Annotated in this window: 52 protein-coding genes, 3 pseudogenes, 2 riboswitches and 2 other annotated features (1 of these 59 running past the window's edge); of the genes and pseudogenes, 11 read left to right on the forward strand and 44 right to left on the reverse strand. The window is 35.2% G+C overall.

What is annotated here, in order from left to right; all coding sequences use genetic code 11:
- Positions 1 to 49: 49 nt before the first annotated feature.
- The 7 genes from ACTYBU_RS02505 to ACTYBU_RS02535 all read left to right on the forward strand — a co-directional run bounded on the left by ACTYBU_RS02505 (position 50) and on the right by ACTYBU_RS02535 (position 5,097).
- A complete protein-coding gene (locus ACTYBU_RS02505; protein ID WP_445486888.1) occupies positions 50 to 481 on the forward strand; it encodes a ribonuclease domain-containing protein in 432 nt (143 codons plus the stop codon).
- 15 nt (positions 482 to 496) lie between these two features.
- Positions 497 to 1,003, forward strand: a complete 507-nt coding sequence (locus ACTYBU_RS02510; protein ID WP_445486889.1) for a DUF2716 domain-containing protein — start codon at positions 497 to 499, stop codon at positions 1,001 to 1,003.
- A gap of 671 nt (positions 1,004 to 1,674) precedes the next feature.
- Positions 1,675 to 2,478, forward strand: a complete 804-nt coding sequence (locus ACTYBU_RS02515) for a class I SAM-dependent methyltransferase (RefSeq protein WP_445487539.1) — start codon at positions 1,675 to 1,677, stop codon at positions 2,476 to 2,478.
- 36 nt (positions 2,479 to 2,514) lie between these two features.
- Positions 2,515 to 2,652, forward strand: a complete 138-nt coding sequence (locus ACTYBU_RS02520; protein ID WP_445486890.1) for an NUDIX domain-containing protein — start codon at positions 2,515 to 2,517, stop codon at positions 2,650 to 2,652.
- Between the two features lie 337 nt (positions 2,653 to 2,989).
- Entirely contained in the window at positions 2,990 to 3,580 is a 591-nt protein-coding gene (locus tag ACTYBU_RS02525) for a winged helix DNA-binding protein (RefSeq protein ID WP_445486891.1), read from the forward strand.
- A gap of 125 nt (positions 3,581 to 3,705) precedes the next feature.
- Positions 3,706 to 4,152, forward strand: coding sequence for a DinB family protein (locus tag ACTYBU_RS02530; protein ID WP_445486892.1), 447 nt, complete (start codon positions 3,706 to 3,708; stop codon positions 4,150 to 4,152).
- A 30-nt stretch (positions 4,153 to 4,182) separates the two neighbouring features.
- Entirely contained in the window at positions 4,183 to 5,097 is a 915-nt protein-coding gene (locus ACTYBU_RS02535; protein ID WP_445486893.1) for a phosphotransferase, read from the forward strand.
- Between the two features lie 168 nt (positions 5,098 to 5,265).
- Here the strand turns inward: ACTYBU_RS02535 and ACTYBU_RS02540 are convergent, their stop codons facing one another.
- The 8 genes from ACTYBU_RS02540 to ACTYBU_RS02575 all read right to left on the reverse strand — a co-directional run bounded on the left by ACTYBU_RS02540 (position 5,266) and on the right by ACTYBU_RS02575 (position 12,625).
- Entirely contained in the window at positions 5,266 to 5,637 is a 372-nt protein-coding gene (locus ACTYBU_RS02540) for an rRNA methyltransferase (RefSeq protein WP_445486894.1), read from the reverse strand.
- A gap of 218 nt (positions 5,638 to 5,855) precedes the next feature.
- Positions 5,856 to 6,416 (reverse strand): hypothetical protein, encoded by a 561-nt coding sequence (locus tag ACTYBU_RS02545; protein WP_445486895.1) that lies wholly within the window; start codon positions 6,414 to 6,416, stop codon positions 5,856 to 5,858.
- A 161-nt stretch (positions 6,417 to 6,577) separates the two neighbouring features.
- A complete protein-coding gene (locus tag ACTYBU_RS02550) occupies positions 6,578 to 6,955 on the reverse strand; it encodes an NUDIX hydrolase (protein WP_445486896.1) in 378 nt (125 codons plus the stop codon).
- Positions 6,956 to 7,014: 59 nt separating this feature from the next.
- Positions 7,015 to 7,671: an ABC-2 transporter permease gene (locus tag ACTYBU_RS02555; protein ID WP_445486897.1), complete on the reverse strand. Its 657-nt coding sequence runs from the start codon at positions 7,669 to 7,671 to the stop codon at positions 7,015 to 7,017.
- Entirely contained in the window at positions 7,655 to 8,515 is an 861-nt protein-coding gene (locus ACTYBU_RS02560) for an ABC transporter ATP-binding protein (protein WP_445487541.1), read from the reverse strand. The genes ACTYBU_RS02555 and ACTYBU_RS02560 overlap by 17 nt, the downstream gene beginning before the upstream one ends.
- Positions 8,516 to 8,538: 23 nt before the next feature.
- The gene (locus tag ACTYBU_RS02565) at positions 8,539 to 8,910 is read right to left on the reverse strand and encodes a GntR family transcriptional regulator (RefSeq protein WP_445486898.1); all 372 of its coding nucleotides are present in this window, start codon (positions 8,908 to 8,910) and stop codon (positions 8,539 to 8,541) included.
- 189 nt (positions 8,911 to 9,099) lie between these two features.
- Positions 9,100 to 10,719, reverse strand: coding sequence for an FAD-dependent oxidoreductase (locus tag ACTYBU_RS02570; protein ID WP_445486899.1), 1,620 nt, complete (start codon positions 10,717 to 10,719; stop codon positions 9,100 to 9,102).
- A gap of 460 nt (positions 10,720 to 11,179) precedes the next feature.
- On the reverse strand, positions 11,180 to 12,625 hold the full coding sequence (locus ACTYBU_RS02575; RefSeq protein WP_445486900.1) for a DEAD/DEAH box helicase: 1,446 nt from the start codon (positions 12,623 to 12,625) through the stop codon (positions 11,180 to 11,182).
- A gap of 348 nt (positions 12,626 to 12,973) precedes the next feature.
- Between ACTYBU_RS02575 and ACTYBU_RS02580 the strand changes: the two genes are divergently transcribed.
- Entirely contained in the window at positions 12,974 to 13,192 is a 219-nt protein-coding gene (locus ACTYBU_RS02580) for a hypothetical protein (RefSeq protein ID WP_445486901.1), read from the forward strand.
- A gap of 88 nt (positions 13,193 to 13,280) precedes the next feature.
- Here ACTYBU_RS02580 and ACTYBU_RS02585 read toward each other — a convergent pair whose 3' ends face one another.
- The gene (locus tag ACTYBU_RS02585) at positions 13,281 to 14,957 is read right to left on the reverse strand and encodes an ABC1 kinase family protein (RefSeq protein WP_445486902.1); all 1,677 of its coding nucleotides are present in this window, start codon (positions 14,955 to 14,957) and stop codon (positions 13,281 to 13,283) included.
- Positions 14,958 to 14,993: 36 nt separating this feature from the next.
- Positions 14,994 to 15,287: a phasin family protein gene (locus ACTYBU_RS02590; protein WP_445486903.1), complete on the reverse strand. Its 294-nt coding sequence runs from the start codon at positions 15,285 to 15,287 to the stop codon at positions 14,994 to 14,996.
- 488 nt (positions 15,288 to 15,775) lie between these two features.
- Here ACTYBU_RS02590 and ACTYBU_RS02595 point away from each other — a divergent pair, with 488 nt between their 5' ends.
- Positions 15,776 to 16,273, forward strand: coding sequence for a YhcN/YlaJ family sporulation lipoprotein (locus ACTYBU_RS02595; RefSeq protein WP_445486905.1), 498 nt, complete (start codon positions 15,776 to 15,778; stop codon positions 16,271 to 16,273).
- 61 nt (positions 16,274 to 16,334) lie between these two features.
- Here the strand turns inward: ACTYBU_RS02595 and ACTYBU_RS02600 are convergent, their stop codons facing one another.
- From ACTYBU_RS02600 to ACTYBU_RS02645, 10 genes and pseudogenes are all read right to left on the reverse strand, one after another.
- Positions 16,335 to 16,628 (reverse strand): Parvovirus coat protein VP1-like protein, encoded by a 294-nt coding sequence (locus tag ACTYBU_RS02600; RefSeq protein ID WP_445486907.1) that lies wholly within the window; start codon positions 16,626 to 16,628, stop codon positions 16,335 to 16,337.
- A 135-nt stretch (positions 16,629 to 16,763) separates the two neighbouring features.
- Complete coding sequence (locus ACTYBU_RS02605; protein ID WP_445486909.1) at positions 16,764 to 17,294, reverse strand: aminodeoxychorismate lyase; 531 nt, start codon at positions 17,292 to 17,294, stop codon at positions 16,764 to 16,766.
- Positions 17,284 to 17,664, reverse strand: a complete 381-nt coding sequence (locus tag ACTYBU_RS02610; protein WP_445486911.1) for a hypothetical protein — start codon at positions 17,662 to 17,664, stop codon at positions 17,284 to 17,286. The genes ACTYBU_RS02605 and ACTYBU_RS02610 overlap by 11 nt, the downstream gene beginning before the upstream one ends.
- Positions 17,665 to 17,888: 224 nt before the next feature.
- Positions 17,889 to 18,611 carry a 7-carboxy-7-deazaguanine synthase QueE gene (gene queE / locus ACTYBU_RS02615; protein WP_445486913.1) on the reverse strand — a complete coding sequence of 241 codons (723 nt, stop codon included), beginning with the start codon at positions 18,609 to 18,611 and terminating at the stop codon, positions 17,889 to 17,891.
- Complete coding sequence (gene queD, locus ACTYBU_RS02620) at positions 18,604 to 19,092, reverse strand: 6-carboxytetrahydropterin synthase QueD (RefSeq protein WP_445486915.1); 489 nt, start codon at positions 19,090 to 19,092, stop codon at positions 18,604 to 18,606. The genes queE and queD overlap by 8 nt, the downstream gene beginning before the upstream one ends.
- Positions 19,092 to 19,763, reverse strand: coding sequence for a 7-cyano-7-deazaguanine synthase QueC (gene queC / locus ACTYBU_RS02625; protein ID WP_445486917.1), 672 nt, complete (start codon positions 19,761 to 19,763; stop codon positions 19,092 to 19,094). The genes queD and queC overlap by 1 nt, the downstream gene beginning before the upstream one ends.
- Before the next feature lie 229 nt (positions 19,764 to 19,992).
- Positions 19,993 to 20,160 (reverse strand): Fur-regulated basic protein FbpA, encoded by a 168-nt coding sequence (locus tag ACTYBU_RS02630; RefSeq protein ID WP_445486919.1) that lies wholly within the window; start codon positions 20,158 to 20,160, stop codon positions 19,993 to 19,995.
- A 534-nt stretch (positions 20,161 to 20,694) separates the two neighbouring features.
- Positions 20,695 to 20,801, reverse strand: a riboswitch (SAM riboswitch).
- 146 nt (positions 20,802 to 20,947) lie between these two features.
- Complete coding sequence (locus ACTYBU_RS02635; protein ID WP_445486921.1) at positions 20,948 to 22,138, reverse strand: aminotransferase class I/II-fold pyridoxal phosphate-dependent enzyme; 1,191 nt, start codon at positions 22,136 to 22,138, stop codon at positions 20,948 to 20,950.
- A 115-nt stretch (positions 22,139 to 22,253) separates the two neighbouring features.
- Positions 22,254 to 23,111 (reverse strand): DMT family transporter, encoded by an 858-nt coding sequence (locus ACTYBU_RS02640; RefSeq protein WP_445486923.1) that lies wholly within the window; start codon positions 23,109 to 23,111, stop codon positions 22,254 to 22,256.
- 20 nt (positions 23,112 to 23,131) lie between these two features.
- A pseudogene (locus ACTYBU_RS02645) lies at positions 23,132 to 23,224 on the reverse strand (PhzF family phenazine biosynthesis protein); the annotation flags it as partial.
- Positions 23,225 to 23,346: 122 nt separating this feature from the next.
- On the opposite strand from ACTYBU_RS02645, the gene ACTYBU_RS02650 reads away from it, so the two are divergent.
- The gene (locus tag ACTYBU_RS02650; protein ID WP_445486924.1) at positions 23,347 to 24,738 is read left to right on the forward strand and encodes an aminotransferase-like domain-containing protein; all 1,392 of its coding nucleotides are present in this window, start codon (positions 23,347 to 23,349) and stop codon (positions 24,736 to 24,738) included.
- A gap of 65 nt (positions 24,739 to 24,803) precedes the next feature.
- Here the strand turns inward: ACTYBU_RS02650 and htpG are convergent, their stop codons facing one another.
- The 13 genes from htpG to ACTYBU_RS02715 form a co-directional block, all read right to left on the reverse strand.
- Positions 24,804 to 26,684, reverse strand: coding sequence for a molecular chaperone HtpG (gene htpG / locus ACTYBU_RS02655; protein ID WP_445486926.1), 1,881 nt, complete (start codon positions 26,682 to 26,684; stop codon positions 24,804 to 24,806).
- 223 nt (positions 26,685 to 26,907) lie between these two features.
- A complete protein-coding gene (locus tag ACTYBU_RS02660) occupies positions 26,908 to 27,321 on the reverse strand; it encodes a GNAT family N-acetyltransferase (RefSeq protein ID WP_445486927.1) in 414 nt (137 codons plus the stop codon).
- A gap of 274 nt (positions 27,322 to 27,595) precedes the next feature.
- Positions 27,596 to 28,708 (reverse strand): diguanylate cyclase domain-containing protein, encoded by a 1,113-nt coding sequence (locus ACTYBU_RS02665; RefSeq protein WP_445486929.1) that lies wholly within the window; start codon positions 28,706 to 28,708, stop codon positions 27,596 to 27,598.
- 669 nt (positions 28,709 to 29,377) lie between these two features.
- Positions 29,378 to 30,799: an amino acid permease gene (locus tag ACTYBU_RS02670; RefSeq protein ID WP_445486930.1), complete on the reverse strand. Its 1,422-nt coding sequence runs from the start codon at positions 30,797 to 30,799 to the stop codon at positions 29,378 to 29,380.
- 699 nt (positions 30,800 to 31,498) lie between these two features.
- Positions 31,499 to 31,677, reverse strand: a riboswitch (Lysine riboswitch).
- A 392-nt stretch (positions 31,678 to 32,069) separates the two neighbouring features.
- Positions 32,070 to 32,813: a type I methionyl aminopeptidase gene (gene map, locus ACTYBU_RS02675; RefSeq protein WP_445486932.1), complete on the reverse strand. Its 744-nt coding sequence runs from the start codon at positions 32,811 to 32,813 to the stop codon at positions 32,070 to 32,072.
- Between the two features lie 263 nt (positions 32,814 to 33,076).
- The gene (locus ACTYBU_RS02680) at positions 33,077 to 33,253 is read right to left on the reverse strand and encodes a hypothetical protein (RefSeq protein ID WP_445486934.1); all 177 of its coding nucleotides are present in this window, start codon (positions 33,251 to 33,253) and stop codon (positions 33,077 to 33,079) included.
- Between the two features lie 173 nt (positions 33,254 to 33,426).
- A complete protein-coding gene (locus tag ACTYBU_RS02685) occupies positions 33,427 to 33,852 on the reverse strand; it encodes a DUF1801 domain-containing protein (protein WP_445486936.1) in 426 nt (141 codons plus the stop codon).
- Between the two features lie 139 nt (positions 33,853 to 33,991).
- On the reverse strand, positions 33,992 to 35,452 hold the full coding sequence (locus tag ACTYBU_RS02690; protein ID WP_445486938.1) for an alpha-amylase: 1,461 nt from the start codon (positions 35,450 to 35,452) through the stop codon (positions 33,992 to 33,994).
- 485 nt (positions 35,453 to 35,937) lie between these two features.
- On the reverse strand, positions 35,938 to 37,869 hold the full coding sequence (gene thrS, locus ACTYBU_RS02695) for a threonine--tRNA ligase (RefSeq protein ID WP_445486939.1): 1,932 nt from the start codon (positions 37,867 to 37,869) through the stop codon (positions 35,938 to 35,940).
- Between the two features lie 45 nt (positions 37,870 to 37,914).
- Positions 37,915 to 38,164 (reverse strand) — a binding site (T-box leader).
- 497 nt (positions 38,165 to 38,661) lie between these two features.
- Positions 38,662 to 38,918, reverse strand: a binding site (T-box leader).
- A gap of 145 nt (positions 38,919 to 39,063) precedes the next feature.
- Positions 39,064 to 40,230, reverse strand: coding sequence for a M20 family metallopeptidase (locus ACTYBU_RS02700; protein WP_445486941.1), 1,167 nt, complete (start codon positions 40,228 to 40,230; stop codon positions 39,064 to 39,066).
- A gap of 720 nt (positions 40,231 to 40,950) precedes the next feature.
- Positions 40,951 to 41,760 carry an adenosylmethionine decarboxylase gene (gene speD, locus ACTYBU_RS02705; RefSeq protein WP_445486942.1) on the reverse strand — a complete coding sequence of 270 codons (810 nt, stop codon included), beginning with the start codon at positions 41,758 to 41,760 and terminating at the stop codon, positions 40,951 to 40,953.
- 215 nt (positions 41,761 to 41,975) lie between these two features.
- Entirely contained in the window at positions 41,976 to 42,905 is a 930-nt protein-coding gene (glsA, locus tag ACTYBU_RS02710; protein ID WP_445486944.1) for a glutaminase A, read from the reverse strand.
- A 178-nt stretch (positions 42,906 to 43,083) separates the two neighbouring features.
- Complete coding sequence (locus tag ACTYBU_RS02715; RefSeq protein WP_445486946.1) at positions 43,084 to 45,312, reverse strand: sensor domain-containing protein; 2,229 nt, start codon at positions 45,310 to 45,312, stop codon at positions 43,084 to 43,086.
- A gap of 376 nt (positions 45,313 to 45,688) precedes the next feature.
- Here ACTYBU_RS02715 and ACTYBU_RS02720 point away from each other — a divergent pair, with 376 nt between their 5' ends.
- Positions 45,689 to 46,315: a ribonuclease H1 domain-containing protein gene (locus ACTYBU_RS02720; RefSeq protein WP_445486948.1), complete on the forward strand. Its 627-nt coding sequence runs from the start codon at positions 45,689 to 45,691 to the stop codon at positions 46,313 to 46,315.
- A 151-nt stretch (positions 46,316 to 46,466) separates the two neighbouring features.
- Here ACTYBU_RS02720 and dacB read toward each other — a convergent pair whose 3' ends face one another.
- From dacB to ACTYBU_RS02775, 11 genes and pseudogenes are all read right to left on the reverse strand, one after another.
- Positions 46,467 to 47,948, reverse strand: coding sequence for a D-alanyl-D-alanine carboxypeptidase/D-alanyl-D-alanine endopeptidase (gene dacB / locus ACTYBU_RS02725; RefSeq protein ID WP_445486950.1), 1,482 nt, complete (start codon positions 47,946 to 47,948; stop codon positions 46,467 to 46,469).
- Positions 47,949 to 48,018: 70 nt separating this feature from the next.
- Positions 48,019 to 48,195, reverse strand: coding sequence for a zinc finger domain-containing protein (locus ACTYBU_RS02730; protein WP_445487542.1), 177 nt, complete (start codon positions 48,193 to 48,195; stop codon positions 48,019 to 48,021).
- A gap of 82 nt (positions 48,196 to 48,277) precedes the next feature.
- Positions 48,278 to 49,306, reverse strand: coding sequence for an STAS domain-containing protein (locus tag ACTYBU_RS02735; RefSeq protein ID WP_445486952.1), 1,029 nt, complete (start codon positions 49,304 to 49,306; stop codon positions 48,278 to 48,280).
- A 26-nt stretch (positions 49,307 to 49,332) separates the two neighbouring features.
- Positions 49,333 to 49,938, reverse strand: coding sequence for a hypothetical protein (locus tag ACTYBU_RS02740; RefSeq protein WP_445486954.1), 606 nt, complete (start codon positions 49,936 to 49,938; stop codon positions 49,333 to 49,335).
- A gap of 35 nt (positions 49,939 to 49,973) precedes the next feature.
- The gene (locus tag ACTYBU_RS02745; RefSeq protein ID WP_445486956.1) at positions 49,974 to 51,359 is read right to left on the reverse strand and encodes a DEAD/DEAH box helicase; all 1,386 of its coding nucleotides are present in this window, start codon (positions 51,357 to 51,359) and stop codon (positions 49,974 to 49,976) included.
- Between the two features lie 347 nt (positions 51,360 to 51,706).
- A complete protein-coding gene (locus ACTYBU_RS02750; RefSeq protein ID WP_445486958.1) occupies positions 51,707 to 52,765 on the reverse strand; it encodes an undecaprenyldiphospho-muramoylpentapeptide beta-N-acetylglucosaminyltransferase in 1,059 nt (352 codons plus the stop codon).
- Positions 52,766 to 53,024: 259 nt separating this feature from the next.
- The gene (locus tag ACTYBU_RS02755) at positions 53,025 to 53,825 is read right to left on the reverse strand and encodes an HAD family hydrolase (protein WP_445486959.1); all 801 of its coding nucleotides are present in this window, start codon (positions 53,823 to 53,825) and stop codon (positions 53,025 to 53,027) included.
- 116 nt (positions 53,826 to 53,941) lie between these two features.
- Positions 53,942 to 54,091, reverse strand: a pseudogene (locus tag ACTYBU_RS02760) (ring-cleaving dioxygenase); the annotation flags it as partial.
- Between the two features lie 196 nt (positions 54,092 to 54,287).
- Positions 54,288 to 55,052, reverse strand: a complete 765-nt coding sequence (locus ACTYBU_RS02765) for an exodeoxyribonuclease III (protein WP_445487544.1) — start codon at positions 55,050 to 55,052, stop codon at positions 54,288 to 54,290.
- 325 nt (positions 55,053 to 55,377) lie between these two features.
- Positions 55,378 to 57,009 (reverse strand): ribosomal protection-like ABC-F family protein, encoded by a 1,632-nt coding sequence (gene abc-f, locus ACTYBU_RS02770; protein WP_445486961.1) that lies wholly within the window; start codon positions 57,007 to 57,009, stop codon positions 55,378 to 55,380.
- A 609-nt stretch (positions 57,010 to 57,618) separates the two neighbouring features.
- Positions 57,619 to 57,671: pseudogene (locus ACTYBU_RS02775) on the reverse strand (GNAT family N-acetyltransferase); its annotated part runs 109 nt beyond the window's last position; the annotation flags it as partial.

Consider the following 57,671-nt stretch of genomic DNA (forward strand, 5'->3'; position numbering starts at 1 on the left):
ATATATGTAAACGGTCTTTCAGGTAGATCCTGATGGCGATTTCTTTTGGATGGCAGTAAATGTTGGAGTTGCAGCATATTATGGCTATAAAGCATATAAAAAAGGAGGATGGAAAAAAGCTGCTGTTGCTGTAGGGATAGGCTTAGTTGGTGGGGCTGCATTTAAGGCGGGAAAAGTGGCTTATAAAGCATATAGACTTAAAAAAGTCTTTAAAGCTCCAGCTCATGTTAATAGAACTTTAGCGCATATTACATCGAAAAACGGTTCACCGCCTAGAGGTTATGCCGGTGGAAGAACATACGGAAATAAACCAAAGTCAAAAAAAGCTTGGAAACTTCCAAAAAGAGATACCTATAGAGAATATGATGTTCATCCAAAAGTAAAGGGAAGAAATCGTGGCGGTGAAAGACTTGTTATCGGATCACAAGGTAGAGCATATTATTCGAAAAATCATTATAAAACATTTCGAAGAATTAGATAAGTAGGAGAATAAAATATGAATAATTGGAGTATGTTATCTAACGGTCAAAATGATTTGTTATGGGAAATTGTTGTTACTAAATTTAACTTCCGTCCTAGCATAAAAAAAAGAAGATTTTTTATGCCTTATCAAGTTCCAAAACCATTTATAACTTATGATATTTCCAGTTACTTTGAAAATACAGCGGCAGATACCATTATGGACGATTTAGAAAACAAAACATTAGAAGTATTTATGGAATGTACTATGCTAAATGAAAAAATCTATGCTTTGGATTATCAACATCCAGGTTATGAATTTGATCCAAGAAAAACAATGGATAGGGATGAATTTAACGAATGGATAGTACCTATTTTTCCGAATGGAGATTATTATTTCTTTTTTCAAAAAAACTTTGAATGGGGAATCTTAGGGCATCCTTGGAGAGAGGAAATGATGATATTTGGTGAAAAGTTGATTGATTCATATAAAAAGCATATGCCGATTTTATTTAAGGATAACGTAGTCGAACAGGAATCCTAAAATGTTCCATTTTTAGTTTTTTAAAAGTCAGCCCTCTCGACTGAGTGGGCTCTTTTTGAACATTATTATTTAGAAGAAAGACTTGAAGTATACGGCAGAAGGGAATTAACATATTAATTAGTGAAGAATGTTACTAATTTTTTATTCCATAATAAAGTATGCGTTAAATTCTGATTTAACGAAGATAATAATAAACGCCAATAAGGAACAAATTAGATGTTGTACAATTGTTTTCTGAACTTTAGAGGTTATTATATATTATTCGTATAATACCTATTTTACGAATAATATATGTAGACTAGTTTAAGCTTTTGCAGCTAATTTCGCTGCTTTCTGACTAATTTTCTTTTAGAAGAGTTTAGAGAGAAAACTCCCTAAACCCTTTATTTCTATATGCTTCTGCTTGCTTTGTTAAAGTATTCCTTTTATTATTTGTGTGTATGGAACTAAATCCTACGGAGTTAAGAAGATTGTTAAGTTAACATTTTCACCTTCTTTATTAGTAAAGGAATTTATCACTATTTGATGTTACCCATTATTTACGGCATCCTTTAATTAATATTACCCCTATCAACTATTTGATTATAAATATATCTTCTGTTAATTTTTTAGTATTTTTCTATTTTCTTAAAATACAAATTTTAATGAATGCAGGTGAGAGAGTGAATAACATGTTCCAATACTACAATCAATTTGATGAATGGGGACGGTTGGATAGAGAACCTATTGAATTTCAAGTGAATATGCATTATATAAAAAAATACTTACCTATTTCTGGGGAAATCTTAGATAACGGTGCGGGACCTGGAAAATATGCAATGGAATTGGCTAAAGAAGGTTACAGGATGACATTAACTGATTTAATTCCTAAATTTGTTGAAATGGCTGAAAGTAATGCTGGGAAACTTGGGATAAAAGAGAAATTTAATGGCTTTTATGTTCAAGATGCGAGAAAACTATATGATATTCGCGATGAACAGTTCGATGCATCGTTAATGCTAGGTCCTATGTATCATTTACAGGAAGAATCGGACCGTATTATGGCAGTAAAAGAATTAAATAGAGTTGTAAAAAAAGATGGAATCGTTTTTGTTGCATTTATGTCTAGAATTAGACATATCCTTTCGTCCCTAATCAATCCTGAAAATTGGAAGCCGCTTGATAATATGGATGCGATTAATCAATTTGCTCAAACAGGCTGTTTTAATCATAAAGAAGAGGGACGGTTTACAGGAGCTCATTATATAGATATAGAAGAAATAAAACCATTTATGTCAGCGCATGGGTTTGAATGCATTGATCTTATTGGCTCCAATATTGGTGCAATTTTATCAGAGGAAAACTGGAATTATTGGAAATCAAAAGGGGCGACGGAAGTTAATAAAGTGATAAATTTGCTTATGGAACGAGCGTCCGATCCTAATACCCTTGGGATATCCTCCCATTTGCTTTATATAGGTAGGAAACTTAAATGAAAATAATAAATTGTTATTGCAACATAGATTGGATGGGTGCTGAGGACTGCCTGGTGGTTTAATGGAATAGGGGAGAGTTTTGAAGAAAATGCAAGAAGAGAGGTAAAAGAAGAAACAGGTCTAACAATCCATTTAAACCGAAAGACAGAAAATAGTCTATCTTTCGGTTTTTAATAAAAATAAAGCTTTTGATCGTTAAACTATTTAAGCATATTTATTTCAACCGAGCAAATTGTTGTTCGGTCTTTTTAAGAAATTTTACTCGCTGTTCGTAGCTGCGCCTTTCCATGCCGGTATATTTGTACCAGCGTAGTTTATGAAATCCCATCTTGCGGAAAGTAACGCGGAATAAAATTTTTGTTATAGGATTGCCGAAGAAGATTCGATAGAAAAAACTTGGTGTACTCATTACTGTCAACAAGGAAACTCTTTTTAAGTTGGAGAGAAGAGAAACAAAATGGCAACTGGTTTTGGCTCCTCATAAAAAATTCCTTTAACAAATGTTTTGTCAATGAAGTCCTTAAGAAAATTTCAAAGCGAAGATGATGAAGAAAAACAATGGATGTTACAACATTGTGATGACGATGCAGCAGAAGTATTGAAAGAGATGACCGTTGTGATGCTTTATGTTTTGGATGCTATTGGTAATCTTGAACCAGTTAATGGTATTTCGATAGCAAATCAATATGATATACCAAAAGGAACGGTTTCAAAAATTACGAAGAAATTGCATGAGAAACAATTGATTGTGACAAAATTGCTTCCAGATAATAAAAAGGAAATATTTTTTTCAATGACGAGTTTAGGTCAAAAAATATATGCAGTTCATAAAGCTTTGCATTGCCAAATAGACAGCGGATCGTACCAGTTTTTGCAAAGTTATAATGACAATGAATTGCATTTTTTAAATGAATGTCTTATCGATACGTTAAATGCTTCTTGGGTTTCTATGGATGAAGAAAGTAAGGCAAGGCCTAGCATATCGTTAGAAGAGCAAGAAAGGGAAGAAATAATGGCAATGTTAAAAAAACTGAATACTGTAAATTTAAAAAAAGCAAAAACGATCCTAAAAGATGTTTTTTTTACAGATTTTGATAAATAAGAGGAATGTTTATTTTATCCCACACTTAACGGGCAGTAAAACCCCCACTGATGGAAGGTTCACTTTATCTTAAGTAATTAAATGTTTAATCACTTAATAGGAAAGCGGAGAGAGAGGGAAAATTTATGAATAATTTAATTGATGAGTTAGAGAATATCTTATCTTCCATGCCAGAAAAAATTAACTCACTTATGGATTTAGAGAATCGTCCGTTACGACCAAAGTGGTCCAAAAAAGAGATATTAGGTCATCTTTGCGATTCTGGAAATGTAAATCACCAACGTTTTGTCGACATAATCACATCAGCAGATGGACTAGTAACACTAGAGGGCTATAATCAAGATTTATTGGTGGAAATTCATCAATATCATCATTTATTTACCGTAGAAGAACTTCTTCATTTATGGACTTCCATAAATAAACAAATTGTTGTCCTTTTAGCAAATCTTTCGGAGGACCAGTGGAGGTTGGAATGTAAATTGGAGAATGAAACGATTCAAACGTTAAAATGGCTAGTTGCAGATTATATTCAGCATATGATTCATCATTTTAAACATATATTGGCTAATTAAAAGCAACTAGCAGCTACGCCAAAAAGGAGGGTGAAAATAATCAATACACATCCTAGTCATCCGTTTGAACAAATCGTTAAAAGGATGAATGAAAAAAGCAAATTAATGCATGCACGGGAATTAAAAGGCGGGATCTCTGCACAAGTTACCTTACTTGAAATTTTACAGGAAGATGGAAAAATCAAAAAAATGATTGTGCGCAAGCATGGAGAGGGGGATCTAACTAGAAATCCGCAGATTGCTGCATATGAATTTCACCTTTTACAGCTTCTTGCTACTGCAAATATTCGTTCACCACGACCTTATTATCTTGATCAATCCTGTGAAATTTTGTCTTCACCTTATATAGTCATTGAATTTATTGAGGGCAGGACGGAATTTACTCCAAATAATATACGAGAATATATACACCAGATGGCAAGCTGCTTGGCAGCAGTTCATCATGTAGACTGCTCGAAACTAGACTTATCTTTTTTGCCCAAACAAGAAGAACTTTTTATCAAAATGCTGGATATAAGCTTTTCCAGCAATAAAGAGTTGCTGAATGAAAGGGCTGTAAAAGATAAAATAAAGTCAGTTTTGCTATTCAACCATGCAAACAAGGAAGTTATTCTTCATGGAGATTTTTGGCCAGGAAACATTTTATGGAATGAAGGAAAGCTTGCATCTATTATTGATTGGGAAGATGCTGCTATTGGAGATCCTTTGGCAGACCTTGCTAACGGTCGACTTGAAGTGTTATTTCATTTTGGAATAGAAGCAATGAATCACTTTACGAATATATATCAATCGGTAATGAATAAATTGGATTACACTAATCTTCCGAATTGGGATTTATTTGCTGCATTACGGCTGTCTAAATTTCCTGAATGGGGATTAGAACAAAACCAAGCAAAGTTAATGCGAAAAAGACATAAATGGTTCGTTGAATATGCACTGAGATAAATAAGCATAAGAATTTAAGAAAGATTTTTGCACTAGTTAACATATACAATTTTTTTATTCTGTCTCACTATTTAAAGTATACCTAATAATGAGACAGAATTTTTATTGGAATTAATTGCTTCCTATAATATATATTATGTATGGGGCGTTATAAAATAATAGAATATATTACTCTATTCTATGTTTATAGCTTCTATTTTTCACTTCTTCTCTATTAATGAATTGACAACTATATTCGATGACATCATTAATGTATAGTTTATGCTTCTTTGCAAATTCCTTTAAGTTCATAAGTAAATCCTTATCATAAGTAGTTTTGTATTGAACACGATCTTTAGGCCTTAATTCCTTATTGTATTCAATGCTTTCTTTAGCTAAGACAGATTTTAAACCATTTTCGATTAAATAATTGACATGTGTATCATAATCTTCAGCAAGATCACTCAATTCCTGAATTAATGATTTACTAATATTAGTTCTAAATTTAACTCTTGTAGTATCAGTAGTCTGTACTAATTTATCATTTATTATTTTCCACATAATTATTTCCTCCAATATTTGATTATGAATGTTTCATCATTCGTTCTTTTTTATAGTAGACATAATTGTCTCCGGTTGTATTATATATTATTTTAGCAAGTAAAGGAAGATCTTGTTTACCTTTTACCCAATCACGGTAAATCGTGTTTTTGGAGTAACTATTGTTAGAAGTTATTTCTGTGCGTAAGTTCCATGATTGGAATACAGATAACAAGCCTTCAGCCAAACTTTATGCTTGCTGTTGTTATATTCATAACATAGCCCCTATCTTGGACCCAGCCATCACCATCAATTACACCTCTAATAAAAGAAGGTAAATAGACTTCAGGTATGTTTGGAAATGGTAGAGTTAAGGATTTATTTGAATCTTTTTTTATTTCTTTAGAGTTAATGATAAGTGTTGGAATTTTTCTTGTTGGTGATATTGCTGCTATGTTATAGCTTGCTTCTAAATAATTAGCAACCAATTGAAGTATTCTTTCAACTTTTTGTGTAACGGTAACTGTATGAGTCTTATTAGCTATTGTTCCATCAGTTAATATGATGCCTAAAACCCAAGCCATTTCATGAGTCCAAACCTTAAAAAAATCCTCATTTACTTTATGTTTTCGTGGTTGACCTGATGATTGTTCTCGATTCATTTCTATTCCATGCTTGTACATCACATTACGAATTGCTCGATCGGATAAACCTATGATTGGCGCCATTTCTTTAAAAGACATTCCGCTTTTATATAAATTAATAATCATTGAATCTGTTACATCCGGATTTCTGGCCACTATTCAATTCCTCCTCTCAATGAATTTAATTTATAACTTACTTTCATTATAAGAACAAACATTCGCTTAAGCAAGTATAGTTTCATTATTTATTTGAACATTCTTTGTATTGTTATCGTGTGCTATCAATTGATGGAAAACTTACATTATAAAAAGCTCTTTCATTTACTAAAAGTAAGAAAGAAAGGTTCTATTTTATTATGTAAACATTGTAGAAGCTCTTCTTTAAACTGCTCATATTTAATCATTTCTAGTGCCTCTTCCACCTGGTAATATCCTACATCCAAGCTTTCACAACTCGTAGAAAGGATATTGCTTATAGGAGTGCCTAACCACCAAAAATTACAGATTCCACTGACAGTTTCTTGGGACACTCCACAAAACTTAAGCAATTCAATATCAATGCCCGTCTCCTCTTTCACTTCTCTTAAAACAGCTTCTTTTATGGTTTCTCCTTGTTCTACTTGGCCACCAGGCAATTCCCAACCTCTTTTTGCGTTATTTATTACAACAGCACCAGAAGTCATAAAAAATTTCATTTTTGTCCCCTTGCCTTTTTAAAATGTATTTTTCTGATTTTCAACTAGTCTCTAGATCCTTAAAATTCTCTATTTTTATAGAAACCTAGAGAAATATAATAGGATAAAATAATAAGTAATAGTATCGGTAGTATAAGGAACATTAAAACTTTTGTATCGGATACATTATTTAAGAATGTAATAAAATGTTGATTTAATCCTAAAGAACCATGTTCACTTAAATAATTTATGGTTATTGTTCCTCCAAACGCAAAGATAAAGAGTATCGTTAAGTTGGCCATTTTTGATTTAATGTAGCCATATTTAAACACTAGGGGGAAATTTATCGTACAAACCAATGTAATGACGATGATTGCACCTGCTATTCCCTTTAGCGTAAGAGGTAGATGAAGCGGAATATGGAATAGATTTACTAGCAAATAGATGCAATAAAAGACAAGGATCACATACGCCGTAAAAACATATAGCGAAATATATTTGGATAAAACAATAGTAGTTTTCTTGATTGGAAGACTAATAAGGATAACATTGCTGTTGCTTTTATCTTCCATGGCGCTTGCCCCTAATACCAGTTGATAGGTTATCGATACTATGGCAAGAATCATACCTCCAGGTCCTAAATTGGAAAGTGTAAACGAAAAAAACATCATTATTAAAATGGATGATTTCAACATTTTTTTCTGCATTAATATTTCTTTTTTAATAAGGTGATACACGATAATCGCTCCTTCTTGTAGAAAATACCATAATATCTTCAATTGTGGGTTTTTCAATTACAACGGCATCTCCCCACTTTTTGATCACTTCTTTTTTTCTATTGGATAAAGCTTCAAATCCATAAGCATTTTTCTTCAATCCAGTTAAACTTGTTGAATTATTTCCAGCTAATATATCATTACTGCCTTTTACAATACAGTACTCCTCTAAAAGCTCATCCTTTGTTTTGGATAAAATTATTTCTCCGTTATTTATTATCGTAATAAAATCTGCTATTTTGTCTAAGTCAGATGTAATATGGGTGGAAAAGAATATAGATTTGTTTTCATCCTGCAAGAGTGTTTGCAGAATCTCTAATAGTTCAGAACGAATTAAAGGATCTAATCCTGAAGTCGGCTCATCCATAATTAATAATTCAGCATGATGCGAAAGCGCGACTGCTAAAGCAAACTTCATTTTCATGCCTTTGGATAAATGTTTCATTTGTTTCTTCATAGGAAGATCAAAATCTTTTGCATATTTACGGAACATGTTTTCGTCCCACTTGCTATAAAATGGACGAATAATACTTGTCATTTCCTGGACAGTCAAGTCTTCATAAAAATAATTTTCATCATAGACGAAACCGATTCGCTCTTTAATCGCAATATTATGACGTTCATGATCTAGCCCGAAAATTTCAACTTCACCACTATCTTTTTTTATTAAATTCATCATCAGTTTAATTGTTGTACTTTTCCCGGAGCCATTAGGACCGATGAAACCCATAATATAGCCTTTTTCAAGGGTAAGATTAATATTTTTTAAAGTAAAATCTTTATAGCTTTTTGATAAATTGGTCATTTCAAAAATCTTATTCAACTTAATCACCCTTCATATAAAAGTTTGAGCATTTCTTGAAGTTCTTCTAAGGTTAAGCCAGCAAGTTTTGCTGTAGTAATAGCCTCTGTCATTTTTTCTTCAATTCTTTTCACTTTCGTTTCACGCATAACTTCTTTATTTATTGCTGCTACATAGGATCCTTTTCCGGCAACCGTTACGATAAACCCTTCTTTTTCAAGCTCGTCATAGGCTCTTTTTGTCGTAATAACACTAATTTTCAGTTCTTTAGCTAGATTTCTGATGGATGGCAGTGCATGTGATTCTACTAGATCTCCCTTCACAATATGTTCCTTTATTTGGTTGACAATTTGTAAATAAATTGGCTCCTCTGAAGAATTTGAAATAATAATATTCAACTTATAACATCCTTTAACCTCTGTTCTATCTGTATATATACAATATACACAGATAGAACGGAAATATCCATATATTTTACAATTAAATACTTTTATAAAAATAAATTGTTGATTTTTTGTCATAATTTAAGAATGCAAGAAAAAAACAGCCATTTTTTCAATCTGGCTGTTTAAAACTCCTTCTTTCATTTAATAACCGGAATCCTCCGATGTCAGATTATCAAGCATGGAATAATCGTAATTTTGCAGTGGTTTTTCAGCTGGTCCCTCCAATACCTCGCCGGTGTAGGAAAATCTAGAGCCGTGGCATGGGCAGTCCCAAGACCGATCGCCGCAGTTCCATTCCACTTCACAGCCAATGTGTGTACAAGTGGTATCTACGATATGCAGCTTCCCTTCCTTGTCCTTATAAGCCCCTTTCCTTTGGCCATTTATAGTGATAACAGCCCCTTCGTCATTGCCTAAAGCAGTGGCTGCATGATTGGAAACTTCCCACTTTCCTTTTATTAAATGACTGACAACATTCGCGTTTTCCACTAAGAAGTTTTTTAAACTAGGATTCATATGAAAACGCAAAGGAGTATATAAATCTTCATATTTGTTCTTTTTCCCTGTTACTATATCTCGGAATAATAGTGCAGCTGCCGTTCCGTTTGTCATTCCCCATTTCCTATATCCACTAGCAATCAATACATTTTTTTGCCCGGCCGTTATTTTTCCTATGTAAGGGATCTTGTCTACTGTCGTTAAGTCTTGTGCAGACCATCGATAAGTAATCTGATCTACTCCAAAAACTTCTTGGCCAAACGTTTCTAACGCTTTGTAATGTGCAAGGGTATCGCCTCCTTGCCCCGTTTTATGGCTTTCACCGCCAACAAGAACCATTTCCTCTCCATTGATTATGGCGGAACGGAGAGATCGTGTAGGCTGATCAGCGCTAATATACATACCGCCCGGATATTTAATAGGTGATTTAGCAGCGATAATATAGGAACGGTCTGCATGCATTCGAGTCGAATAAAGACCTGCTCCTTCGTAAAATGGAAAATGAGAACAACAAAGTACGTATTTTCCAGTAGCGCTTGCTCCGTTTCGAGTAAGAACGGCAGGCTCATTCCCATTTTTTATATTTACTGCAGTGGTATTTTCAAAAATCCGCCCCCCTTTTTCCGTTATGATCTGGATAAGAAGAGACAAATAATGGACCGGATGAAACTGAGCCTGGTTTTTCATTACAAGGGCATTTTTTATGTCGAAATCAAAAGGAATGCTATCCACCAACCCCCCTTCGATGCCAAGTTCCTTATAGGCTTGTGCCTCTTTTTCCAGTTTGCTTGCATATTCTTCGGTTGTGGAGTATAAATAGGCATCTTGATGTACAAAATCACATGGAATTTGATGATTATCTATCAATTTTTGAATAAACTGCAACGCTTCAGTATTGGCTTCATAATACAAACTGGCCGTTGATACACCGATGTTCTGAATAAGCTCATCATAGATTAATCCATGTTGCGCTGTAATTTTAGCAGTTGTATGTCCTGTAGTACCGTTTAGTAATTTCCCAGCTTCTAAAATGGCTACATTAAAGCCTTCATTCACTAAAAGGTATGCGGAGGTAATTCCGGTAATTCCCCCACCTACAATAACTACATCCACATTTAAGTCTTCATCTAAACTTGGGAAATCTGGCAATTGAATATCCTTTGTCCAATAAGAAATAGAGTCTTGAGGCAATTTACCATTAGCATAATTATAGTTAGACACTGATAATCCTCCATTTGCTGTTTTAAATCTTATTTTTCCCATTTAAAGGAAGAATAAACTTAGAGGATTAAAACAGTTTAATTTCCCAGTATTTATTATTGTAAGATTATTTTAATCAAGTGTAACCTCGGTAATTTTAGCATATTTACGAAAATGGGCTATATTAACATAATAAAGTAAACTTCCAACAGTGGGGGTTTTTCCTCTTCCACCACTGTTGGTTAGTTGCACTTATCGGACCTTTACGGGCTGTTATCCCCAATCTATCTTCCCCGATTTCTTGGCATCCCCGAGGTGGGGGTCTTACAGCCCATTAAGCGTGGGATAAAACCGTTTAGTGGATTTAATAATAATATTCGAACGAATACCCCATTCTTTATAGGGTCTATTAAATGAATATAAAAAGCACAATTCATTTAATAGAACTGTGCTTGATTAGTGTTTCTATCATTTCAAAAAGAGAGGGATATAGCAAATACCATACAATTTTAGTTTGGATGCACTATTTAATTGCTTTGCTTACTTTTACTTTCTTTCCTTTGATTGTTGTCGTTTCCATTGCCTGTAAGACTAAAGAACCTTTGCCATTCAGTATATCAACATATGTCAACTGTTCCTGTATTGTTATAATTCCAATATCATCTGCTGTTACTCCAGGAATATTGGCAATAGTACCAACAAAATCCACCGCTCGAAGTTTTTTCTTTTTTCCGCCGTTGAAATGCAGCTTCATAATATCCTTGTTTATGCGCGCTGTTTTGTTATTTTTTACGATTCGGCGTTCATTCATTTTTTCTTCGAATGCTGCCGTTCCTTTGGCAACTTCACCGGATAACGGAGCTTCCATTGTAGGTATTTCAAAGCCAATGTAGTTTTCAATTGCTTTCATGAACTTTCCTTCAAATGGTGTAGCAAACGTAATCGCTTTTCCTTTTTTGCCAGCACGGCCAGTTCTGCCCGTTCGATGAACATAGCTCTCTTTTTCCATTGGAACATCATAGTTAATGACAAGTGTTACGTTATCAATATCAATCCCTCTTGCAGCTACATCTGTTGCGACAAGATAACGGAAATTTCCCATTTTGAACCCATCCATTACGGCAAAACGATCTTCCTGTTCTAATCCGCCATGAAGTTTTTCACATGCGTAATTGGATTCCTCCAGATCATTAAACACGGAATCAACGTGTTCTTTTGTTCTGCAGAAAATAATACAGCTATTAGGGTTCTCTACAACGGTTATATTTTTCAGCAAGGAGATTTTTTCTTCTTCTTTCACTCTAATTAATTTATGTTCAATTGTATCAGTTGTTATTTGGTTCGAGTTAATTTCGATAGGAATAGGGTTTTTCATATATTGATGGCAGAGATTTTCCACATCTTTTGGCAAGGTTGCAGAAAAGACCATAGTAATTCTATTCGAAGGCAGTTCTTTCATAATCGCTTCTACCTCATCAATAAAGCCCATATTTAGCATTTCATCGGCTTCATCTAATATAAAATACTTAATGTTCTCTAAAGATAGAGTCCCTCTATCAATATGGTCCATGACACGACCTGGTGTACCAACAACAACATGCGTTTTTTGTTTTAATTCTTCCTTTTGTTTCGAAAAAGGCTCTTTTCCGTATACGGCCATCGCTTTTATCCGTTTAAACCTGCCGATATTTGTGATATCTTCTCGTACTTGAACAGCAAGCTCTCGAGTTGGTGTAAGAATTAATGCTTGAGGCTTTTTTTCCTCCCAGTCAATCATTTCACAAATAGCTATGCCAAATGCTGCTGTTTTTCCGCTTCCTGTTTGAGATTTCACGACAAGATCCTGCTTCGCTAGCGCTCTTGGCAAAACTTCACGTTGAACCTCTGTTAGCGTGTCGTATTTTAATAAAGTAAGTGCTCTCTTTATTTCGTTGCTTAATTGAAATTCTTCAAAATTACTTTCCGTCATGTATTAACCTCATTTTATTTATTATTCGATTTATAGAATACTCCGAATGGAAATACCTTATGCAAAATCTGAATACATTTATTATACATGAAATCGCAGACTAAAAGAGTTTTATATATAGATGGATAAGCAGCAAGCTGCAAATCAACTATTTTGATACGCTGGCAGGACAGATACAGGTGCAAGGGCTAATGATTCTATACATTTCCTACCTTACACAACTTATATTTTTATAGATATCTATATTTTCTCCTATGCGATGTATCCGTTCTAAACCTGTGTTTTATTCCATATTTTATAAATAGAGGGCGGCTTAAACAGATAATCCCAATAGAAGGAGAGAAAAAAATGGTTGTCGTTCAGTTTTTTGAAAACAAATCCTTAGTATTAAGTCAACTGCTTAAACAGATTCCCACTGTGGATGAAGAGATAAAGATTAAAGGGCGCAAAGGAAAAATATTAAGCGTAAAAGAAATAAAGGAAAACTTATTTCATGTACACCTTGTGTTTGAGAAAGTCGTTAAAACGCAGCCTATCGGAAAAGACAGCAAAAAGAAGAAACGATAATAATTTATTAGTGGGTATTTATACTAGGTATCTTTCGAGTCTTGATATTTTGCAGGGAAAAAGGAGCAGTAGCTTTTCGTTGCTGCTCCTAAAATTTACCAGATCGAAATATAGAAATAATTAACCATAAAAACATGAATCCTGCCACGATAAACCCAATTTCAATTGCTGGCACTTTCCATAGGATTGTTGATTGTCTGCTAATGGATGATCCGACGATTAATCCAACCATTAAAATGCTGAAAGCAAGCAATACGATGCTTAAAGATAAACGATTGGATATTCGATCCATCTTTTGTAAGACGGCTTGTAAGTCTGGAGTTGAAATTTCGAAACGCAGCTTGCCCTTTTTAATCGCCGATGTCAGTTCTTTCATATTTTTTGGAAAAGTCGACACTAATTCTGCATAATCATTTAGATGATGCCAGGCATTTTCTGCAAGTTTTTTAGGATGAAATCGTTCTTTTGCCAATTGCTCTGCAAAAGGTTCAGCCAAATCCATAATATTGCAAGTTGGATCTAGAAATTCCACAATGCCTTCTAGTATCATTAACGATTTTCCAAGAATCGTTAATTCTGCAGGTATATGTATTTGGTAACGCTGGGCAATTAGAAAAAAATCATGAATGATTTCCCCAAAGCTTAACTGACTAAAAGGAACATCATAGTACTTGTCCCTCATCTTTTCAATATCCAAGCGAATAGCGGTTAATTCGATATCATCGGGCAATACCCCCATTTGATACATTACTTTAATAATCCCGTCGCTGTTTCCGCTTTTTAAGGAAATAACAAACGAAACAAACTGATATTTCATTTCGGTGCTTAATCTTCCTATCATTCCGAAATCTAGAAACCCAATTCGTTCACCCGGAAGGATAAGAAGATTACCAGGATGGGGGTCCCCGTGAAAGAAACCGAATTCTAATATTTGTTTTAATAGACTGTTTGCAAACTTTTTGGCCACTTGTTTACGGTTGTACCCCAGTTTTTCCATTTGTTTGATATCATTTATTTTAATGCCTTCTAAATACTCCATTGTCAATATTCTTCCTGTGGAATAATTCCAATGAATAGCTGGAACATGAACGATGTCATTGGTTTTAAATTGCTTGGCGATCTTTTCGCCATTTCTTCCTTCGATTGTAAAATCCAACTCATCTCTAAGAGAGTTAGCAAATTCATCGACAAGTTCCGTTATGGGGTATTTTTTAATCCATTCTAATTTGGAATTCGCTAATTGTGCAAGATGTTTTATGATTTCAAGATCCGTAAAGATTAATTTTGTAATGTTTGGACGCTGCACTTTTACAGCTACTTCCTCTCCAGTATGAAGTACAGCAAAATGCACTTGGCCAATCGAAGCGGAAGCAATTGGCTTTTCTTGAAATTCAGCAAAGATGCCGGCTATATTTCCGCCTAGCTCTTTTTGAATAATTTCATTTACCTCGACAAAAGAAAAAGGAGGAACATGATCCTGCAATTTTTCTAATTCATGGATAACATGTTCTGGAAAAAGATCTCTTCTTGTACTCATAACTTGACCGAGTTTAATAAAAGAGGGGCCGAGTTCTTCCAACAGCATCCGAATTCTTTCTCCTAATGTTCGTCGATAAGTATGTTGTGTTCTTCCCATTTTTTTAATAAGCGGTGAAAAAGCTTCCGTTAATCCTAAATCTTTTACGATATAGCCAAATCCATTGCGCAATAATGCACGAATAATCTCTTGGTAACGATGAGCATGTTTCATTCTTTTGCTGAACATTCCTATCCCTCCCAAGATCGATTAAACACTAAAAAATTATTCACTCTTCTGTTCCAATACCGCAATTCTGCGCTCCAGCTCTCGGTATTCTTCCATTGTAACGACATCCAGCTCTTTTAATGCCTGCTGAACTTTCGTTTTTACGACTCCATCCATTTCTTTTTTTGCTTGATACCCCTTTTCTAATAATTGATTGACCATGTCCTTTGAGTCATTTTTGCTGACTTCTCCTCTTGCTACAAGGTCATTTACCATTTTTTCTACTTGCTCTTTGCTTGCTGCTGCTAATCCAAGACCTAAGGATATAAATTGATTGATTGTATTTTTCATGAATTTTCCCTCCAAAAGATCATTTTATTTATTATTTTAATTCATTTCATCCATTATGAAAAATAATAAGCGAATAAATATTCATTTGCTGTTGTTATTATCTATAATCGAAAATAAGAAAAGCGCAAGCGCCTTGCTCATTGCCGTACGAACTGGCCGATTAACTACGCAACGTCCTGTTGCAACATCGGCACTTGTACATCCTGTACTTCGGAAGGGCTTCGACTGAGATAAAGGAAACACGATGAGCGTTAGCGAATCGATGTTGACTTATCGTAGGGAGATGACCTGAAGTTCGATAGGCAATAGGCGCTGGAGCTAGACAGTTATCTGACTTCAGAAAACTTATACTTTCTTTTCTCTTGAAAAAAATGATGAATCATCTTATTATATTTCCACTTTTCCTAAAGCATTCATCTCCTTAATATGGAAAGAATGTTTTCTACTTTAGAGGGAAATTTAAGGAGGAAGTACAAATAGAAAGGAAGATGGAAGTGAAATTAGCAAAAAATTTAATAGCAGTAGCTGGAATACTGGCCATTATGACCGGATGTAACAATAATGATGATAATCGTTCCGCCATGAATGACCGAAACGATGACAATGTTAACGTGGAAAATGTCGGCTACAAAACAGATAAAAGAACAACAGCAGACTTGGATTTAGCCGATAAAGCGGCCGATAAAATCAAGGATTTGAAAGAAGTCGAAAGAGCAGTCGTAATAAAAACAGATGAAAATGCCTTTGTTGCCGTTCAATTAACAGGGAATAAAGAAGGTAATGTAACAAAAGAACTAGAAGATAAAGTAGCTGATAAAGTAAGAAGCGTGGATCATGATATAGATAACGTCTATGTTTCCTCTAATCCAGATTTTTATGATCGTATGACAAATTATGGTCAAGATATTGAAAATGGTCACCCGATAAGTGGATTATTTAATGAGTTTTCCGAAACAGTAAGAAGAGTTTTCCCTAACTACCGCTAAAATCTCCCTGTCACTTGTAGAATTTTATTAATTCTACAAGTGTGTTTTACATATGGCAATTTTAATCATTTTTACAAACTAAGCGGATCTTTAATTTCATCACATCTGAAATGAGCCGAGAAGTTTTTCCTTCTCGTGTTCGTTGATTTGTTTTAGCTTGTACACAGCGAATTAGTGCTTGATCGCATTTACAGCAAGGTCCATACTTTTTTATACAATGGTCATGCTCTTTGCAGCAAGAATCGATATAATTGATGGGCATGCCTGGTCCGCTGCAGCCTGGTCCGCAATAGCGATACCCCCCTGGCAGGCAAAATCCTTTTTTTCTTTTTTGTGATCTCTTCTTTTTTCTCATGTTTATTCTCCTTTAACCAGTTATATTTATTGTTATGTGGAAAGAGGACGAAGGGGCTATATAAGTACCTAAAAAAGAAAATATTTTTTCATAAAAAAGAAGCCAATGTGATTAGTACATTGGCTTCTTATCGATTTAGCGCTTTTTAAAAATGGTAGAAATAATTTTATCTGTGGACATGCTGCTGTCCATTTCATATGTTCCAGGTTTTAAGTAATTAGCTACCCCTTTTTTATCCACTTTTTGGGAGAAATCAAAGGCGCTTTCCTTAATGATTTTACCGCTTTTTAATGCTCGTCCTACATCTATACTTGTCATACCGTCTGTTACGGTAATCATCGTACGGTATTCAACCTGGCCGTTATTATCGGAGCTTGCTTTTTTTGCAGCTTCCTCTGCTTCCGCGACTTTTTTCTTCCATTCTTCCGTTGTCGCAGCATCTTTTTTATCTACTTCTTCTTGTGTTTGCACCACAAATCCAGAATCTCCGAGAATACTTTTCATTTCTTCCACAGTAGGTGTTTTTTCTACGACATTATTTTCTGTTTGCGGGTTTTTTGACTGAGCTTCTATGTTTTCTCCTTTGCTGGTGAAATACACGATTCCACAAACGGTTGCAGCGAAAAGAAGTCCTGCAGAGAAGCTCGTTACAATATTAGACTTCATGTGGAACTTTTCTCCCTTCATCTTTTGCTGTGAAGTAAGGAGATAACATATATTCTACTTCGTTTTCAGATAGATTTTTTTGTTTGGCAATGCTTTCTATAGAGTATTTGCGTTTATATAAATCTAACACTTCACGCATGATTACTCTTTCATTAGAAGATATTTGAATGCTAGCCTTTTTTTCCATAATTTCTAGATCAAGCTCTAGATTTCGTAATTGTTTTTGCAGCTGTTCTACTTCATCCATTACGGAAAGATGAATCATGTCAATTTCACGCTGTTCTGCCTTGGACGATTGTTTTGCTTTTGCAATTGACATAATCAATAGCAGGAACGCTGCGCCAAACAAAATGGCTAAAGTCCATTCCATCCTTAAGATCCTCCCTCTTTCAGAATCTAGTACCCTAAGTTTCTATTATACATTCTTTTAAAAGAATTTTCGATTCATAACTACAAAATCCTTCAAAAGTCAGTACAGTCTTTTGGTTAATTTGCCGATAAAACTATTTTTTTCAGCTCTTAAGGCCTAATATTTCGCTATGAAAAATAAAAATATCTTTGTAAACGCTTCTTTAGCGTTAAAGAAAATGAGGACTAAACTCCTCTTTTATTCCCCCAAACTAACGCATGCAATTGAGGAAGAACTCTCACATTATTCATATCACTAGATTCAATGGTTTGTTGGATCAGCCATTCGTATTTTTCTAATAGTTTCATAAGTAATTCTTCCTTGTTTCCATTATTGATATCATCATTTCCGACTTGAAGATAAAAAGCAGTTTGTGGATAACGAGCATGCAATTTTTGAGCATAATGGAAATCCTCTGCATCAAATACAACCACTTTTATACTAAAATCGTTTTTATTTTCTTGTAATTTAGCAATAATAGAATCTAATATACCAAAATTTGTTTCCATTCCAGAACTCGGTGGTTTTGGTGAAATGGTTAAATCATCAATTTTATAAAACCAGTCCTGCCATCTGCTGCCTTGTGTTTCTAATGCGGCAGCTATTCCTTTATCTTTTAATAAATCGATGAAGCTGTCTAAAGAAGCTAATAATGCCGGATTTCCTCCTGAAATCGTCACATGGTCAAAATGGGGTCCCCCAACACCTTCAAGCTGTTCCCATATTTCCTCTGCTGTCATCAGCTTAATATCATCTTTAGCCGAACCGTCCCATGTAAAAGCAGAATCACACCAGGAGCATTTATAATCACAGCCAGCTGTACGTACAAACATCGTTTTCCGTCCAATAACCATGCCTTCTCCTTGGATCGTTGGACCGAAAATTTCAAGAACAGGAATTTTATTCATCTTCCATCCACTCCCGTCTTGCTTCTGCATAACTCGTTGGTGTTTCAAACAGCCGGACAAATTCTACTCTTGTCCCATTATAAGTAGAATCTGAGCAGTTTAAAGCTTCCTGCATTTTTTCATATATCCACACGACCATGTTTTCTGCCGTTGTATTCATTTTAGGCAATGTTTCATTTAAATAGCGGTGATCAAGATGGACTTCAATATTTTCTTTCCATATTTTTTTTATATCGCCAAAATCGATCACAAGTCCGATTTCATTTGTAAATCCACTGATGCCGAATACTACTTTATACGTATGTCCGTGCAGATTTTTACATTTTCCTTCATAGCAATGCAAGTGATGGGCAGCATCAAACGTAAATTCCTTGCTGACAAGCACTCTTTTTTTATGATAGTTTAATTCGTTTTTTTGAATGTCTTGATTTATTTTTTGCAGGCCTTCCACGATTCGAAAGCCAAATACATTTTGTTCCATTACACGATTTCATCCTTTTGTTTTGAAAGTAAGTAAGTATCCAATCCAGCTTTTCTTAATTTACAGGCAGGGCATTTACCACAGCCATTTCCGATAATTCCTTCGTAGCATGTTAATGTGTTTTCTTGGACATATTGTAATTGTCCTAATTCATCAGCAAGCTTCCACGTTTCTGCTTTATTGAGCCACATTAATGGAGTATGGATGACAAACTGGCTGTCCATTGCCAAGTTTATTGTTACATTAAGGGATTTGATAAAAGCATCGCGACAGTCCGGATAGCCGCTGAAATCTGTTTCGCACACCCCTGTAATAATATGTTTGGCACCAATTTGGCTTGCTAAAACAGCAGCAAAGGATAGGAAAAGCAAATTTCGTCCAGGTACAAAAGTGGAAGGTAATTCGCCATTTCCCCCTTCTTTCACCTCTATATCGCTTCTTGTAAGAGCATTAGGAGCAAGTTGATTCAATAATGCCATATCAAGAACATGATGATTAACATGTAAATCTTTTGCAATTCTTTTCGCACATTCAATTTCTTCCTTATGACGCTGATTATAATTAAAGGTAACAACCTCAACTTCTTTAAATGTTTGTAATGCCCAAAATAGACAAGTAGTACTGTCTTGTCCTCCGCTGAACACCACTACCGCTTTTTCATCTTTTAACATACTGCATAACTCCCTTCTTACCGGCAACACACTTCATACTAATAGTGTTAGGTTAACGTAAAAATTTTAGCCGCAAAAAAGCAGTACTCCAAGATGGAAGTACTGCTTCATCTTAGTTTTTTTAACGAGGGGGGCTAAAAACCTCTATTATCTGTTCATATCTTATATATTCTATCATAGTTTTTGAAAAAAAACTATGATAGAATAGGTCCGCTTAATTAACTATTCATTATTTTCGATTGCTTACATGCAGTACTTTTTCATATTCTTCTTTTAATTCTACCACCGACAGCTCAAATAAATGGAACGATTCTTTTTTAAAGATGCCATTCTCTATTAATTTTTCAATTAAAACATCTTTTTCATTGTCTGTGATAGTTGTTGATTGCTTTTCCATTACTGTATTCTCCTTTTTAAAATATAATATTTCCCATAAGATTAGTAGGAATTATATTTAGATGATACTTTTTAAGTTTATTCTTGAATAAAAAAGATATGATATTATCTTTTTCCAAATTTCTTTCAAATTAAACCTAATAAGAAAAGCGCAAGCGCCCTTGCTCATCGACAGAATAAGGTGAGGTCCACAGGATGTGGCGTTCTTAATTTGTGTACCTTAAGCGAGATAAGGCGAACTTTCCATCAGGGGATGATCTTTCCCTAATGGTTAGTTGAGTCGATCAGGTTTTTACGGGCAGTTTTTTGTGCGCTATCCATTTTTATTATACTTTCTTACAGCCCGTTAAAACGTGATAAAGGAAACACGAGTAGCGTAGCGATTCGATGTTGACTACGCAAGCGAGGCGAGGGAAGCGTTGAAGTCGATAGGGCGCTGGAGCTAGACACCCGTCAGGCTTCAGAAATCTTATACTTATCTTTTGAAAAAAATCCCCTTCTGCAGACAGAAGAGGATTTTATTGGTTATATTCTCTTCTTATCTTTCAGATATTGATTATCTGTTGGAATTGGCACAGTATTCATAAGAACCCGCTGCCGAGGTATCATAGGGCCATTTCCCTCCACCTCTCTGGATAAGATTATATTATATTATGATAGGTTTATTTATCTCATATTAAATCATTATATTAGAAGAAGTCAAGCATTTGGTTTGTAAGAAACTTGAAAGGCTCCTCTATTATTTTGGAGGGCACTATATTTCGCGAAAGCCAAGCGAGGGCATATGTTCATGTTCGTTTATTTATAAATACCTCGTTCAAAATGCCACTTTCGCTTACAGCTTGGATTGCTTTTTCTAGAACTTCTTCCTCTTGAACTAAAGCAATCCGTACATATCCTTCACCGGATGGTCCAAATGCGCTTCCTGGTGTTACTAAAACGCCTGCTTTTTCCACTAAATCCATCGTAAAATCAGCAGATTGTTTGTAATGAGATGGAATGCTGGCCCAAATGAACATCGTCGCTTCTGGCTTTTCCATTTTCCATCCAATGGAATGGAATCCATCACAGAGAATATTTCTTCGTTTTTCATAAGCCTTTTTCGTTTCTTCCACGCAAGTTTGGTCGCCGGTAATAGCAGCAATAGCCGCCATTTGAATCGGTAAAAACATGCCATAGTCCATGTTTGATTTTAACATTTTTAAACGGGTTACTACTTCTTCGTTTCCTAGACAAAATCCAATTCTCGCGCCTGCCAATCCATATGTTTTAGATAATGAATTGAACTCAACTCCTACATCCTTTGCGCCGGGAAAGGAGAGAAAACTCTTTGTTTTTTTTCCTTCAAAAACCAAATCACTATAAGCATTATCATGTAGGACGATAATATCATATTGTTTGGCAAATGCTATCAATTCTTCGTAGAAAAAATCTGGTGCTATTGCTGTAGTAGGATTATTCGGATAAGAGACAAGCATTAATTTTGCTTTTCTTGCTACATCCTTTGGAATATCCTGTAAACAAATGATGAAACCATTGTCTTTTTTCTGTGGCATATAATAAAGCTCTGCTCCTGCCAACAACGGTCCACTAGCAAATGCAGGATAATACGGATCAGGCACCAATACCAAATCTCCGTCATCAATGATGGACAATGATAAATGAGCAAGTCCTTCCTGTGAACCTAATAACGAACAAATTTCCGTTTTAGGATTTAAACCTACTTCATATCTCTTTTCGTACCAATCACTCGCTGCCTCCAATAAATCGTATTGGTCATTCAAAGCATAAATATAATTCGATTCATCGGCTGCTGCCGAACATAACGCTTCTATAACATGTTTTGCTGGAGGAATATTAGGGGTTCCTACACTTAAATCTATAACAGGTTCTCCCATCTCAATTCTCTTTCTTTTTAATTCTAATAAGCTAGAGAAAATACCTTCTCCAAATTGTTCCATTCTTTTTGCAAACTTCATCCCTTTTTACTCCTTTATATGTCTATTCATCTATGGAGATAACTTTTCAAGACTTTTTTGTAGAAGGCAATCTTCACTTAAAAGTACAATAAATTCATGCATGATTTTATCATGATTATTTCATACTTGCTAAGATTGCACCGAAAATGGTGATGATTCCTCCCACAAAAGTGACTCCAGATAATTGCTCCTGCAATAACAGAACACCTAAAACAACAGTCCAAACGGGAAGTAAGTTAATAAATGGTGCTGCACGCCCTGCTCCAACAATTTTCACACCGGCATTCCATGCAAAATATGCTACTACTGATGCGAGGGTACTTACATAGAAAATACAAATCCACGCATTTTTTGTCATATGAATCATACTTGGCTGTACGGTTCCAATACAACTTATGGCACTAAAAAGCGTACCATATAAGGCTGCCCCTGCAGTCAAAGTTAAAGGATCAATATTCTTACCATATTTCTTGCCTAGAACTGTGTACATCCCCCAAGCCACACATGATAAAAGGATTTCAATTTCTCCTACAATGGATCCTTCAGAAGATGTCGATGACTTTCCTTTTACTAGCAAAATTACACCTATTATGGATATTGCTGCACCTATCCATGCTTTTGCTTTGATTTTTTCTTTAAGGAAAAGAGGGGTAAATGCTAAGATGGTGATGGGAATACCAGCAGAAATCATGCCTGCTTGTGAGGCATTAATCGATTTTAATCCTAAGTAATTTAAGGTAGAAAAAGCGAACACACCTAAAAATCCTAGGATAGAAAACTCCTTCCATCGTACAAATACGGGAATCTTTTTCTTGTTTAAAATCAGCAATCCAAAAAGTATAATCGTTGAGATTGCCCAACGTACGGTATTCAATAATGTTGCTGGTAAAGCTGGCCCTAAAAAGCGGCCGCATATGTAGTTGCCCGCCCATAATAATGTTGCTACTATTAACAATAAAATGCCTTTTTTCATTTTTTAAATCCTTTCATCCTTTTCTGCATAATATCCTCTTTAATCCATTCCTCCATGATGCATACAGCAGCTGGATTACCTTCAAACAAGTTTTCAGCAAATGCATCTACAATATAACATTTCCTGTTCTAACCTCCTTCTTTTCTACAAACTCCTCATAAAAATAACTTTAGCATCCTAATTGTATGGCTTCAATGATATAATTGTATGCAATACAATTATCAGGAGAATGAAAATGCCCGTAAATTCATTTGAAAATTATCCTATGTCATGGAAACCCGATCGAAAACAGCTTGTTTCTCCCTTATACCGTTCCATTGCCAGCTTATTGGAATATGATATTCTCAATGGCTATCTCAAGCCTAACACGAAACTTCCTCCTCAAAGAGAACTGGCAGATTATCTTGATATTAATCTCAGTACGATAACTAGAGCTTTTAAAATTTGCGAAGTAAAAGGATTAATATATGCTGTAACCGGAAGAGGAACCTTTGTCACTCCTAATGTGAGGAATGCTATATTCTCAGCAGATAGCAGGGAGAAACAACCTTATATAGAGATGGGTATTATCAAACCACTGGATAGTTATAACACTTTGGTGGCAGACACAATTAAAAGTATTGCCAACAAAAATTATCTGGAAAAATTATTGGATTATCGAGACCCGTTAGGAATGCCTTATCATAGAATGGCAGCAAAAAAATGGATGGAAAAGTTTCACTTAGATGTACCTGTTGACAATATTGCAATCACTTCAGGTGGACAAAATTCTTTTACCTTGATTCTAATGTCCTTATTTCACCCTGGGGACAAAATTGCAGTGGATGCATATACTTATCCTAATTTTATTGAGCTGGCTAAGATATTAAATATCCAATTAATCCCGATTGATGGAGATTCATTAGGCATGATGCCAGAAAGTTTAGATTATGCTTGCAGAACAAATCAATTACAAGGGATTTATTTAATCCCAACCTGTAATAACCCAACTGCTATCACAATGGATAGGAATCGCAGAAAGGATATAGCACAAATAATCAAAAGGTATAGGCTTATTTTAATAGAGGATGATATTTATTCTTTCCTTGCTCCAAAAGGCTATTTACCAATTTCCCATTTCGTTCCTGAGAATTTTGTTTATATTCAAAGTATCGCAAAATCATTAAGCTCTGGACTAAGAGTTTCATTTATAGCATATGCAAATCAGTTTATGGAAAAAATCACGTATGGAATCTTTAATCTGAATATAAAAACTTCAGCCTTAAATGCTGAGATAATAACAGAATTGATTAATACCGGAGTTGCTGACGAAATCATTAAGGGAAAAAAGGAAATTATAATACAACGTAATCAGCTCTATCTAAAATATTTCCCCATACATGGTTCTCACGAAAATCCAATCAGTTTTTTTCGCTGGATTCCGCTTTCTAAAAATTATCAGCTAAAACAATTTGAGGAAAATGCTATAGCAAAAGGCATCCATATTTATCATTCTGATAGGTTCTTGGTCAAGAAAGATAAATCCTCTCAGTTTATTCGCATTTCACTGACATCTGCCAAGGACTTTGCTGAATTAGATAAAGGTCTTTACATACTTAAGAATTTCTTGCTGTCTTGTGGGAAATAATAAAATGTAATGCAAAAAACAACCTCCTAATCCAGAAATAGGAGGCTGTTTTTGGAATCTACTTATTAGATCATTATTTTGCACAGATCGTTTGTAAATGCAACTGGATCTTCTATGGATAATCCTTCAATTAATAATGCTTGATTGTAAAGTAGGTTCGTATAAAGTGCTACTTTCTCTTTATCGTTATCAAAAGCTGCTGTTAATGATTGAAAAACGGAATGATTTTTATTTAGCTCTAATACCTTCTCTGCTTTTATATGCTCATTATTTGGCATGGCATTTAGCGTTTTTTCCATTTCAATGGTTATTTCTCCTTCTGTTGAAAGACAGACAGGATACGATTTTAGGCGGTTGGAAAGTTTCACCTTTTTCACTTTTCCGGCAAGAATCGTTTCCATATATGCAAATAATTCTTTGTTTTCCTCATTGGAAGCTGCATCTTCTTTCGATTCTTCTTGTTCAATTCCAAGATCGCTGCTGGACACTGATTTAAATTCTTTCTCCATATAGTTCATCAGCATTTTAATGGCAAATTCATCAATATCATCTGTGAAGAAGAGAATATCGTAGCCTTTATCTGCTACCAATTCGGTTTGTGGAAGCTTTTCTAATCGTTCAATTGATTCGCCAGCTGCATAGTAAATATATTTTTGTTCCTCAGGCATGCTGGAAACGTATTCGTTTAAGGAAATTAGCTTTTTCTCTTTGGAAGAATGGAATAGCAGTAAATCCTGCAGCATTTCCTTGTTTGCCCCAAAATCACTGTATACGCCGTATTTTAATTGTCGTCCAAATGATTGATAGAATGCTTCATATTTTTCTCTTTCGTCTTTTAACAAGCTTTGCAGCTGGCCTTTTATCTTTTTCGTGATGTTTTTTTCGATTCGTTTTAACTGACGGTCATGCTGCAGAATCTCTCTTGATATATTAAGGGAAAGATCTTCGGAATCTACAAGACCTTTTACAAAGCTAAAGTAATCAGGCAGCAAATCACTGCATTTTTCCATAATTAATACACCGTTTGAATATAACTCCAGTCCTTTTTCATATTCCTTTGAATAATAGTCAAATGGAGTTTTTTCTGGAATATAAAGAATAGCGTTATAGCGTATGGACCCATCTACACTTATATGAAGAGACTTTAGCGGCTTGTCAAAGCCATATCTTTTATCTGTATAAAATTGCTGATAATCATCCTCTGTCAATTCATTTTTATTTTTACGCCAGATTGGAACCATACTGTTAATTGTTTGTTCTTCTGTATATTCTTCCAGCTCATTTTCTGTTCCTTCTTTTGGACGCTGGCTTGTTTTATCCATTTTAATTGGATAGCGGATAAAATCAGAGTATTTTTTGATAATTGCCTGCAGCCGATATTCTTCTAAAAACTCATCGTATGTATCTTCTTCTGTGTTTTCTTTTAGCTTTAAAGTAATATCGGTTCCAACCGTATCTTTATTCGTTTCTTCGATCGTATAGCCATCTGCGCCATGTGATTCCCATTTGTATGCAGTATCGCTTCCAAGCGCTTTTGTCACTACAGTTACTACATCAGCAACCATAAACGCAGCATAAAAGCCAACACCAAATTGACCGATAATGTCATGCCCATCTTTTAATTCTGTTTCTGTTTTAAAGGCTAATGATCCGCTTTTTGCAATTGTGCCGAGATTGTTTTCCAGTTCTTCTTTCGTCATCCCAATTCCAGTATCGGAAATCGTTAAAGTTTTTGTTTCTTTATTTGCTGATAATTTAATAAAATAGTCGTCTTTATTAAACTGCAGCTCATCATCTGTTAAAGCTTTATAATAAATTTTATCAATCGCATCGCTTGCATTCGAAATTAATTCACGCAAAAATACCTCTCGTTGAGAATAAATGGAATTAATCATCATTTCTAATAATCTCTTTGATTCGGCTTTAAATTCTTTTGTTTGTACCATCGAGTATTCTCCCTTCACCTTTTAATCAATAGGTAGATTCCATCCGTTGTATTAGCACTTTATTAAAATGAGTGCTAAACATTATTATTTTAATACCATATTTTTTTAAATGTCAATAAAGGAAAGAAAGATTAATGATAAATTTAAAAAATCAGGATGTTTTGTTTTCATAAGGGAAATTTGACCACAAAAAAACTCATTGAAATGGTTTTCGATGAGTTTTTTATATTACAATAGACATTCCTGGAGCATCTGCTTCTCTTTCTTGAAAGCCTAATTTTTTATAAAATTGTTGTTTTCCTTTTGCGGAGAAAAGTTGAATGGATTGAATACCGCTTTGTTGGCATTTATGTAAAAGTCCTTCGATAATCTGTTTGCCCAATCCGTTCCCTTGATAAGCAGGATCCACCATTACATCACAAATTAGTGCTTGATAGACTCCATCTGAAATCATTCTTCCGAAAGCAATTAATGCTTCCCCATCATATATAGATAAACAGTACCAGCTGTTTTTAGCTGCTGTATATAATTGTTCTTGTGTGTAATTTCCTTTTTTATTTTTTAATAATCCGCTCGATTGGTGAAGCTCAGCAAATTGGTCATATATCGGCAATTTATCGATGACTGTGTAACTCATATCCATTCCCCTTTTTAAAATATCAACTAATAATATTTATACAATATTTTTAATAAATATGCAATTATATTTTGCGATTTTTTTAAAAAAAATGAAAAAAGAAAAGGAAGAAGATAAAGACATTTAGTAGCTTTATTATTCCTTGCTATCTAGGGAAGTTCCGTGTTGATTATCTGATAAACATCTATATTCAAGATATTAAAAAAACAAGCAGAATGGAAACTGCCTGCCAACTTATTAAATGAATAAAATGAACGAAGATTACATTCTATATTTAATCAATCTTATGGGATTCAGATGCATAAAAAGTATACTGGTTTTTTCCCTTTTCTTTTGCTTGATACATTGCTTTATCTGCATTGGCTATTAACTCATTTTGTTCTTCACTGTCATCAGGAAATAAACTGATGCCGATACTCAGCGTTATAGAAGCTTTAAAAGGATGAATAAAGTAGGGCTTTGACACCTCGTGAATGATCCGTTTTGTGATTTTTTCGACTTCAGCTCGAGTTGTTTCTTCAAATACTATAATAAATTCATCTCCGCCAATTCGTGCTATATAGTCCTCTTCTCTTATTGTGTCATGAAACCTACTGGCCACTTTTGTTAATAATTCGTCTCCTGCTTTATGCCCCAACGTATCATTAACAAGTTTAAAATCGTCTAAATCAATAAACATGATCGCTACATTATGTTTATGACGTTTGGATCTTGCTAAAGCTTTTTGCATATGATGATCTAATGCCTTTCTATTCGATAAATCGGTTAAGGAATCTGTATAAGCTAATATTTTTAATTCTTCTTCTAATTTTTTTCGTTCGGTAATATCAATGATCTGCGCATAAATAGTACTCATGTCTCCATTCGAATCGGGAATAGATTTTGCGATGCATAACACCCATTTGATTTTTTCATTTGGATGGTTAATACGAAATTCCCCCCGTTTGCTTTTTCCCTTTAACACATCATCAACTAATTCATTTAGAATGGGGACATCTTCTTTGTATAAGAGCTGCCTACATAAAGCAGGATTCTCCATTAACTTATTGGATGGATAGCCGCATAACGTTTCAAATTGTTCTGAAAAAAAATAATCTTTTTTGTGTTTGTTATATATAACTAATCCACATTCAAGTGAATTGATTAATAATCTATTAAAGTTTATTTCATCTTCCATTTGTTTCAGCAATTGATTCTTTTTATGAATTATTTCTCTAGCATTCCTCCAAGCTAAAGTGGTTTTATGTACGTATTTTACACAGAAGAGAGAGGAAACAACCAATAATGCCAACAAACTAATTACTATGATAAACAACAAATTATCTTTAAAAAGAAAGAAATGAATCGAGTTTATTTGGATGAAATAAAAGATGGTATCTGTCTGCATATAAAATCCTCTCTCAGCAATCAAGCTTTATTTTGTAATAACACAGTATAAAAGTCCCTTAGCAAAACAAATAAATGAGATATCCTGTATTAAGAATATGTCTTTTTTAGATCTATAGCCATATTAAAAATCCAATTTATTCCTATTAAAACACATTTGTTGGCTAATTTAAAGGAGAATTCCCTGTATCTTTCTCATTATATGTAAAAAAAGCATCCTTCATGTATGGATGCTTTTTTTTAAAAGATAAGAGTATAAGTATTCTGAAGTCAGAGAAGTGTCTAGCGCAAGCGCCCTATCGACTTCAACGCTTCCCTCACCTCGCTTGCGTAGTCAACATCGAAACACTACATTCTTCGTGTTTCCTTTATCACGTTTTAACGGGCAGTAAGAAAGTACAATAAAAATGGATAGCGCACAAAAAACTGCCTGTAAAAACCTGATCGACTCGAACTAACCATCAGGGAAAGATCATCCCCTGATGGAAGGTTCGCCTTATCTCGCTTAAGATACACAAATTAAGAACGCCACGTCCTTATGTCTTCATTTGTGTGATCCACATCCTGTGGACCGCACCTTATTCTCTCGATAAGCAAGGGCGCTTGCGATTTTCTTATATCCAGCTCCGACGACAATATCAAGTCATAAGAGCTATTATTGCTTTTGCTGTTATGCGGCATGGTTTATTTGTTTTTTATTTTTCGCTTGTGTATTTACTTGATTGTAAAAAAATATTCCACTCAACAACAATATCATACCGAAAGAAAAAGTTTTAATATCAGCTGTTCCTGCGACGATAACCCAAATCGAATAGAAAGTAGCTAATCCGCCAATAATACCATCCGTTATTCTTTCTTTTTTGGATTGATATGTTTCACCAGTGATCGTTAGTTTTAGCTGAAAGATGGATGAAATTAAATAAGGAATTAAATAAGAAAGTGTAGCAATATAAATAACAAAATCAAAAGCAGCTGAAATGCTGTTTGAAATAGTAGAAAAAATAAAAAGCTGGCCAAGCATATTTGTTACGGTTAACGAAAATATTGGAATTTTTTTATTATTTTCTTTTAAAAATGCTGGGATGAATATCCCTTGTTTTGCTGCTTGATAAGGTACTTCGGAGCTTAGCATTATCCATCCTATTGTAGAACCGAATAAGCTGATCAAGCCAACCGAAGCAAGTATTTTTCCTCCCATAGGTCCTATAACTGCCACTATTGCATCAATTAATGGTTTTTGTGATGAAATGAGCGCATCCTGATTTAAGATTCCCATTACCAATGTGCTTATCCCTATATAAATGGCTAAAGCAATAAACAATCCTAAAATAGTCGCTCTTTTTACATCCAGCTGTTTTTTGGCTCTTCCTGCAAAAACCACTGCCGATTCCACTCCAATAAATGCCCATAGTGTTGTTATTGCAGCATGGTTAATTTGTCCGAAAAGGCTGACTGCTTGTCCTGCTTCATCTAATCTTGGTTCGACAAGCGGCAATATCGTGCTTGTTTGAAAAGCCAACAAAGCTACAATGATAAACAATAAGAAGCCTACGACTTTTGCTGCTGTTGCCATAAAATTTAGCTTCCCAGCATTTTCGATCCCACGCAGGATAATAAAATGTGTACCCCACAATAAAATCGTACATACGAAGAAGGTTAAAGCATTTCCAACCTTTAATGTAAAAGATCCAATTGTAATTAACGCTGCTTCACTTGTTAAAATCGGAAAAAAGGAGGAAAGGTAACCTGCAAATGTGGTTATAATCGCAATATTTCCTGCTAAATTTCCAATCCAATAACCCCAGGTCGACATAAAACCAGCAAGCAATGATTTTTTAGAGCCAGCTTTAAATAATTCCTTCGCATATATTTGCGGACCGCCTTTTAAATTAGGTTTTCTAGTGCCTAAATTTCCAAAGACAAGGGCGGTTACTAATACACCAAGACCTGTGAATATCCAGGCAAGTAATACGCCTCCTGGGCTTGCTACTTCCGATAATGAACGAGGCAGCATAAAAATTCCTGATCCAACCATATTCCCTACAACGAGGGACGTTAATATTCCTAGTCCGAGTTTTCCTTTTGTATTCATCTTGTTGTCCTCTCCTTCTCTCTTCCTTTTGCTCAAAATTGGAGAATTTACTCTGAAGAATATATCCTTGATTAACGAACATTTTGGTTCTCTTCCTTAATTGTATGGAAAAATGATGAAAGATACCCGTTAAAGCCAAATAGTAAAACAAATAACATTGTTACTTGATAGATTATTTATCCCACGCTTAACGGGCAGTAAGACCCCAATGTCATCAAGTTTAACTTCAATATATTAGAAATCGAATAAAAAGTGGGAGTATGCGTTAGGTTTTCCGAGGCTTACCGCTCGCTTTCCATGGGGCGAGCGGTGAGCCTCCTCGTCGCGGACGCTCCTGTGGGTCTCACCTGTCTCGCAATTCCCATAGGAGTCGAGCGGACGCCTCTCCAAACGAACAATTTTTATATTAATACAATTTATGGAATCTTAAGTTGATGACATTGAGTAAGACCCCCACCTCAAAATGCTGAGAAATCGATGAAGCTAGGTGTTGAAACTCGCCCGTAAAGATCCGATAAGTGCAACTAACCATCAGTGGGGGATGAGGAAAAACCCCCACTGATGGAAGTTTACTTTATTTCCCTACATCTATTAATCTGTGTGTATCCGTATAAGTGGAGAATAATAATCTTGCAGGCTCCAATTAAAAGGGCATAAAAAAACACACCGCAAGTATGGGGTGCAAATAAACACCATCAGAAAAAGGATAGTTCATCATAGTAATCCCTATGACAGTCCTGTACCTATTCGGATACAGGCCCAGCTACTTATTATCAGAGAATAATAATGCTTCGGCGGTTGTTCCTTTCAAAAGATATTTGCAAGCTCTCCGACTCTCTATCTTCCTACTATTAAAAACCGCGACCTCTACCTCATCTTGAGCTGATAAGGATTTTTTATAAAATTACATTTAATACAATACGGAATATTTCATGGATTGTCAAACAGGAATATTATTGCAATAAAATTTTTATAATATTCGAAAAAGTAATAATTTTAGATTCTCTCCTGCTGTATTGCTTACTTTTCTATATGTTTATCCCACTCTTAACGGGCAGTAATACCCTCTCCTGAAGATGCCGAGAAATCGAGGAGGCTAGGGGGGGGGAACTGCTCGTTAAGGTCCGATAAGTGCAACTAACCATCAGTGGGAGATGAAGAAAAACCCCCACTGGTGGAAGTTTACTTTATAAAGATGGTGATTTGTTGGAAGGTTTTTCTGAAATAATAAAGACGGCTGCCTTGAAATAAATAGGACAGCCGCTTTGTTCTATAAAGTAGTTATAATTGGTTGATCTTTTGTAATGATCACAGTATGTTCATATTGAGCGACAAAACTTTTATCTTTTGTAGAGAAAGTCCATCCGTCTTCTTTTTCATATACTTCTTCTGCATTTGTTGAAATAAATGGTTCAAAAGCAATAACCATGCCTTCTTTTAATAAATCATTATCCCATGAGTCAAAGTAATTTAAGATATGATCAGGTTTTTCATGCAAGGATGTTCCAATGCCATGTCCAGTAAGATTTTTTATTACAGTAAAACCATTTTTTTTCGCCGTATTATAAACGAATTTTCCAATTCGATTTTTTTTGCCGCCTGGTTTAAAGCATTTTAATCCTTCCTCAAATGCTTCTTGTGCAGCATCACATAACTTGATTAACTTTGGATCGCCGTTCCCTACGACAAAAGATTTGCCTGTATCGGCAAAATAACCGCCTTTACTTGCAGAAACATCAATATTTACTAAATCTCCTTCTTGAATTATGCGGCTGCCGGGTATGCCGTGCGCTACTTCATCATTAACAGATATACACGTAAAACCAGGAAAGTCATACATTGATTTTGGCGCCGATACAGCTCCATGCTCTTCAAAAAGTTTTCCAGCAAGATCATCCAATTCTTTTGTTGTTATTCCCGGCACTGTTTTGCTGCATAATTCTTCTCGAATCATGCTGACAATTTTTCCAATTTCCATTAAACCATTTACATCTTTTTCATTTTTTACTATCATTGTTTTCTCTCCGTTCATTTCTATTCCAGTTAAATATTATATTCGTCCAATAATATGGCGCTTATTATTATACGCTAACATTATCTTTTAGTAAAAGAAATGTATCGTTTGCTAAGAAAGATTTTTCGATTTATTTAATGGATATACAACCTATGTTTCTCCTAATCTACCAAAATTAAGTGCAATAAAAAACTTCTTCTCACAGCAGCAGTCCAAATGGAAAAATGCATTTGGACTGCTGCTGTTATGAGCGTTAGCTTTTATTACTTCTTGAATGCTCCATTATTTTTGGAAGCTTTTTCTTTTTTTGCTTTATCATGGTGTATTTTATTTGCCGCGGCACTACCCATTTCATGTGCAAATTCTTCATTCAGCACGGCAGAGTCAAATCCCTTTTTGTTTTTTTGCTGTGGATCATTTTTTTTATTTTTCTTTGCCATATATAAACCTCCTTCATAATCTATGTTAGTATGAATCAGAGGTTTTTCTTTTATTCTTTTTTTGAAGAAAAGATCAGGATTTCAACAAATGTTGTACGCAGCGAAATACAAACATTTTCGTCAGTAGAATATATTGTCGACATGGTGAAATAAAAACGAATAAAAAAGTTATATTATTCGTTTTCTGGGTATGTTTCCTTTAAGAATTGTACTGATTCTGATATGATCTTTTTTAAAACATCGATATGAATATCGTCCAGTTTATTTATATACACACAGGCTTTCCCGGTTGTATGTTTTCCAAATTCCTTTAGTAGTTCATCTCGATTGGTTAATCCTGTCGCAAAATACAAGCTGATTTTTGCTTTTCTTGGCGAATACCCGACTAATGGTGCATCCCCTTCATGTCCAGAAGCATATTTATAATGGTAAGAACCAAACCCAATAATGCTTGATCCCCACATTTTTGCTGGTAGACCCGTTGCTTCTGTAAAAATATCTAATAATTGATAAGCATCTTCTTTCTTTTTTTCCTTTTCAACCGCTTCAATAAATTCAATCACACTATTCTCTGTTTCTTTCGTTTTTAATTTATACATAAAGAGTAATTCCTTTCTAATTTAGAATGGTAAATATTACTTCCTTTATTTATTACATCATATTATAATTATCTGAAACTGAAAAGAAAAGACGTTAAAAAAGACCTTAAAAATTAAGGCCTTAAACGTTATTCCAGTACTACTCCATACTATCTGCTAATCCCCAAATGGAAACACTTTTTCCATTAACAGGGAAGTCTGCAAACCCATCTTCGTTTATATTAATTTTATCGTCTCTTGTATTGGTAAAGTCAATCCATTCTTCACCTGCCCGCTCCACGCCGACAAACATTCGTTTGCTTCCCTCTTCATGATTTGATATAACCACAGCACAGCCAGATCTTTTTTTATCATTGCTTCCATGTCTTACCCATCCGATAATATGTTTGTCATCCAAATAATCGTCTTGTTTTCCATATGCTTTTTGTTTTCGAGCATATAGTAGTGGATCAATTGCTTCTTTTTTACCGTCGATCGCATTTTCTCCGCTTATCCCAAAATAATCGCCATAAAAGACAGATGGATAACCGTCTCTTCGCAATAAAATAAGACTGTAGGCAATTTGTTTAAACCAATCTTCCACCCATGATTCAAGTGATTCATTTGGCTGCGTATCATGATTATCAACAAATGTTACACTGTTTTGCGGATGCCTTTGAACCAACGTATCATCGAAGATAGTGGATAAATCAAAATCACTGCCTTGTATAGAAGCGGTATGTAACTTATAATGCAGCGGAACATCAAATAAATCAATTTTATGATCCATTTCATTTAAAAATGCATCACATTCCTCAATATCTGTTTTCCAAAACTCTCCGACAAAATAAAACGAATCTCCATTTGCTTCATGCATGCTCTCAGCAAACCGTTTAATAAATTTATGATTTATATGTTTAATCGCATCTAAGCGAAAGCCATTACATTTTAGGGTTTCACTTAACCATTCCCCCCATTTTATCATTTCATCTTGGACTTCCAAATTATTATAATCAATATTGGCAAACATCAAAAAATCATAATTGCCGAACTCATCATCAACATAGTTATTCCATTCCTTATGCTCACCTAGTATACGAAATACTCCAGTTCTATCTTCTTTCGCATCATAGTCCGTTCCGTTAAAATATTCAAAGTTCCATGTAAAGGACGAATATTTTCCTTTTCTACCTGGAAAGTAAAACTTCGTCCAGCCTTCAATATCATGCGGTTCAGAAATAACCTCTTCACGATTTTCTGGATTTACTTCAACCACCTTGAATGTTTCTTTTTCATCGGCACCTGCTTTATGATTCATCACGATATCCACATAAACATCAATCCCGATGTGATGGCAAGCTTTAATTGCTTCGACTAATTCGTCTTTTGTGCCGTATTTTGTTCGGACCGTGCCCTTTTGATTAAATTCACCCAGGTCATATAAATCATAAATACCATAGCCATTATCATCTTCAGAAACCCCCTTTGTAACAGGAGGAATCCACACAGCATTAATGCCAGCTTCTTTTAATTTGCAAGCATTTTCTTTTAAGTTGTTCCAGTGGTTTCCATCTGCAGGAAGATGCCACTCAAAATATTGCATCATCGTTTTATTTGTCATGTACATTCACCTTTCTTCAGGAAGATAATAGAGTATGCATAATTAGTACCCCTTTTGAAATTATTTCAAGCCTTTTTAAAAAAAGCTCTGTTAAATTTCATTGTTGATTTTTGAATGGTCAGGGAATCTCCTCGCTTTCCGCGGACGAACCGGCAATTCTCCTCGCTCGTACCTGTCTGAGCTGAGGTCTTACCAGCCGTTTTTTAAGCAGGAGTCTCTTAAATTTCCTTCCCAGAAACAACATGATCGTTTAAAAGAGCCAAAAAAATAAAGTGAACCTTCCATCAGTGAGGAGGGTTCATCCTCCACTGATGGTTAGTTAAACTTATCGGATCTTTACTGCCCGTTAAGAGTGGGATGAAAAAAACGGAAGGATCTGCTTTATTAGCTGCATCCATCCGCATGGAAGAAAAAAATTTCTGTATCATTTTGTATTTTCCATAAATTTAATTTTTCTAACTAGAAATGATCAAAAGCTTCAACAGTTATTCAACACTTCTAGTATTTATTGAATTTTTTAGAAAAGTAATAAAATCATCCAGCTTTACTTCGTTTGAATCATCGCTGCCATATTTTCTAAGATGAACTGATCGATTCTCCTGTTCCTTATCCCCCGCTACTAAAATAAACGGAATCTTTTTCATTTGTGCTTCTCTTATTTTATAGCCAAGTTTTTCTTCACGTAAATCAAGCTCCACTCTTATATGCTCTTTTTTTAATTGTTTTGTTATTTCTTCCACATAGTCTTTATGAATTTCATTTGAAACTGCTAACACTTTTACTTGAACAGGTGCTAGCCAGACAGGGAAGGCACCTGCAAAATGCTCGATTAATATACCAAGAAAACGGTCTATTGATCCAAAGACTGCACGATGTATAACGACTGGACGCACTTTATTATTTTGTTCATCGATGTATGTTAAATCAAATTTTTCTGGCATTTGAAAATCAAGCTGCACTGTAGCACATTGATGACTTCTCTTTAGAGCGTCTTTAATATGAATATCTATTTTCGGTCCGTAAAATGCCCCGTCTCCTTCATTGATGGAATAAGCATAACCAAGATGCTGTATTACATTTTTCAAAGCAGCTTCTGCTTTATCCCATAATTCTTCGCTTCCCATAAAATCCTCAGGTCTTGTAGACAGCTCCATTTCATATTGAAATCCAAATGTTTGATACACATAATCGATTAATTTTAATGCAGATGTAATTTCTTCCTCGATTTGATTAGGTGCTGCAAAGATATGGGCATCATCCTGACAGAATGTACGAACTCGGAGCAAACCGTTTAAAGCACCGCTGAATTCGTGGCGATGAACCTGGCCAAACTCTGCCATTCGAATGGGAAGGTCTCGATAAGAATGCAGCTTATCCTTAAAAATAAGCATATGTCCTGGACAATTCATTGGCTTTAATGCAAAACGCTGATCGTCAATATCGGAAAAATACATATTTTCTTTATAGTGATCCCAATGTCCAGAACGTTCCCATAGACCCTGATTCATCATCATTGGTGTACGGACTTCTTTATAATCAAAAGAGTATTGCAACTCCCTTAAAAAAGACTCTAATTCATTCCGGATAATTTGGCCGTTTGCTAAATAAAATGGCATGCCGGGCGCCTCTTCCGAAAACATAAATAATTCTAATTCATTCCCTAATCTACGGTGGTTTCTTTTTTTCGCTTCCTCCACAAAATGAAAGTGCTCCTCTAATTCCTCTTTAGAAGCAAAAGCTACCCCATAAATGCGCTGCAGTACTTTATTACTGCTATCACCACGCCAATAAGCTCCAGATACATGTGTTAATTGAAAAGCTTTGATCAACCGTGTTGCCGGCAAATGGGGACCGCGGCATAGATCGGCAAATTCACCTTGCTGATACACAGTAACAACCTCTTCTTTCGGGATAGCTTCTAATAATTCCAGCTTAAGGGGATCAAAAGAAAACATTTCTTTTGCCTTTTCTCTTGAAAGCTCCACTCGCTTAATAGGCTGGTTTTCCGCTATTATTTTCTGCATTTCACGTTCAATCTTTTTCAGGTCATTTATTGTAATGGAAACATCTATATCAAGATCATAGTAAAAGCCATTTTCAATGACCGGTCCAATCCCTAAATGAACATTTCCATATAAACGTTTAACAGCCTGAGCTAGTACATGAGCTGCTGTATGTCTCATTACCTCTATGCCAGTTTTTGAGTGAAGCTCCACAAGCTCTATATCCGCATTTTCTTCAATAGGACGAGTTAAGTCATATAAAGCACCATTTACAAAACCAGCGGCTGATTTCTTTTTCAAACTTTTACTAATCGACTCGGCAATTTCCTCTAAGGAAATTCCTTTTTTAACGTTCTTTTGGTTTCCATCTGGAAACTTAATGATAATTTCCTTTGCTTTTTCTTTTTGGATCATCCTAAAAACCTCCTTTTTAATATAAAAAAACACACTCATCCCTAAAAAAGGGACGAGTGTGCATTGTTTACCCGTGGTTCCACCCAAGTTCCCGCGAAAAGCGAAAGCGATTTGCTTTTTCTTCTTTTTGCAGCTTGTTGTGCTATAACGCAGCATCTACGGTATTGACTACTAATTGTTCGTCAATACTGCTCCAAGGTGGTAAATAATTCTTTCCAAGTTAGGAAGCTTTCAGCCTTGTCTTCCCTCTCTGTCAACCATTCAGTATTATTCATATCCTTTTCATTGCATATGTCTATTCAAATGTTTGAAGAACAAAAGCGCAAGCGCCTTGATCATCGCCGTAAAAACTGGCCGATTAACTACGCCACGGCCTTATGTCTTCATCGGCACTTGTACATCCTTATACTTCGGAAGGGCATCGACTGAGATAAGACGAACCTTCTATCATGGCGATTTCCCCCTGATGGTTAGTTGAGTCGATCAGGTTTTTACGGGCAGTTTTTTCACCTACTTCACAATTCTTAGGCGATAAATTACTGCCCGTTATAACGTGATAAAGGAAACCCGATGAGCGCAAGCGTAGATGTTGACTTATCGTAGGGAGATGACCTGAAGTTTGATAGGTGATAGGCGCTGGCCGATTAAGTACGCAACGTCCTGTTGCAACATCGGCACTTGTACATCCTGTACGTTGGAGCTGGACGCGGACCATACTGCTTAGTTATCCACCACTCTATTTCGTTTATCATTTCCTAGACAAAAATAAAAAAACACACATTCATCCCTTAAAAAAGGGACGAGTGTGTGTTTATCTCGTGGTTCCACCCAAGTTCCCGCAAAAAGGAAAAGCTATCGTTTAGGCTGAAAACTTTTCTATCTTGCGGCTCGATTTGCTGTATCGTAGCATCTACGGTATTGATTACTAGTATTTCACCAATACAGCTCAAAGGTGGTAAGTCATTCCTTCAAGGCTAGGAAGTTTCCAGCAATAGCTTCCCTCTCTGTAAACTGAATAGAATCACTCATGTCCTTATCATCGCACATTTGAAATTTCCATAATTATATAAAAATATGAATAATTTGTCAATGTTGATTTTTTCCTATATTTTGAGAAAAAGAATGGTTCTTTGTCATTCCATACTTTTTATAAATTGTACTTTGTGATGTACTTATTCAAATAATAATCAATGCTTAACGCTGCTGTTTAAATTCATCTTTTATTTGCTGTAGGAGTTCTTTATTCGTTAAAACTTCCAAACCTGTTAAAGCCATTGATTTCGCACCGAGAATCATCGCTTCTCTAGCCTGCTTCGTCATGGCAGCTTCCCTGAATTCATGGGTATGGCATGCATATGCTTCATTACATATTTTAATATATGGATGAATGGATGGAACAACTTGACTTACATTTCCCATGTCTAACGATCCTGAACCATCTCGTTGATCGAAAATTTCTTCTTCCCTTACACCTAATGAAGTCAATTTTTTTGTAAAAACTTCCGACAGCGTGTTATTTGTCATCATATCATCATAGGAAAACTCGTAATTAGAGACAGTAATTTTTGCACCAGTCTGCAGAGCAGCACCTTCTGCACATTTCTTTACTTTTTCCACCAACTCATTTACATAACTTCTTTTGGCTGCTCGAACATAAAATTGAGCTACTGCATAATCAGGCACTACGTTTGCGGCTTTTCCACCTTCAGTAATAACCCCGTGTATTCTTGCATCAGAAGTAACATGCTGACGCAGAGCATTGATGCTGTTAAAGGTTTGAATGACTGCATCAAGTGCATTAATGCCTTTATGGGGGCTGGCAGCAGCATGGGCAGACTTTCCAAAAAACTCAAATTGTATAGCATCCATTGCCAATGAGCTTCCGCTTTTTATATAGTTATCTAAGGGATGAACCATCATTGCAACATCTAATTCAGAAAAAATACCAGTCTCCGCCATTGTCACCTTTCCGCCTTTTGTTTCCTCTGCTGGCGTTCCGTACACAATGATTTTTCCTCCAATCTCGTTTAGTACCTTGCTAAGACCAATGCCTGCTGCAACACTCATTGTTCCGATTAAATTATGTCCACATGCGTGCCCAACCTCTGGCAGCGCATCGTATTCCGCCATAAATCCAATAACAGGCCCTTCTTTTCCACTGTCGTATGTGGCAGTAAAGGCTGTAGGCAAGCTGCAAGTTCCGGTTTCTACTATAAAATCATGTTTATTTAACAATTCTGTCAGTGCAGCACATGCTTTAAATTCTTCGTGGCCTAATTCGGGATTTTCTCCAATATATATACTAATATCATAAAATTCTTTTTTATATTGTTCAATTCCTTCTATGATGTTGTTTATCACAAGTATCCAGCACCTTTCCATTATTCTACTAAAATAGTTTAGCAAATATAGAATTAAAAGAATAGTGATTATGACTAAAAATAAGAAAATGAGAATAAATATAGAACAAAAGCGCAAGCGCCTTGCTCATCACCGTACAAACTGGCCGATTAACTACGCCACGTCCTTATGTCTTCATCGGCACTTGTACATCCTTATACTTCGGAAGGGCTTCGACTGAGATAAGACGAACCTTCTATCAGGGCGATTTTCCCCTGATGGTTAGTTGAGTCGATCAGGTTTTTACGGGCAGTTTTTTCACCTACTTCACAATTCTTAGGCGATACCTTACTGCCCGTTATAACGTGATAAAGGAAACACGATGAGCGCAAGCGTAGATGTTGACTTATCGTAGGGAGATGACCTGAAGTTTGATAGGAGATAGGCGCTGGCCGATTAAGTACGCAACGTCCTGTTGCAACATCGGCACTTGTACATCCTGTACGTCGGAGCTGGATGCGAACCATACTGCTAAGTTCTTCACAACTCTATTTCGTTTATCATTTCCTAGACAACAATAAAAGAGAAAAACGTCAATGTTTTCCCTCTTTAGTAGATTAGATTTGACTTATATTTGACTTTCTATGGATCGATGGCGGGCGGCTATCGAATTTCACGTCTGTTCCCTACGATAAGTCAAATGCCCTTCAGCTCCAACGTCGAATTAGCAAGTCGCTTTCCTTAACCATCGATATTTTTCCCATAAAAAATTTCATTCATTTCCATATTTAGTTTTTCTGTAATCAAAGATTGTTCGTCTACTGATAAATCTCCCATATGATATCCGAATAAATAATTATTTAAATCGAATTTTTTCAACTTGCATTTTGTATGAAAAATGTTCTCTTGATAGATATTAACGTCAATCATATCGAATTGTTTTTTTATTTCATAAGGGATATAGTTCTGGATTGAATTAATATCATGATCGATAAACAGTTTGTGGCCATTGATATCCCTCGTAAATCCTCTAACTCGATAATCCATGATCATAATATCTGTATCAAAGGAATAAATTAAGTAATTTAATGCTTTTAATGGAGAAATTTCTCCGCATGTGGATACATCAATATCTGCCCGGAACGTGCTTATTCCCTCATCTGGATGATATTCTGGATAGGTATGTACCGTTATATGGCTTTTATCAAGGTGCATGACAACTGAATCAGGAAGTGGGCCAGGGGATTCTTCAAAAACATCTTTTGGTGCTTCTGAAACTGGCCCTTCTGAAACAAGCAATGTAACACTTGCCCCTTGTGGTTCATAATCTTGTTTGGCAATATTTAATACATGGGCACCAATTATATCGGATACATCTTTTAAAATATTCGTCAGCCGATCTGCATTATACTGTTCATCAATATATTGTAAGTATGCTTCTCTTTCTTTTTTTGTTTTTGTATAGCAAATATCATACATATTAAAGCTTAACGACTTGGTTAAATTATTAAATCCATGCAATTCGATCCGTTGTTGTGGTGTTAAATTCACTTTGCTTATCCCCCTGTCTTTCTATCTTGCATGTATATTCTAAAAAAATCATACGAGTAAGTAGTTTTATCATACCCGGACAAAAATATTTTAATCAGAAACCTGCAGATGTTTTCGGAAAATTCCATTAGAGATACCAGAAAAAAAGGATTATCTTTTATAAACGACAACCCTTTTTCTAAAAGGCTGCTATTAATAAAAGATAATCCTATTCTTTAAAACATGCTTAAGGAATATTTTTCAGCGAGCATTTCTAATAATTTTAACCCGGCAACACTATTTCCCTTTTCATCTAGAGCAGGACCAGAAATGCCGATGCCGAATCGGTTGGGAACGGCTCCTAATATCCCACCGGATACTCCGCTTTTTGCTGGAATGCCGACACGCACCGCAAATTCTCCAGAAGCATTGTACATGCCGCATGTCACCATAAAGGTTTTGCAAATGCGGGCAACATATGCCGGCATAATTCTTTTTTGCGTTATTGGTTCTATCCCATCCAACGCAAAAATAATGCCGATTCTTGCTAAATCTAAACAGTTTACTTCAATGGCACATTGTTTCGTATACAAGTCTAATAATTCTTCTACATCTTCATTAATAATGCCATGCTGCTTCATAAAATAGCATAAGGATCTATTTAAATGAGAAGTCTCAAATTCAGACTGTGATACTACTGCTGAATAGGTAATGTCTTCGTTTCCAGTCAATAGCTGGACAAAAGACAAAATCTTATTCAGCCGTTCTTCCACAGAGTCTCCCTTGATCATATGCGTTACGGCCAAGGCACCAGCATTAATCATGGGATTAAGCGGCTTTGACGGATTGCTCATTTCTAATTTTACAATTGAATTAAAAGGGTCGCCTGTAGGCTCATATCCTACTTTACTGAACACATGCTCTTCACCGCACTCAATTAAGGCAAGAGCAAGGGTCAATACTTTTGAGATGCTTTGAAGAGTGATCTTTTCATGAATGTCGCCAGCAGATATACAATTTCCGTCTGGATGATATACAGCAATAGATAAATCATCCCCATTTGCTTTTTTTAATGCAGGGATATAATCTGCTACTTTGCCAAGCTTTGTGTATTGCTTTGCTTCATTTAATAAATTTTCTAATTCTTTACTTGTTTGACAAGGCATTTAATTTCACCAACTTTATTAGATTATCCCAATACAATAGGATTTCGACTATTTAATGCTTTTTCTATGTTACCTGCAAACGGATGGATTATTCAAATAAGAACGCTTCGTTTACGATATTTTTTGTACTATCATTATTTTTGTCTAGTCACTCGTCATAAATAACTCTATCAGAAAATTACCTTCTTTTGGAGCTATTTAGTATTGGCAAAATAAATTCTTCCATTTCATCAGCAGGAAGAGGTTTTCTAAAATAGTACCCTTGTCCATATTTACAATGATTATCTATTAAAAACTGAACCTGTTCCTTTTCTTCAATCCCTTCTGCTATAACAGAAAAATGCATATTTTGGCCAATATCAATTATTCCTTTTACCAAGGAACCTTGATGTACAGGATGTACAATGTCATCAACAAACGATTTGTCGATTTTTATTGAGTCTATAGGCAAATATTTTAAATAACTAAGGGAGGAATATCCTTTTCCAAAATCATCAATGGAAATTTGGAAGCCTAAGTTTTTTAGTTCATGAAGAATCATAATAGACTGTTCAATATCTTGCATAATACTTTCTGTGATTTCTAACACAATCAAGTTGGGATCTACTTTAAGCTCCAGTACTATACCATATAGTTCTTTTACAAATTCCTTCGCTTGAAGCTGTCTAACAGATATATTGATGCTAATCTTAAATGGGGCCACATTTGCTTCATCCCATTTTTTCTTCTGTATACAGGCTTGCGTAAAAACCCATTTGCCAATAGGTATGATAAGATTAGTTTCTTCTGCAATCGGAATAAACTCATCTGGAGGAATAAAGCCATGCTTGGAATGAAACCAACGCAGCAATGCCTCAAATCCAATTATTTTTCCTGAATGCAATTCAACCTGTGGCTGATAATAAAGCTGGAGTTCCTTGTATTGAACAGCCTTTCTTAACGCCATTTCCAATTCCATTTTTCGAGAGCTTTTTTTTGCAAGCATAGAAGAATAAAATTGATAATTATTTTTTCCAGAATCTTTTGCAAGGTACATGGCTGCATCGGCATTTTTAGTTAAGGACTCTTGATCTGTCCCATCTTCAGGGTACATGCTGATTCCGATGCTTGGCGTGATATAAAATTCTTCTTTGTTAATAATAATGGGGCTGGCAAATGCAGCGATTATTGTGTTTACTGATAGTTTAACTTCTTCCCTATTTTTATTTTCCAGTATAATTAAGAATTCATCACCCCCGAGCCTTGAGACAAATACGTTTTCCTGTACTGCTTTAGTTAAACGGCTTGCTACTTTTTTTAGCAAAATATCTCCAATAGAATGTCCTCTTGTATCATTAATACGTTTAAATTGATCTAAATCGAGAAATAAGATGGCCATTGTTTGAATAGCAGAATCATGTAAACGTTCATTTAAATATTCCCGGTACCTGTTTCTGTTGGGCAGGTCCGTTAAAGTATCAACAAATGCTAGATTATTTATCATACGTTCGGTTATTTTCCGTTTGGTTATATCTTTTCCAACCACAAGAATCGCCTGTTTTCCAGCAAATAATATAGGCATGCAGGAAATTTCAACTTCTATTGATTTTCCATTAAATGTATGGATCAGTATTTCAAACCCAATGCTCTTCTTTTTCTTTTTTTGTTGTTCTGAAAATTGTTTGTTTATACGGTTGAAATCATCAGTGGAAAGCAAAGCTTGAACTGGCTTTCCAATCAAATCCATTTGCTTTTCCTTCTGAAATAATTTGCTTCCTGCCTTGTTTATATAAAGTATTTTAGAATCGCTAATTACGGATACAATATCAGGGGACATCTCTACAAGTGTACTAAAACGATCTTCACTTTCTTTGCTATTTGTAATATCAAACAGAACACTTGTGAATTCGAACATATTATGATTTTGGTCTAATTTAGGTATTCCTTTATCTTTAATCCAGCGTATTTCACCATCAGGCTTTATAATTCTATAGATGCTAGTAACACTTTTACCTGTTTTTAATTGTTCTTTTCTTTTTGCAAGAGTATGCAAATCATCTGGATGAATTACTTCTTTCCAAAGCGAATGCCGGTGATAAAAATCATTGTTGGAACGTCCATATATTTTTTCCATTCCTGCTGTGATCATCAGCTTGTTCGATCTTAAATCATGATGCCATATTGCAATGTCCATCGTTTCAAATATAGTTTGCAATTTTATGTGACTGTTTTTTAATTCTTTCATGATCTTCGAAATATTTCGAAATAACAACATAAATACAAAAACAGAACCGATGCTAAATGTGATATGCAGCAGGACAGATAAAAAATTATTTAAATAGTGAAAAACTACGTCTAGAATTAGCGTAGAAGGAACAAAAAAGAATAATAATATTATCCATTTTGTATCTTTGCTTTTATCATTCAATTTCTTTTCTCCAATCATATGACTAATATTATATAACGGTTTTATAAGAGTACTAGGCCTAAAAAAAAATAGATAAAAATATCCCAAACTAATCATACATTTATTTTACAAATGTTAGTGAGTTGTAAAATTTGTCAAATGTCTTATCAGAAAAAACTTACTTGTATATATATCGGCAGTTAAGGAATATGTTTTAACCACCATTTTAAGCTTCAGGGGAGAAGAATTTTAACTGTGTATGAATGAATGGTTCTTGAGGAAAGTTTAGATTCTTCATAACGGAATAGTGCTTGGCTAAGATTTCTAACTAGAAGCATTCATTTCTCTCTTCCATATGTTATGATAGGAAAATGACAGCAAGTTGGAGGTTGGTTTAATGGCAAAAAAGAAATATTATGTCGTTTGGAATGGCAGAAAAACAGGGATTTTTTCGACCTGGGCTGAATGTGAAAAACAAACAAAGGGGTTCCAAGGTGCTTCCTTTAAATCCTTTCCATCATTAGAAGAAGCACAGGATGCTTTTTCACAAGGCAAAAATACTGGAACCGTTTCTCGTTCAAAAACGTCTGGCAAGCAAACACCAAATGCTTCACTTGAAATGATAGATGAAAACAGCATTTCTGTTGATGCGGCATGCAGCGGTAATCCAGGTTTAATGGAATATAGAGGAGTGCATACCAAAACCGGAGAGACCATTTTTCATTACGGCCCCGTATTTGGCACCAATAATATTGGCGAATTTCTTGGTATTGTACACGCCCTCTCCTATTTAAAAAAAGTAGGAAAAGAAACAACTATATACAGTGACAGTATGACTGCTCTTTCATGGGTGCGCAACAAAAAAGCGAATACTTCTTTAAAAAGAGACAGCAAAACTGAAGAACTATGGCTTATGATTGAACGTGCAGAAGCTTGGTTAAGACAAAACACCTATTCAAACAAAGTGCTTAAATGGGATACTAATCGATATGGGGAAATAAAAGCAGACTTTGGGAGAAAATAAGATGTAGAGGAAAGGGCAATACACGATTCATTTGAATCAAACTATTCAGCCCTTTTTATTTGCGTTTCGTTTACTCTACCTTTTAAAAATTGTAACTTCTGTAAATGATATAAATTATGCTTGTGAAATCCCATTTTTATAGACCTTAATACTAATACTGCTCTGCCAATATCTCCACTATCTTATCCTGAATCGCTTTTCCTTTTTCTTCGTCTATTAAATGATTTAACAAAATGGAAAAGATCATTCTTTTTCCGCTTTTTGTTTGTACATAACCAGTCAGTGTACTAACCGCAGACAAAGATCCTGTTTTTGCAAATACTTTTCCATTTGTATTCTCCGATTGCAGGCGGTTGCGGAGGGATCCGCCGACCATACGATCTTTGTTTCCTGAAACAGGCAAAGAATTTATATACACAGAGAACCAAGGCTTTTTTTGGACTGTAAATAATAGCATCGTTAGATCATTAGGTGTCAATAAATCAATTGGCGAAATACCAGATGCATCCCGCAGCAGCATGTTTTTTGGGTGAAGGCCAAAAGAAGGCAATTCTTCTTTCATCACTTCCAGCCCTTTTTCAAAGCTTCCTTCTCCTTTTTCTACTTTGCCCATTTCTTTTAGAAGGGTTTCTGCAATCGTATTGTTGCTAAGCTTCATAAATGGAATAAGAAGCTCAGATAATGGAACCGAGCTATGGGAAGCTAATAGGGATGGTAATTCAGGTGTCTCTCCTTCTTGTATGGCACCTTTCCATTGAATGTGGTTTTTCTCCATAGATTTGCTAAATAAATCAGCGGCATAGGTACTTGGATTCCATACGGAAATCCACTCTTTTTCCATGGATTCATCAACAGGGATGGTACCAGTTACTTCTATGGTTTTACTACCATGCAAGCGGGTAAATGACAGTTCTTTTTTTTCATTTTTATGTACGGTTCGTGTCTTATTGATTAATTTTACTTCATCTGTTTTCGGCTTGATTTCTATATTGCCAGGCTGACCGGCAGTTTTTGCTGGACTAATCTCAACGATAACAGTTCCTGCATCATAATCATTATTAGGAGAGGCTGTTAATGCCGAAATTTTTGCTCCATAATAAGTTTCTTCATCACTCCAAGCTAAATCAATAGAAAGCGGTGTAGAATCATACCAACTGCTATCAGCGATTAAATTGCCCTTTACTTGTTTGATTCCTTTATTTCTCAGGATTTTTGCCAATTCATCGAAATCAGATGTATGGAGTGTTGTGTCTCCTTTTCCCTTTATATAAAGATTTCCATGTAGCTTTCCTTTTTTTAGCATTCCGTCTGTAAAAATTTCCGTTTTAAAACGATAATCTTTCCCTAATACATTTAAGGCAGCAGCTGCTGTTAACAGCTTCATATTGGAAGCTGGCGCCAATCTCGTATTTCCTTGATACTCAAATATAATCTTGCCGCTCTGATCGTCACGAATGCTGATCCCGGCTAGACTTCCTTTTAAAGCAGGCTCATTTGATAATAAGTTCAGAATGTCAGAACTTAAATTGCTAGTCTGTCCTATCGCTTGCACATGCTGTTTGCTGCTCCAATTTTGTTGTAGCATGGTTGAAAAAACAAATAAAACCAATATCCCTTTTTTAATTGTTTTCATGCATTTCTCCCCTATTTTTCATCTAGCTAAACAGTATGGCCAGATTATGTAGGAAGTAAACAAATGCAATCTAATATTGACAGCCAGGACAATAGAATGTTTTCTTCGAAGAAATAGTTGTCTGAACAATTGTATTTCTGCATCGACTGCAAGTTTTTCCAGCCATATCATATACTCGACAATGTTCATTATAAGTTCCTGTTTTTTGATATTTTACAAAAAAAGGATGTTCTATGAATCCACCCATATCTGTTTGATTATTTTTGCCAGTTTTAAAGAAATTAATAAAAAAAGAAGAGAGCTTGTAAAGGCCTCTTCCAGTAATAATATTATTTTTCTTTCTTTTTGGTAATGATATCAAATCCAATTTGTTCAAGAGCAAATTCCACACCTTGTTCTAATGTCGCAAAGGATTGAATATTTTTTAAATCAACGCTTGCATTTACAAGATGAATACTAAGAGAAGCTGAAATACCTACTAATACACAGTTTCCTCCAATAAGCTCAATTGCCTTCACTAAGCCTTGCAATCGATGGACAATATACTCATCAAAGCCCTTTAAAGCAGTTAAATCCAACAGCAGATAACTCGCTCTTTGCTTAGTAAATTCATAAAGAGCTTTTTGCAATAAATCTTCCATCCGTTCATCGTTAAATTTTCCAACCAGTGGTATAACCAGTATTCCCTGCAATACAGGCAATACTGGTGTAGATAAGGTTTTGACAAGTCCCGATAATTCTTCTGTTCGTTTGTTTATTTCTTGTTCTAATTCATTGATATTTTTCTGTTCCTTCTGTCGTGCAAGATCATGTATATTTTGATTTGGCGTAATAGTCGAAGCAAAAAGTTCAATTTCATCATAATCATGTCCAGCTAATTGGCTTTGATTGATTTTGTACCACATATCTTCTTCAAATAATCCACTGAAAACTCCAGCCCAATGACATGGGAGGATTACGCCCGCTTGATGTTTATTTAATGACTCAAAAATACGATGTTCCCAGCTATTTTTTAAATGCACGATTACTTTTTTTTCTTCTAAAGAATAATGATGGATATGAACATTTCCCCAACCAGCATTTCTGTATATATCTGTATATTGCTTTAATATTTCTTCTATATCATATCGATTCTTATAATATTCACTAACTAGCTGTCCCATTCGGAAACCAGTGGCCTCAAATACCGTCGTCGATACATCTTCCCCTGATACTTCCTTGATCGTATGTAGAAAGAGTTCAATTGCAGAATCCCAAAATAATAGGGAAGGTGCTCCATCAAAAGTAAATATTCCGTTTTCTTTATCCCAAGCAAACTCATTTGAGTTAACTTTAACTTGAATAATAGAATTCTCCATTCTCCTCTACCCTCTCATCTCAAAATTTAATGATTGTTTCCTTCTAAATTCTTTTCCATTTGAAATAAAAAGGAGTAAATCAACTGCATTGCTTCTCTAATTTCCATGTTTTTAGAAAAATCGCTGAGCGTTTCAATTGGAAAATTAACTTCCCATAGTCCATCTTGATTATTAAATATTAGATTATATGTTTGCTCTTTATTCGTTATTATTTGATCAAAATATGCGCGTATAGAGGTTTCGAGCTTTTTAGGCAGTTTTAAGCCAAACATCGCTTCATAAGTACGAAATACAGAATCCACTTCTAATGTAACAGCATCAATTTTGATTAATTGAAATGCTTCTGTTTCCATATATAGATAATAATCGAGATTTTTTTCGAAATAATGCATCTTCTCCTCTAAAAAGGTGGACTCCATATTTTCCTTCACAATATCGTCGCTTTCTTTATCCGCTAGTTCCATATAAATAGGCTGGAATCTTTCAGCACTTTCCGTTACAGAAAGCGCTGCTTCCTCCAACAAGCCATGCTTTAAAACATAAGCCTTTTCTTCTGGTAAAAAAGTATACTTTCCATCTTTGTTTTTATTGTTTTGATTTTGAATATAGTGTTCAAATTGTTTCTTTAACAATCTATTTACTCCCTTCTATCCGTTCATGCTTGCCTTTACTTTTTTTTCGATTTTTTCGGCTTAAAAATGGCGCTTCCAGTTGCATTTTTATTTCTTCCTTTATTTAATGGTTTCTCCATTTTCTTTTGCTGTTTTTCCTCTTGTTTTTCTCGAGAAGAAATTGAAGTCTGTTTTTTTTCTTGTCTTTTTTCTGATGAAAATGCTTTTTCTTTAGACCTGCCTGTTCCTTTTCGACCTTTAGAAGTCCGAGTCGACTTGCCTGCTGCATTTTGCTGCTTTTTTACAACAGTCTGTTCTTTTTTGCCTTCCTCTTTTTTCGGAAGTTGAATTTTTTCAATTTTGATCTGTAATTGATTCTCAATCGAATCTAATAATAATCGGTCTTCTGATGTATAAAAAGTAATGGCTGCACCTTCAGAACCAGCTCTTCCTGTACGGCCAATTCTATGCACATAACTTTCAGCATCCAAAGGAATATCATAATTGAAAATATGGGTGATTCCATCGATATCCAATCCACGTGCTGCTACATCGGTTGCAATTAGCAATTGAAATTTTCCGTCTCTAAATTCTTTCATCACTTGTTCTCTTTTTCCTTGCGATAAATCGCCATGCAATTCCTTGCATGAAAAATGGTGGGCGCGTAATGCTTCATAAAGTTTGCTGACACGGCGTTTGGTCCGACAAAAAACAACGGCCATAAAAGGCTGCTCTTTTTTTATTATGGTCATTAAAGCTGCTTGTTTAACTCGTGGTGGAGTATGGATGCTCATTTGTTTCACTGTTAATGCTGGACCCTGCTTCTTTTCTACTGTAATAAAAATCCCATTATTTGTATATTTTTTCGCCAGTTTTTTAATTTCATCCGAGATGGTTGCCGAAAATAACAGTGTTTGACGGTCTTTTGGCGTTTGCTTCATAATGAAATCAATTTCTGGTAAAAAACCAATATGAAGCATTTGGTCTGCTTCATCCAATACAAGGCATGCTAATCGACTTAGGTCAACTGTTCCTCTTTTGATATGATCTATTAATCTTCCAGGTGTAGCTACTACTATTGATATTGATTTCTGAAGATGGTGTAATTGTTTTTCAACATCTTGACCTCCGTAAGCAGCTAACACATCAATATCATCACTTTTTATTTTATTTATCTCTTCAGTTATTTGTATGGCTAATTCCCGAGTCGGGCTAAGAATTAATGCTTGAATAAAGGTGGCTTTTCTATTTAATCTTTCTAATATAGGCAAGGCAAACGCAAATGTTTTTCCAGTCCCTGTTTGTGCCTGTGCCACAATATCTTTTCCGTCTAAAATAATCGGAATAGCTTTTTGTTGTATTGGTGTTGGTATTTTAATATGCTGTTTTTTTAATGTTTCCTGCAAGGCAGAAGAAATTCCTAATTGTCGAAAATCCTGCAAATGTATCCCTACTTTCTTTTGCCGCTAATACACGGCTGAACATTTCTTATTGTGGCTTTTTCCAGCAAAAATAGCAAGACAAAGGATAAAAAAATAGATATTCTGTTAAGAAAAGCGCAAGCGCCTTGCTCATTGCCGTACGAACTGGAAGGGCTTCGACTGAGATAAAGGAAACACGATGAGCGTTAGCGAATCGATGTTGACTTATCGTAGGGAGAAAACCTGAAGTTCGATAGGCAATAGGCGCTGGAGCTAGACAGCTATCAGACTTCCAAAAACTAATACTTTTTTATCTGTTAAAAAAGGGCTTTCCTAAATGATGGATAGCCCTTTTTGAAAATATAGTGTTAATATTTTTTTATTTCCTGAAGTATCGCTGTAAGTGCATCCTGCTTTGTGTTTTCATTCATGGCTTTTTTTAGGATATCTTGTTTATCATCCAATTCCTGTACCATTGCTAAAAACGTTTGAGGAGTTAAATCTTCTTCTTCCAACGTCAAGGAATAGCCCTTTTTGCTAAAAGATTCTGCATTTAAAATTTGGTCTCCCCTGCTTTGCTGTTTGCTTAATGGAATAATCAGCATAGGCAATTTTAACGCAAGAAATTCAAATATGGCATTGGATCCGCCTCTTGTAATTACCATACTGGTCGCCGCTAATATATCAGCAAGTTCATCATGAACATATTCCAGCTGCTTATACCCTCTATTATTTGTTAAACTCTCTGCAACATTGCCTTTTCCGCATAAATGAACAATTTGATATTTTTTTGTTAACTCTTCTAAATTTTCACGGATTGCTTCATTAATTTTTTTTGCCCCTAAACTTCCACCCATTACGGTAATAATCGGCTTCGCACTGCTAAAATCTAAAAAATGTCTACCGGCAGCTGCAGATCCTGTTAAAATAACTTTTCGAATCGGTGATCCAAAACAGGTACTTTTGTCTTTTGGTAGATAGTTTAATGTTTCTTCAAAAGAAGTAAAAATCTTCGAAGCAAATCGCATCGCAATTTTATTCGCAAGCCCAGGCGTTATATCGCTTTCGTGAATAATGACTGGAATTTTCAACATGCTTGCTGCAATAACTACGGGTACAGAAACAAATCCCCCTTTTGAAAAAACAACATCCGGTTTTATTTTTTTTAATAAGCTTCTAGCATCTAAACAACCTTTTAATACTTTAAAAATATCTTTTACATTTTCAACAGACAAATATCTTCTTAATTTTCCACTTGAGATAGAATAATAGGGTATATTTATTTTTTCGATCAGTTCTTTTTCAATGCCTTTTTTAGACCCAATATAATGCATATCCCATTCTTTATTATTTAATTCTTTAATTAATGCCAAATTTGGAGTAACATGCCCAGCTGTTCCTCCACCTGTAAAAACTATTTTCTTCAAAATTTCATCATTCTCCCTATTAAATGGATTTCCTCTTTATAGTTTCAGAGTAAAAACCTGATGTAAGAACACAGTCCTGGTTGATATTTGTGTATTTTCGATCTTTTAAAATGCATCTTATCAACCGTGGGGATAAAAAAACTATTGTGAGTTTCCATTTATGTTTATATCCCAATTAAACATTATAAATTATTTTATGGAAAAATGCTTGAAAAAAAGTGCTTCTGCCTTATATCCTCAGAAACACTTTCTCACTTGTTTATACTAATTTCAAAATATGCTCAATGGCATAGGCCACTCCATCTTCATTATTGCTTTTGGTAATATCACTTGCACTTTTTTTGATTTCATCAGGAGCGTTTTCCATCGCAAAAGAACGTGTCGAAACTTCAAACTGTGTCACATCATTGCCGCCGTCACCAAAAGAATAAATTTCGTCAAATGTAACTTTTTTTATGTTTTCATACCGTCTAATTGCTTTTCCTTTTTGTGCTTCATTTGATGTAATTTCACAATTGTTGGGAAAAGAAGAAGAATAAGAGATCGTATTTATTTGACGAAGTGTTTCCTTGACCTTATCTATTTTAGCAATTTCTGTTTCCGCAACAACAGCGATTAGTTTATATATTTTCACATTATCTATATGTGGGATATTTTCATAGTCACAGTCTTCAAACATTTTCTCTATTTCATCCCATGCTTTTCCTCTTAATTGAGGCAACGTTGCTGGAAATCCGCCTTGATTTGTATAAACAAGGATGCCGACTTGAAGTTGCTGCAATTCAGCTAAAAGCTCTTTGTATAAAGTTTTAGATAGTGTTGTTTCATATAATAATTCTCCAGTAGGAGAATACATCATACTTCCGTTCAAACAAAAAATCGGAACCTCCAAATCGGAAACCCCATTCACTTTGATGACGTCCGGATATTGTCGGCCAGTATTTAAAATTACGTGCACTTTATTATTCTTCAATTTTTTTATCATTTTTTTGTTAGCATCTGAAATCTCATGATGATCATTTAACAGCGTGCCATCTAAATCAATCGAAACACATTTCATTGTATTTCCCCCTTAAAAACTTCTCTTGTCTCTGTATTTTTATACGTCCATCATAGCATATAAAGACAGGCAGTTGGATTTTATCTGCTGTTCATTCATGAAAAAAACGATTTGTTCTATTTGTCACTAAAAGTAGAGAGCGATTTTAATTTCGCTTCAATTTTTGGCCGCTGCGATTCTAAAAATGGCGGCATGGCCAATGATTCTCCTAATTGATCAATCGGTTCATCTGTATCAAATCCAGGTCCATCAGTTGCCAGTTCAAATTTTTAAAGTGAACCTTTCCATCAGTGGGGGTTTTCTTCATCCCCATTGATGGTTAGTTGCGTTCCACAGGATATGGATGATACAAACGTTGCCACAGGAAGTGGCGACCTTAGTTTGTGTACCTTTATCGGCCTTTTACGGGCATCCTAACTTCCTCGATTTCTCTGTATCTTGAGGTGGGGGTTTTACTGCCTGTTAAGAGTGGGATAAATCTATGTTTACAGATACTGGACAATGGTCACTTCCCATAATTTGACAATGAGTTTCTATTTCCAGCAGTTTATCTTGTAAACGATCCGAAAGAATAAAATAATCAATTCTCCATCCAATGTTTCGTTCCCTTACTTTGGCCATATAGGACCACCATGTATAAACATCCGTTTTTTCTGGATAAAGGTAGCGGAATGCATCAATAAATCCAGCTTGAAGCAGATTGCTCATTTCTCCCCGTTCCTCCAATGTAAATCCGGAATTGCCTAAATTTGATTTCGGGTTTTTCAAATCGATTTCTTGATGTGCTACATTTAAGTCACCGCAGTAAATAACAGGCTTTTTAGCGTTTAATTCAAGTAAATAGTACTGCAGCTGCTTTTCCCATTCGAGTCGATACGGTAATCTGCTTAAATCCCTTTTGGAGTTTGGTGTATAAACATTTACGAGGTAAAATGTATCAAATTCTAGAGTAATTGCTCGTCCTTCCGTTTCTTCAAAATCCTCACCTATTCCATAAATAACCGATAGCGGTTTAATTTTGGAAAAGACTGCTGTTCCGGAATAGCCTTTTTTCTCTGCATAATTCCAAAATTGATGATAGTCATCCAACTCTAAATTTATTTGCCCTTCTTGTAATTTTGATTCTTGAATACAAAAAATATCTGCTTGCACTTTTTGAAAGAAATCAAGAAATCCTTTTTTTACACATGCTCTTATTCCATTTACGTTCCATGTTACTAATTTCATGTAAAATATTATTCTCCTTACAACATCATATTTCTTTCTATCTATTAGATTATCAGAAATAATGGTGTTCATAAAGCGTTTTGATCTCACTAAAATAAAGCAGGAAAACGATATATTATGTTTTCCTGCATCAATCAGCACCCAATCCTGTTTTGTTTCTCCTAATCCAGTGATGATCATTGCATTGCTGATTGCCGTTCGATATCCATATACATGATCTGCTATTTTCATTGGTCACCCTCCTTTACTGGTAGTGTGACCAATTTTTATAAAAGGAAGTTACAGTGTATCAAGATGATCGTAAAGCTGAACTAAAGTCTTTATGTCACAAAAGTTCCTTTATTTGTTTTGTAAGCTCTTTAAATTTCTTGTCAAGAACAGTGTATGCTTCATCCTTTGGGGTCATAAAGCTAAGCTTTCCTAAAACTTCTTGTCTTTCTGTTTCAAGCTTTAAACGTATTTCATCCAGAATATCTCTTTTTGGGGATAATTCATCCCATAGCTTTTGTATGTTATTATTGGAAATAACGAGTTTGCTGGTTGTTGTTTTTTCGAGAAAATATCGGTCATGTGAAACGACAATTAGCGTTCCATTATACTGAGCTAGCGTATCTTCTAGTTCTTCACGAGAAGTTAAGTCAAGATGATTTGTTGGCTCATCTAAAATAAGCACATCTTTTTCTTCTAACAGATATTCCATTAACTTACATTTCACACGCTCACCCATACTCATATTCCTAATGGGTGCTGTCCATTGAGAAGCTATAAATCCTAAATGCTTCATTAGATTTTGAACTTTTCCTCTCGCTTCGAAAGTTTCTTTATAAAATAGCTTCTCAGGCGTTTGTTCTAGTGGTAAATCAAATACTTCTTGCGTTAAATAGCCAATTTTTGCAGATGGAGAAATCCACACATTGCCTCCAGCCGTTTCCTGACCAACCATAATTTTTAATAAAGTCGTCTTTCCACTGCCATTTGGACCTATTATGGAAACCTTCTCCCCATGCTGTATCGTAAAATTGGCGTTTTTAAATAGTATGCGACCATCGAAAGACTTTGTTAAATTCTTTACCTCTAAAAAACGTTTTCCTACCTTATTATTTGCCTTCATTGAAATCTGTACCGCATACTCTGACTCAACAGGTTCAACTTTCGCTTTTTCCAGCTCTTTTTCCAGACGCTTTTGTTTTGATTTTATTTGTGCATCCATCCCTTTTGCTTTAACACGATAGTATTCTTTAAAGCCTTCCTTTTTTGTCGATTGTGCATGCGCTTTTTTCGACCAAGAAGTGAGCTCATTCATTTGGCCCTCAATCCTTTCAACCAATTTTTGCTGTTTTTCATATGCACGCTGCTGGGTAAGTCTTTTCTGTTTGCGAACCTCCATATAACTAGAATAATTCCCTCTGTGTTCCAAAAGATTTTTCCCTTCAATGGACCATATTTTTGTTGCAACAGCATCTAAAAAATAACGATCGTGCGAAACAAGAATTATGGTGCCTTTATAATTCTTTACTTGCCTACAGAGGATTTCTAAGCTTTCCTCATCGAGATGGTTTGTCGGTTCATCTAATAGCAAAAGGTCTGCATCTTTTGAAAAACCTTTTGCAAGTCGTGCTTTCAGTTTTTCTCCCCCACTTAGTTGTGAAAAATCATTTGCTGGTACATGCCACTTTGCAAGTAATTTATCCTCCAAAGGATTCTTATTTTCGGAAAAATAAGATTGCGTTTCTTGTTCCACCATAAAAAGTTTTACATCTTGTTGCAGCCATTCTATTCGGCCTTGTGCTGGCACTAATTCATTGGTTATTAATTGCAGCAACGTAGATTTACCAGCTCCATTTTTTCCAATTACACCAATGATATCCCCATGCTGAACACTTGCATTTATTTCTTTAAAAATCTCAACATCCAGAACCTCATAGCTAATATTTGTTAATTTTAATAGTTCTTTCATTAAATCATTCCCTCTCTTTATATGGGAGGAATACGACACATAGGACGTAGCTGTTTAAGCCAATAAAAAAATCCTCCCAGTTCATTTGGAAGGATTAGCCGTACCTTTACATAATCAAATAAGCTATTTCATAAATATCTCCAGACTGATCGATAATGGTTGTCATTCGAGTCGCGAAGCCTTGTGGGAAGCTTAAGTTACCATGCAGGTAATAAGAATCCAAGAATGGCGAAACCACGAAGAAATCGAGCATTAAACGACAGCCATTAAGTGCTCGTTCCAGATTTTTCTACACTCTGAAGCTATTTTCTTATTTGAACTACTATTTATATAGAAAGTGGGCAGACTAATCCTATTTTGTATGATTTGAAATTTTAAATTCAAATGTAAAAAATAAGATTAGTTAATCATCGTCCACCCATCATCCTTTCTAACATTGTTAAATATTAGTATAACACAAATTCATCTATAAAAGCAAAAGCAAGAAATCCAATTTAAGTGTATTATTTTATCCCACTCTTAACGGGCAGTAAGACCCCCATCTCGGGGATGCTGAGAAATCGAGGAAGCTAGGTGGGGGATGAAGAAAACCCCCACTGATGGAAAGGTTCACTTAATAACAAATTGCTTGTAGTCCTCTTTAAGGATGCCATATATTTCTA

This window comes from Niallia sp. 03133, assembly GCF_052663225.1.

Coding starts and splice junctions, on each gene's coding strand:
- ACTYBU_RS02505 (WP_445486888.1), top strand. CDS start 50: ATGGCAGTAAATGTTGGAGTTGCAGCATATTATGGCTATAAAGCATAT.
- ACTYBU_RS02510 (WP_445486889.1), top strand. CDS start 497: ATGAATAATTGGAGTATGTTATCTAACGGTCAAAATGATTTGTTATGG.
- ACTYBU_RS02515 (WP_445487539.1), top strand. CDS start 1,675: ATGTTCCAATACTACAATCAATTTGATGAATGGGGACGGTTGGATAGA.
- ACTYBU_RS02525 (WP_445486891.1), top strand. CDS start 2,990: ATGAAGTCCTTAAGAAAATTTCAAAGCGAAGATGATGAAGAAAAACAA.
- ACTYBU_RS02530 (WP_445486892.1), top strand. CDS start 3,706: ATGAATAATTTAATTGATGAGTTAGAGAATATCTTATCTTCCATGCCA.
- ACTYBU_RS02540 (WP_445486894.1), bottom strand. CDS start 5,637: ATGTGGAAAATAATAAATGATAAATTAGTACAGACTACTGATACTACA.
- ACTYBU_RS02550 (WP_445486896.1), bottom strand. CDS start 6,955: ATGAAATTTTTTATGACTTCTGGTGCTGTTGTAATAAATAACGCAAAA.
- ACTYBU_RS02560 (WP_445487541.1), bottom strand. CDS start 8,515: ATGACCAATTTATCAAAAAGCTATAAAGATTTTACTTTAAAAAATATT.
- ACTYBU_RS02570 (WP_445486899.1), bottom strand. CDS start 10,719: ATGGGAAAAATAAGATTTAAAACAGCAAATGGAGGATTATCAGTGTCT.
- ACTYBU_RS02575 (WP_445486900.1), bottom strand. CDS start 12,625: ATGACGGAAAGTAATTTTGAAGAATTTCAATTAAGCAACGAAATAAAG.
- ACTYBU_RS02580 (WP_445486901.1), top strand. CDS start 12,974: ATGGTTGTCGTTCAGTTTTTTGAAAACAAATCCTTAGTATTAAGTCAA.
- ACTYBU_RS02585 (WP_445486902.1), bottom strand. CDS start 14,957: ATGTTCAGCAAAAGAATGAAACATGCTCATCGTTACCAAGAGATTATT.
- ACTYBU_RS02590 (WP_445486903.1), bottom strand. CDS start 15,287: ATGAAAAATACAATCAATCAATTTATATCCTTAGGTCTTGGATTAGCA.
- ACTYBU_RS02595 (WP_445486905.1), top strand. CDS start 15,776: ATGGAAGTGAAATTAGCAAAAAATTTAATAGCAGTAGCTGGAATACTG.
- ACTYBU_RS02600 (WP_445486907.1), bottom strand. CDS start 16,628: ATGAGAAAAAAGAAGAGATCACAAAAAAGAAAAAAAGGATTTTGCCTG.
- ACTYBU_RS02605 (WP_445486909.1), bottom strand. CDS start 17,294: ATGAAGTCTAATATTGTAACGAGCTTCTCTGCAGGACTTCTTTTCGCT.
- ACTYBU_RS02610 (WP_445486911.1), bottom strand. CDS start 17,664: ATGGAATGGACTTTAGCCATTTTGTTTGGCGCAGCGTTCCTGCTATTG.
- queE (WP_445486913.1), bottom strand. CDS start 18,611: ATGAATAAAATTCCTGTTCTTGAAATTTTCGGTCCAACGATCCAAGGA.
- queD (WP_445486915.1), bottom strand. CDS start 19,092: ATGGAACAAAATGTATTTGGCTTTCGAATCGTGGAAGGCCTGCAAAAA.
- queC (WP_445486917.1), bottom strand. CDS start 19,763: ATGTTAAAAGATGAAAAAGCGGTAGTGGTGTTCAGCGGAGGACAAGAC.
- ACTYBU_RS02630 (WP_445486919.1), bottom strand. CDS start 20,160: ATGGAAAAGCAATCAACAACTATCACAGACAATGAAAAAGATGTTTTA.
- ACTYBU_RS02635 (WP_445486921.1), bottom strand. CDS start 22,138: ATGAAGTTTGCAAAAAGAATGGAACAATTTGGAGAAGGTATTTTCTCT.
- ACTYBU_RS02640 (WP_445486923.1), bottom strand. CDS start 23,111: ATGAAAAAAGGCATTTTATTGTTAATAGTAGCAACATTATTATGGGCG.
- ACTYBU_RS02650 (WP_445486924.1), top strand. CDS start 23,347: ATGCCCGTAAATTCATTTGAAAATTATCCTATGTCATGGAAACCCGAT.
- htpG (WP_445486926.1), bottom strand. CDS start 26,684: ATGGTACAAACAAAAGAATTTAAAGCCGAATCAAAGAGATTATTAGAA.
- ACTYBU_RS02660 (WP_445486927.1), bottom strand. CDS start 27,321: ATGAGTTACACAGTCATCGATAAATTGCCGATATATGACCAATTTGCT.
- ACTYBU_RS02665 (WP_445486929.1), bottom strand. CDS start 28,708: ATGCAGACAGATACCATCTTTTATTTCATCCAAATAAACTCGATTCAT.
- ACTYBU_RS02670 (WP_445486930.1), bottom strand. CDS start 30,799: ATGAATACAAAAGGAAAACTCGGACTAGGAATATTAACGTCCCTCGTT.
- map (WP_445486932.1), bottom strand. CDS start 32,813: ATGATAGTAAAAAATGAAAAAGATGTAAATGGTTTAATGGAAATTGGA.
- ACTYBU_RS02680 (WP_445486934.1), bottom strand. CDS start 33,253: ATGGCAAAGAAAAATAAAAAAAATGATCCACAGCAAAAAAACAAAAAG.
- ACTYBU_RS02685 (WP_445486936.1), bottom strand. CDS start 33,852: ATGTATAAATTAAAAACGAAAGAAACAGAGAATAGTGTGATTGAATTT.
- ACTYBU_RS02690 (WP_445486938.1), bottom strand. CDS start 35,452: ATGACAAATAAAACGATGATGCAATATTTTGAGTGGCATCTTCCTGCA.
- thrS (WP_445486939.1), bottom strand. CDS start 37,869: ATGATCCAAAAAGAAAAAGCAAAGGAAATTATCATTAAGTTTCCAGAT.
- glsA (WP_445486944.1), bottom strand. CDS start 42,905: ATGCCTTGTCAAACAAGTAAAGAATTAGAAAATTTATTAAATGAAGCA.
- ACTYBU_RS02720 (WP_445486948.1), top strand. CDS start 45,689: ATGGCAAAAAAGAAATATTATGTCGTTTGGAATGGCAGAAAAACAGGG.
- dacB (WP_445486950.1), bottom strand. CDS start 47,948: ATGAAAACAATTAAAAAAGGGATATTGGTTTTATTTGTTTTTTCAACC.
- ACTYBU_RS02730 (WP_445487542.1), bottom strand. CDS start 48,195: ATGGGTGGATTCATAGAACATCCTTTTTTTGTAAAATATCAAAAAACA.
- ACTYBU_RS02735 (WP_445486952.1), bottom strand. CDS start 49,306: ATGGAGAATTCTATTATTCAAGTTAAAGTTAACTCAAATGAGTTTGCT.
- ACTYBU_RS02755 (WP_445486959.1), bottom strand. CDS start 53,825: ATGAAATGTGTTTCGATTGATTTAGATGGCACGCTGTTAAATGATCAT.
- ACTYBU_RS02765 (WP_445487544.1), bottom strand. CDS start 55,052: ATGAAATTAGTAACATGGAACGTAAATGGAATAAGAGCATGTGTAAAA.
- abc-f (WP_445486961.1), bottom strand. CDS start 57,009: ATGAAAGAACTATTAAAATTAACAAATATTAGCTATGAGGTTCTGGAT.